Below are 46,227 nucleotides of genomic sequence, written 5' to 3'. Positions count from 1 at the left end.
ACGCACTAAGCCGAATGCTTACCAATGATTCTATATACATCCGCAAAGGTAGCATAAATCATTCGCAGTACCAAGTAGGATGAGGATAATAAAGCCGGAATATTTTCATCAGCCCAAAGTTTGCATTCTGCCCGAAAACCTTTACCTTTGTAAAGTAATTCTAAATATCCGGCTTATGAATCTACAGAAAATCAGATATATCAATTGCTGCATTGTTGAGTTCGGGAAGAAATTCAGTTTGGCTTCCCGTTGGGCTTTTCAAAAAGAGGAACTAAAACTAAATAAGTACTAAGTACTAAGTACTAAGTACCCATGTTTAATTATCTTATAGTATAAACTAATTATGAACATTTACTTATAGATTAGAGTTCTTGTAGGTAAGTTCTATTAAATATTCGCCCCCAACCGCCACACCCAATGACTACAACCCGAAACAAAAAGCGTCACAGCCTCTTCTACACCAAAGGAGAAGAAAAAATAAATACCCTTTCACATGCCGCAGGTATCCTGATGGGCATTGTTGTCGGAGTGATATTCCTCGTGAAAAGCTATCAGAGCGGAAGCTTCTGGGCAACGTTCGGCATCTGGCTCTACCTCTTCGGAATGCTCAGTTCTTACGTCGCCTCCACACTTTACCATGCGCTGAAATACCATAATCCCTGGAAGAAACGGTTACGCAACTGGGATCATGCAGCTATCTACTGGCATATTGCGGGCAGTTATTCGCCCATCACGCTCATTGCACTGCGAAGTGAAGGCGCCTGGGGATGGGGATTGTTCGGCTTCGTCTGGCTGTGCGCCGTCATCGGCACTGTGGTGAGTTTCCGCAAGATGGAGGAACACAGTCATGTGGAGGCTATCTGCTTCATTGTCATAGGGTTGTCCGTGCTGGTAGCCTTCAAGCCGCTGTATGCCGTTGCCGAAGGAAGTTGCTACTGGATGATTGGCGAAGGCGTATGCTACATCACCGGAGCAGTGTTCTACTCGTTCCGGAAACGTTACATGCATTCCGTATTTCATTTCTTTGTGCTGGCAGGGTCGGTGTGCCACATCATGGCGGTGTGGCTGGTTCTTTAATCCCTTGCATAGCGGGCTGTGTGACGACTAAAAACGAGAAAACATCCTCGAAAACAAAATAATGCTGATAGAAATCTATAAAAAACAAAATCAAAACAGTTTCTTTGTCAACCCAATCTTTACATTCAGCCTGAAGTAATACACACCGTTCTCCTTTTCCAGGAAACCGTACTTATCCTTATCTACCGGACCTTTCTCAAAGCGGGTGTTCTGATAAAGGAAATCGGCAAACGCCTGCCGCTCCCATTTATGATAACAAAGCACTTCCCCTTCCGCATTCACCAGCAAGATACCCTCTACGGCAGAGTCTGTGCCGTTATAAATCTTTGCCGGACGCATGCCCAGGGCAAGCGCCAGCAGAAACTGCTTCATTTTGAACTCATAGAAACCATGTTTACTTATCAGTTCATCCTTTATCTTCAGGGGATTCATTTCTTTGATGCGTTCAGTCAGTTCACTGACGCGGGCGATACCGTCGAGGTGCATCATGCGCACCATCTCCGCCAGCATACGCGGAAAGTGTAAATCAATCATCAGCAGGTTGCAGCGGAACACCTTATCTGCTACATCGGCATATTTCAATACTCCGCCCAGACGTTCAATCATCAACATTCGCTCGGTGACTTCCATAGGAGATTCCGGCAAAGCATTCACCTTATTCACCGTAGGCGTGGCAAACTTCACTCCTGTCTGTTCCAGTTTCAGGTTTGCCGTACGTCCGCCATCCAGCAGCGGATTCATCGCACTGAGGCGGCAACGGACATTAAACCCCGTCAGCGGCGCTTCCACATGATGGAAAGCAACGGAGAAGTCTGTACGGTCTTCCGTCTTCGCCTCCAAATCGTAGATGTTGATGGCATCCAGAAAAGCCTCCAAGCCTTCGGGAAGTTCGATAGTATCTCCACCGCCGTTTGTCTTCAGCAACTCCAGCATAACCTCTGCCGCTCCGCCAAAGTCTTCGCGGGGAATTCGCATTTCTCCCCGTTCGGCCACGACAAACAAACCGTCTTTGCCAACTTCGCCACTAACAATGCGGATTTCTTTCTCTTCTACATAATAACGGCGCGTACCGTCATGTTCTTCTCTCTGTATCAGTGCAACAGGCCACCACTTCGCTTCATCCCCGCGACCCTGCGGAGTACCCAACGAAACCTTCGCGTCCGACAGCAGACGAAAGAAACTATACAATTCACCCAACTCACGTTTTGTTGCTTCAAATGCCATAATAACTGTTTTTTTCTAACCTGCATTATTCATACTGTAGTTAAAGGAGTTATCACTTCGTTAGGAGTTAAGGAGTTAAAGCCAATTTGTTGGCTAATAACTATGTTAACTACTCTAATTCCTGAAGCATGAATAATGCAGGCTAAAGCATATAAAATTCTCTTTTGCTCAGGATAATTTAACTTGCATAAATCAACAAGCGTGCAAAGATAAAGAAATCCACATATAAAGAAAGTGAAAAAACAAACTATTTCCACCGCATAAACGTTCTATCCGAAACTATAAACATTTAACTCTCAACATGGAAAATACAGAAAACAGAAAAGACATGGTAGCTATCACTGCTACGCCGAATGGCCCTTTTATTGTAGAAGGTGAATTTAAACTGATAGACAGAGAAGGGAAAGTGAAAATTAAAAAAGACGAAATCGCTTTGTGCCGGTGCGGACGCTCATACAAACAGCCGTTCTGCGACAGTACACACACGAAAATATACTATAATGATATGTCTTTGAAATACGAGTAGCAATCCATTCCGGAAAGCCGGGACATTACGTTTCCTCAAAACGTAATGTCTCTACTTTCTCCAGACGCGCCCGCAGCTTGGGCATCATCGACTTACGGATACGAAGCACCATACGGCAATCCATATCATACGACTGTTCCGGGATTTCCGGCTCCTCCTCTTTTACAATACGCATCACATCATTCATAAAAGGATATTCAAACAGGAAGGCTACAGTTTCATCCACCGTCTTCTCTATAACGTTGGCAACGGCAATCGCCTCGGCGGCGGCAGCCTTGTAGGCAACAATCAGTCCGCTTGTCCCCAACTTGATACCCCCGAAGTAACGGACTACAATTATCAGAATATCCGTCAGCTCATTAGAATTAATCTGCCCCAGAATAGGTTTCCCGGCCGTACCGGAAGGCTCTCCGTTATCGTTGGCACGGAAATCCTTGCGCTCCGCCCCCAACATATATGCATAGCAGACGTGGCGGGCATCATAATACTTCTTCTGATAAACCTCCAGGTACGATTTCACTTCGTCTACAGTACGCACAGGCAAAGCGATAGCTATGAATTTGCTTCGTTTCTCGGTAATAATCCCCTCGGCAGGAGCGCTTATGGTTTTGTAGGTATCTTCACTCATGGGGCAAAGATAGGGATTATTTATTTTTTTTGTTTTATTTGGCAACAAATGATTCTTTTTACAATATATTTAGTATATTTGGCAAAAGTAGAATATTCAACAGGTATAAGACTAAATTACGGGTATGTATCAGGATCTCATGCCTGCAATCTCTAAATAATTCAGATCCTTTATGCAAATATTCATTGCCATGAAAAACAAGCTGTTTACTTTTCTCAACCCCTTATTGGGTTACATTGACAACGGACATTTTTTCCGTGAACCGTTTCGCTGGCTTTATGTCATCTTCGCAGTTTTAAATCTGCTGTTCCCTATCTTTGTATTGGTGCAAGCAATTAATGCAGATTTCTTCAAGTATGCCGAAGGAAAGATAATTTTTGCTTTCATCCTGATATTTATCATCCTCTGTGCAGGAGCATGGGCCAGCTACCTGTTTTGGATGAACAGAAAAGATAAGCTGAAAGAATCAATCGAAGAAGATAATGAATTCGTTGCCATTCCGGTAGTGTCGCACTTGACACAAACGGTGGGCGAATGGTTCGGACTATATATTGGCGTCATCGGTACACTTTGTGCACTGATAATCTTTATTTTTGGCGCCAAAGGTGTGGGTAGCATTTTGCCGATACCTATCGGAACATTCTTCCTTTTGCCTATTTACGGTTTCCTGGTTGTTGTACTTGCACGTCTGGTTGCTGAGTTGTACCGCGCTCTGGCCGCTATTGCCAACAATACCAAGAAGTGAAGCGATAAGAAGTACTGATGGATACGCGTTCATCCAGATACTCTATAATATATGAAGAAAGTAGTCATTGCTATTGACTCCTTCAAAGGATGTTTACCCTCGACAGATGCTGAGAAAGCGGCTGCCGAGGGTATTCGTTTGATATTTCCGGAATGCGAAACGCTTTGCCTGCCCATCTCCGACGGCGGCGAAGGAATGCTGGAGGTTCTGATTGCTGCCACAAACGGGCAATACGTTCGCTTGTCTGCCCACGACCCGCTCATGCAACGGTGTGATACTTGTTACGGCATCTCGGGAGACGGCAAAACCGCATTCATAGAAATGGCGCGCATCAGCGGCTTGACTCTGGTCTCGCCGGGAAAAAGGAATCCGATGCTAACCACCTCCTATGGAACAGGAGAACTGATTCGCAATGCACTGGAACGCGGTTGCCGCAACGTCATCGTCGGCATTGGCGGCAGTGCAACCAACGATGCCGGACTGGGAATGTTGCAGGCATTAGGATACAAATTCATGGACAAGAACGAAAAGGAACCGGGAACCGGCAGCGGGCAAATATTAATGAAAGTAGCTTCCGTAAGTACGGAACTCGTACATCCCGCCTTGAAAGATGCCCGCCTCACCGTTGCCTGCGATGTACAAAATCCATTCTATGGAACCAATGGCGCCGCTCACATCTTTGCGCCTCAGAAAGGAGCAGACCATGAAATGGTAGAAGCCCTGGATGAAGGAATGCGAAGTATTGCCAAGGTTATCCTTCGTGCCACCGGAAAAGATATTTCCAACTATCCCGGAGCAGGCGCAGCAGGTGGAATGGGCGGAAGTTTATATGCATTTCTGGATGCAACGCTGCAACCGGGCATACAACTCATGCTGGACATGCTGGAATTCGGCAAGAATATAAAAGGTGCAGACTTGATTATCACCGGAGAAGGAAAGGCAGACAAGCAGACTTTAATGGGTAAAGTACCTTCCGGCATACTGAAAGAAGCTAAGAAACAGAATATTCCGGTCATTCTGTTGGCAGGAAGCGTAGAAGACGCCGATGAATTGCTCCGTGCCGGATTTCAGGAAGTATATTCCATCAATCCTCCATCCATTTCATTGCGGCAAGCCATGCTACCGGAAGTAGCATATACCAATATCCGACAAACAATCATAAGGAATATAAAAGAAACAGAAACTAAAAGCTAATAAAAAGCACCTGATAACTATCAAAATACACCTGTAACCTGTCAAATGATAGTTTTTACCCCAAACTATAACTGAAATACAACCGTCGGAGTGTAATAACATTCGTAACATTGCATCATCAAAATAATCGGAACGAATAATCAATAAAGCAATATATTATGAACAGTATTACATTCCAGAAAGACTTGCTCGGAGTACAGGACGATTTGTTACGTTTTGCATATAAGTTAACCTCCGACCGTGAAGAAGCTAATGACCTGCTTCAGGAAACTTCTTTGAAAGCGTTAGACAACGAAGATAAATACATTCCCGAAACTAACTTCAAGGGATGGATGTACACCATCATGCGTAATATATTTATTAATAATTACCGTAAGATGGTACGCGACCAGACTTTCGTTGACCAAACGGATAATCTCTATCATCTCAACTTGCCGCAAGAGTCCGGATTTGAAAATACGGAAAGCGCTTACGACCTGAAAGAGATGCGCCGCATAGTCAACTCACTTCCGCGCGAATACAAAGTGCCTTTCTCCATGCATGTTTCCGGTTTCAAATACAGGGAAATCGCCGAGAGGTTAGGGTTACCGCTTGGAACCATCAAGAGTCGTATCTTCTTCACACGCCAGAAGTTGCAACAGGAATTGAAGGATTTCAGATAACCGATTTAGCGCATAGCGCTAAATTAATTATGAATTTTGAATGGCTATGCAGCATGATTGCGCAGCCATTCAAAATTCATAATTCAAAATTCATTTATTGCTTCTTACCGAACCTTAGTTCCGTGATGAAAGCCACTATAAGCCCGATACCTCCAAACACAAGCACACAAGCTCCATAAATCAAAGCTACTATATCGCGATAAAAACGCCAGTTGTTCACTTCCTTGTCCAAATATCCAGGGATTGACGAAGTACAAATTATAAATCCAACCAACAATCCCAATCCCATACCTATCAGAAGACATCCTATCTTCAATGTCGAAAAAGAGAAAGTGCCCATAAGTTTCGGCATACAAGCCGCATCAGACATATACTTATCTCCCATCCTTTCAATAAGCATCAACCGCTCCTTCTTACATACAAACAATTCAAACAGTTTGTAAACCCCTAAAGTAATGATAGCCATAACTATGGGTATCATAATAAAATCCATCATATTCGTTTCGTTTTAAATTAGTATTTTTGTTCCTTTGTACACTTTAGACGCAGACTCCTTTGCGAGGTTACACATTCTGCGAAAAATATTTCTTTCCATCTGTAACCTTACAAACAGAGTTGCGTCTAAAAGACAAAATGGAGAATAAGGAAATACATATTATCCGTCGAATCCTGAAAGGGGAAACTGCTCTGTACGAAAACCTCCTGAACCAGTATGATCAACAGGTATTTTCCTTGATTGCCCGCATCATCTGCAATCAGGAAGATGCTGAAGAGCTGACGCAGGATGCTTTTCTGAAAGCGTACCAAAACCTTTCTTCTTTCAAAGGCGAAAGCTCATTCTCTACATGGATGTATTCCATTGCTTATAATACGGCTATTTCGGCAGCTCGTAAAAGGAAGTTTGAAACCTTTGCCTTGAATGATATGCAACTCGCCAATATCTCAGAACAACAAGTGGATGAAACACTGAACGACGAAAGCGAGGAGATGATTATCAAACTAAACAGAGCCATAGAAAAGCTCAACTCAGATGAACGAGCCTTGATTACTCTATTCTACTATGAAGAAAAGGCATTAAATGAAACCGCCCTGATACTGGGGCTGACTGAAAGCAATGCAAAAGTAAAATTGCATCGCATACGCAAAAAGATATATGTACTCATTAAACAAGAGGAAGTATGAACGAAGAACAAAAAGATAATGGACTCAAAAGAGCCGTAAAAAGGGAAAACGAATTTCGTTTACCTTCTAACTTCACCTACCGCACCATGAGGAAGGTTGAAGAAGCCATACGTTTACGCGAAAAGGTATCGGAACGAAGAGCATTATTTGCCACGATAACAGCTTCGGTATTCCTGATAGGTTGCTGCATTGCCGGATTAACTATTTATTTCGGTGACACTATCAGGGAGGCATTCACGCCTGCGACTCCCTCGAAGACTGACAATATTCAAATTCCCGCATTCTGCATACTTATATTTACAGTAACTCCGCTATTCGTCCTGTTCGACCGCTGGATGAGAAGACGGTATTTCAAGCATCATTCTTAAAAGAAACGAGAAGGTGTATATAAGCCGAGAAGATAATAAAATTGAACTTGCTTAGCAGTGCATAAACTACCTGGTAGTAGTTGGTTAACTACTACGTAGTAACCACTCAACTACTACTAAGTAGTTAATCAACTGATAAACAGAAGGTAAAAAACTACAAGTTTCAGGTGATTCTATTTCAATCCAACTTATGGATAACCAGCCCCGAACGTAATTTCGGTTCGAACCATGTAGTCTTAGGCGGCATGATATTGCCTGTATCTGCAATGTCCATCAACTGCTTCATGCTGACCGGATAAAGTGCCAAAGCAACTTTCATCTCACCACTATCCACACGTTTCTTCAACTCACCCAAACCACGGATACCGCCAACGAAATCAATGCGCTTATCAGAACGCAGGTCTTTGATACCGAGTATTTCATCCAGGATAAGGTTTGAAGAAATGGTAACATCCAGTACGCCAATCGGGTCATTGTCATTATAGGTACCCGGCTTGGCAATCAGGCTATACCATTTGCCGTCCAGATACAAGGAGAAGTTATGCAAAGCGGCAGGTTTGTAAATATCCGCACCTTTTTCTTCAACCGTGAAGTTCTTACCGACGGCAGCCAGGAACTGTTCCGGTGTCAAACCATTCAGGTCTTTAACAACGCGGTTATAATCAATAATCGTCAATTGGTTGGCGGGGAAGCAAACGGCCATGAAGTAATTATATTCTTCATTTCCCGTATGAGCCGGATTCTGTTTGGCTTTCTCGGCACCCACAAGCGCCGCAGCAGCACTGCGATGGTGTCCGTCGGCTATGTAAAGGGCAGGCATTCCGGCAAACTCTTTCGTAATGGCGTCTATATCTTCCTGCTTATCAATGATCCAGAAAGTATGTCCGAAGCCATCGCCCGGAGCGATAAAATCATAAACGGGTTTCTGTGCCGTATAGCGGGCAACTACAGCATCCAGCGCAGCATTATCAGGATAAGCAAAGAATACCGGTTCGATATTGGCATTGTTCACGCGGACATGCTTCATACGGTCTTCTTCCTTATCGCGGCGGGTCAGTTCATGCTTTTTGATGACGCCATTCATATAATCGGGAACATAAGCGCCAACTACCAGACCGTACTGCGTCTTCCCGTTCATGGTCTGCGCATATACGTAATAGTTTTCTTTATCATCCTGCACCAGCCAGCCTTTATCCTGAAACATCCGGAAGTTCTCGGCAGCTTTCTGATAGACACATTCATCGTGTTCATCGGTACCTACGGGAAAGTCTATTTCGGGCTTGATGATGTGATACAGGGATTTCTCGTTTCCCTTCGCCTCGGCACGCGCTTCTTCCGAGTTCAGTACATCATACGGACGGGAAGCTACTTGCTCCACCAAATCTTGTGGAGGGCGAATCCCTTTAAAGGGTTTAACAGTTGCCATATTTACGATTTGATTAAGATTATTTCTTGTTGACACGGAACTTCTCACAGCCGTCTTTCAGGAAACCTACAATCTGCTGAGCTGCAGCAATGCCGGCATTGATATTAGCCTCGGCAGTCTGTGCGCCCATCTTCTTAGGTGTAGAGAAATAACGTCCTACGAACTTGGCGGCAAATGTTTCATTGGCAGCAGGCATGATGTCGGTCATGTACTTCAGGTCAGCACGTTCTTCCATCAACTGAATCAATTCAGTTTCGTTGATAACCTCCTTACGGGCTGTATTCACCAATACGCCACCCTTCGGCATCTTATTCACCAAAGCATAGTTGATGGAGTTCTTTGTTTCGGCAGTAGCCGGAATGTGCAATGAAACTACATCGCAAGTAGCGTACAGCTCATCTACAGAGTCAACAGCCTTTACGCCGTCTTTCTCAATCACTTCTTTCGGGCAGAAAGCATCGAAAGCAAAGATTTCCATGCCGAAACCTTTAGCGATACGGGCAACATTACGGCCTACGTTACCATAAGCATGGATACCCAACTTCTTGTCTTTCAGTTCCGTACCGGAAGTACCGTTATACATATTGCGGGCAGCCATTACCATCATACCGAAAGCAAGTTCGGCTACAGCATTTGAGTTCTGTCCCGGAGTATTCATCACACACACATTGTGTGCGGTGGCAGCTTCCAGATCCACATTATCGTAACCTGCACCTGCACGTACCACAATTTTCAGTTCTTTAGCAGCATCCAATACTTCGGTATCTATGATGTCGCTACGGATAATGATGGCGTCGGCATCTTTCACAGCATCCAGCAACTGGGTTTTCTCTGTGTATTTCTCCAACAAGGCAAGTTCATAACCTGCTGCTTCAATTTCTTTGCGAATACCGTCTACAGCAACTTTAGCAAACGGTTTGTCTGTTGCAACCAATACTTTCATAAATTCTATGATATTAAAAAGACTCACCACAGATTACACTGACTATCACAGATCTTAATATAAAACAATCTGTGCAAATCTTCGTAATCTGTGGTGAATGAATATTTATTAATGAAGTTTCTCAAATTCCTGCATACAGTCAATCAAAGCCTGTACGCTTTCTTTCGGCAGTGCATTGTAGCAAGATGCGCGGAAACCACCAACCGAACGGTGTCCCTTAAGACCTACCATACCTCTTTCCGTAGCGAACTTCATGAAGTCAGCTTCCAGGTCTTTGTATTCGGGGGCCATCACGAAACAGATATTCATGCGTGAACGGTCTTCCTTGGCAGCAGTACCTACGAACAATTTGTTTCGGTCGATCTCACCATACAGCATATCTGCTTTTTCAATAGCGCGGCGTTCCATTTCTTTCACGCCACCCTGTGCCTTGATCCAGCGCAAAGTCTGCAATGCAGCATAAATAGGNNACCGGAGGAGTATTGAACATAGAACCGTTATCAATGTGCGTCTGATAGTTCAGCATCGTAGGGATATAACGGGATACTTTGCCCAACGCATCATTCTTCACTATAATGAATGTAACACCTGCAGGAGCCAAGTTCTTCTGTGCACCACCATAGATACAGATGTATTTGGACACGTCAACAGGACGGGAGAAAATATCAGAAGACATATCGGCAATCACCGGAACATTCGCATCCAAATCTTCCTTGAGTTCAGTTCCGTAAATTGTGTTGTTTGTCGTGATATGGAAATAATCAGCATCCGCAGGCACTGTATAATCCTTAGGGATATAAGAATAAGTAGACTCGGCGGAAGAAGCTACTTCAATTACTTCACCGAAAGCTTTAGCTTCTTTCATGGCTTTCTTTGCCCATACACCTGTGTTCAAGTAAGCAGCTTTCTTTTCGAGGAAGTTGAAGGGTATCATGCAGAACTCCAGACTGGCGCCACCACCCAAGAAGACTACCGAATAACCTTCGGGTATATTGAGCAATTCTTTGAATAACGCCACGGCTTCGTCCATTACGGGTTGGAAGTCCTTAGCACGGTGGCTGATTTCCATCAGAGAAAGGCCTGAGCCATTATAATCAAGAATAGCTTTAGCTGTATCCTCAATCACCTCACGTGGAAGAATAGAAGGTCCTGCATTGAAATTATGCTTTTTCATTTCAAGTTTGTTTTGGTTATACAATTCGTTTATTATTGTCTTTCGACATGCGAAATTACAGAAATCTTTCTCTATATCAAATCTTTCACTGTTAAATTCGACTATGATACCATATTTTGCTTACTTTTTTATGGTTTATACATGATATATTCACCATTTTGTTATTCACACCTATCAATGGCACTATTCTGCGGGGAATCTAAAAGCAAAGAAGAGTCTATTTTGCTTCCTCAAATATCGTCTTCATACCCTTAATCTTCTCACCACGTATCAACGTAAGCAACTGTTTCATCTTGCTGCGGCGAACGGCTACAAAGGCATAGTGCTCCTTCACATCCACTTGCCCTACATCTTCACGTGTCATTCCACCTTTCTTATATAGGAAACCGACGATATCTATTTTGTTCAGCTTGTCCTTTTTTCCTTTACCTATATATAAGGTAGCCCAACGGGGTTTGGCAGGTTTCGGAAGCACCTCAGGAAACTCAAAAGTTTCTATGTCTCCGGGGATATATTCGGGAATGCGCTCTTCGGCGTGCAGAATGAGATAGGAATTTCCATCTGCTTCCCAACGTGCTGTACGTCCGTTGCGGTGCGTGTAGGCTTCTTCGTTCACCGGAAGATGGTAGTGCACCACGTTTTCAATGCCAGGAATATCCAAACCGCGGGCAGCAAGGTCAGTAGAAATCAGTACAGCACAACTGCCGTTGCGGAATTTATAGAGTGCGCGTTCGCGGTCGGGCTGTTCCATACCGCCGTGAAACATGTCGCAGGGGAACTTCTTTGCTTGCAGATATCCGGTTACGCGTTCTACGCTTTCGCGATAGTTGCAGAACACGAGGGTGGAATGATGCCCGAGCATGCAAAGCAGGTTGTACAAGGTTTCCAGCTTATCTTTCTCAGGAGAAACGACCTGATGAAGTCTCAGGCGTGGAGCAAGAGCTTCCGGGTCAAGGAAATCGAGCTTAATAAGTTGAGGGTTGAGAGTTGAAAGTTGAGGATTAAGAACAGAAACCTGAGGGTTGAGAGCAGAAACCTGAGAGTTATCAGCATCTCTTAATCCGGTAAATTGGGGAATCTCTTCGGCATCGGTAGCAGAAAGCAGCACGCGCTTCTTCAAGGAAGGCAACTGACCAATCACTTCCGCCATTTCATCATGAAACCCGAACTCGAGGCATTTGTCAAACTCATCTATCACCAATGTGGTTACGGTGTTCGCATTGATGTTCTCTTTTCGCAAATGGTCGTTCATTCGTCCCGGCGTACCGATGATGACTGATGGATTGATACCTTTCATCGTCCGGTGCTCCTCCATAGCAGGGCGACCGCCGTAGCAACTCATTGCCTTGAATGGAGTTCCCATAGATTTGAAGACAGTTTCGATCTGCAATGCCAACTCGCGAGAAGGTACCAGAACAACTGCCTGCACACCTTGCACATCCGCCTTCAACGCCTGTACCAAGGGAAGCAGAAAAGCCAACGTCTTACCCGAACCCGTAGGCGAAAGCAATACCAAATCCTTGTTCTCACGATAAGCTTCCCGGGTTGCCTCTTGCATCGGGGTAAGTTGTGCTATTTGCAGGTTGTTGAGTATATCTTGAAGTTCCATTACACTTCCTCCATTCGTTTCAATTCCCAACCACAGAACTGCATTACAATACAGTGAAGCTGTGTACCTTGTACGAGTTGCCGTACCCGGGATGCCTCAGCATAACGGTGTATTTGCTCTACAGCTTCCTGCCACTGATTTCCGGCCTTCTCATCATTTTCTTTGATAGGCAGATACTTCAATTCCAAAATGTAACTATGCGCTACATTGTTATAACGCTGTAAATCGGGCATCAGAAACATGTCACAGAAACCATGATTCAGTTCCACTTCAGGGGCAATGAGATAATATGCATTCACACTCAGATAAGCAGTGAAGAACCCTTGAATGTTACGCTCACCTTCAATCATACTGCGCACAGAAGAGTTGTCTTTGTAGGCATGAGCAATGAATTCGAGAGCTTCGCGCCATTTTCCCTCATAAGACATGTCGTAGAATAAATCTCTCAGATTATTCAAATTGATATATTCTTTATTTTCCAACTGATAGTCTTCCAAAAGATACTCAAAGTATTGCTTGCGCACGTTATTATTGGGAATACTCAATACCAAGCGTTCTCCCCGAGTGGCGGTAATAGTCAGCATACCATAGTAAAACAACAGGCTGGGAAACATTTCCGGTTCTGTAATCCTGTCAGCAGAAAAGCTTGTAACCAAATTAGTGACAACATACCCCTCTTCGGCAATTTTCCGAAGTACGCTTTTACGGTCACCGTCCAGATGGTCCAACCGGATAAGTTTCTTCATCTTGTTGTAATCTGTACGAGTATTGGGGGCAATCATTTCCTTGGGTGGTTTCCCTAAGTTAATATAGTTCCGCAAATAGTAAAATACCATATCACAATTAAACATCTTCGGGTCACGCTCCAGACTTTCTTCGGCAAAACAATAATTATCATACCATGGCTTCATATCCATAATCATTGTATCAATATCCCCTTTCAGTTGTCCGGCATCCTTATAATATTGAAGCATCTCGCGAACATCATTTTCACTAAACCCCAACATCATATTGAACCGGTAATTGGTACTGATATTCCAACCAATATTGAAACCGCTGGTCAGGTCGTCCAAAGTAACAGGACTGATTCCCATCATAAAAATACGTTCAAACATACCTTTGAACTTCTTGAAGATTTCACGGTAAAAACCACTGGTATGGGTGATGGCATGATACACATCATTTCCCCGCTCATTGAGTACCACATTAGTGAAGTTATCGTACTCATCAATTATCAGATAAAGCGGATAGCCCTCCCGACCGGCTTCTATCTCAATCATATTCAACTTATCGGCAGCAGAAGCGGAAGCATAGAAGTCTTCAACAATACGTTTGGGATAAGCATCTTCATAGGTCGCCATAAATCCATCCAGCTGGCGGCAACAGTATAGATTGAAGTTTGCTTCCAGGTTTTCCATTCCGGCACCTGCCTTGGAAAAGTCGAGAAAAAGTACCTGATACTTGCCTTGCAACGGAGTAGGATTCTTTCCAATCCAGAGATTACCGAAACGCTTTTGGAATTTTTCCTTCTGCGAACTATCATAATAAGCCCGGAGCATATTCAGAAAAAGGCTCTTGCCAAAGCGACGCGGACGGATAAGAAACAAATTACTCGGCTGCTCCTCCAACAAGGGAAGATACATGGTTTTATCAACATAATACTGATTTTGCTCCACTACAGCTATGAAGTCGGATACACCGTAAGGTATTCTTTTCACTTCTTCCATATCATTCTATATTCCATTCATAAACCAAGACTACTTGCAAATGTAGACTATTCCTCCCAAAAGAGCAAAAGAAGCCTGAAGAAAGTTACCAACAGACTACAGAAATAAAAAAATTCCGGCAATACTACTGTCATTGCCGGAATCTCTTTATCTCCAATACTAACTATTCAGCCGTTACCCGCCAAAGTTATCGAACATCAGATTCTGAGCCGGAACACCGAGATCATCAAGCATATTCTCAACAGCTTTCGACATTGGGCCAGGTCCACACATGTAGTATTCTATATCTTCGGGAGCCTCGTGGTCTTTCAGATACGTGTTGTAAATTACCTGATGAACGAAACCTGCCGTGTACTTCACGCCGGCTGCATCTGCTACAGGATCCGGGCGATCCAGTGCAAGGTGGAAGGTGAAATTTGGGAAGTCCTTCTCTATTTGCAGGAAGTCTTCCAGATAGAACACCTCGTTCAATGCACGTGCACCGTAGAAATAAGACATCTTGCGGTCTGTAGTATGCAACGTCTTCGTCAAGTGCATGATTTGTGCACGCAACGGAGCCATACCTGCACCACCGCCAACCCACATCATTTCCCTCTTCGAGTCGAATATCGGGTGGAAGTCTCCATAAGGGCCACTCATCATTACCTTATCACCCGGTTTCAGCGTAAAGATATAAGAAGAAGCGATACCCGGCATCACATCCATAAAGCCCGGACCTTGTTCTTTTGGCTTGAACGGAGGAGTAGCGATACGTACCGTCAGCATAATGCGGTCGCCCTCTGCCGGATAATTGGCCATAGAGTAAGCACGAATCGTTTCTTCATTATTGCTGCACTTCAAGGTGAACAAGCCGAAATTCTCCCATGCCGGCAAGTACTCGTCGCCAATCAGACTCTTATCAATGTCCTTGTTATAGTCCATATTGAACTTAGGAATCTTGATCTGTGCATAAGAACCCGGAATAAAGTCCATGTGTTCGCCCGCAGGCAGCGCAACGATAAACTCTTTGATGAACGTAGCCACGTTCTTGTTGGAGATGACCTCGCACTCCCACTCTCTTACACCGAGCACCGACTCGTCTATCTTGATAGCCATGTCGCCCTTCACCTTCACCTGGCAACCCAAGCGCCAATGATCCTGCACTTGTTTGCGGCTGAAGTGAGGAACCTCTGACGGCAGAATTTCGCCGCCACCATCCATCACCTGGCACTTGCATTGTCCGCAAGAGCCTTTACCACCACAAGCGGAAGAAAGGAATACGCCATTCACGGACAACGTATTCAGCAACGTAGAACCGGAAGCTACGTCCAGTACATTGTCACCATTAATAGTCAGTTTTACATTACCCGAGGGCACCAGGAAGTTCTTGGCAACCAACAGGATAACGACAAGCAGCAGAATAACCACCAGGAATACTCCAATACTTGCTAATATTAAATTCATATCCATTGTTTTATTCCTTTCTTTTTAGATGTTCAAACCAGAGAAACACATGAATGCCATTGCCATCAGACCTACTGTAATGAACGTGATGCCCAAGCCTTTCAGCGGAGCGGGAACGTCAGAGTAAGCCATCTTCTCGCGGATAGCTGCCAGACCTACGATAGCCAACAACCAACCAATACCGGAACCCAACGCGTAAGAGATGGAATCCCATACGTCACCGATGTATTTCGGGTCGCTTTCGCCTACATTGATGCGTTGCTGCATGAACAGCGAAGCACCCATGATGGCACAGTTCACGGCAATCAGCGGCAGGAAGATACCCAGTGAAGCATATAGCGATGGGCTGAAACGCTCTACCACCATCTCCACCAACTGCACGATACCGGCAATTACGGCAATGAAAAGAATAAAACTAAGGAAACTGAGATCCACGCCTTCAATGATAGCGTTGGCAGCCAGCACCTTTGTCTGCAATAAATAGTTGACCGGAAGCGTAACCAGCAATACGAAAGTCACGGCAATTCCCAGTCCAACGGCAGTCTTCACATTCTTGGATACAGCCAGGTAAGAGCACATACCCAGGAAGAATGCGAATATCATGTTGTCCACAAAGATGGAGCGGACGAATAAACTAATAAAATGTTCCATAATTATTTGAATTTTGAATTATAAATTATGAATTATGAATTTTCGGATGCTTCTTGATAGTGAGGGCAATAGAAGCCAGCAGCTTTTTTATTTCCCTACAATCTTCGTACATTGAATTGTATTGCATTTCAGATAGATAATCTGTCTTAAACAACAATATTAACCAATACAACGTCTCTTCAGCCTCTTTCTGCGAAATTGCCATTTTATGAATAAAATCAGAAGTTGATTCCGCTGATATGGATTCGCTGATATTTGCTCCTATAGAAGTCCCACTACGCAAGAGCTGCTTACTCATAACATACTCGGACTTTTCTTCGGACAGATATTTATACAACTTTACCACTCTTATGGAAAAAGCTAATGCTTTATCATAAACTACATTTTCACTCTTCATTCAAAATTCAGAATTTATAATTCATAATTGAACTTACTTTTCCTGCAACTCTTTATGACGTGCACGTTGATACCAAATGATGCAAGCGCAGATAATCAAAGCCATCGGCGGCATCAGCATCAAGCCGTTGTTCACATAACCCAGGTCCGTCAGCCATTCGTGATTCAGGATGTTGAAACCGAGCAACGTACCGGAACCCAGCAACTCGCGGAAGAAAGCTACGATAATCAAAATCTTGGCATATCCCAAACCGTTGCCTACACCATCGAGGAAAGACTCCCACGGTCCGCTCTGCATGGCAAATGCTTCCAGGCGTCCCATCAGGATACAGTTTGTAATAATCAAACCTACGTAGACGGAAAGCTGCACGCTTACATCGTAAGCAAACGCTTTCAGGATTTCGCTCACCACTGTAACCAAAGCGGCTACCACCACCAACTGAACGATGATACGAATACGGTTGGGAATAGTTTTGCGCAGTAATGAGATTACCACATTGGCGAAAGCCGTAATCACTGTTACCGATAGACCCATTACGATGGCAGGTTCCAGTTTGGCAGTTACAGCCAGTGCGGAGCAAATACCCAGTACCTGTACGGTAACGGGGTTGTTCATGCCCAGCGGAGTTGAGAATACTTCTCTGTTTTTCTTTGAAAATAACTGTCCCATATCCTTATTCCTCAGCATTATTGGTTAAAAAACTCTTGTAACTACTCAGACAGGCTTTCAGCATGGCATCTACTCCTACAGAAGTAATTGTACCGCCGGAGATACCGTCCACCTGAAAATCAGGCTTCTCTACCTTACCGTTCTTCACCACACCCAAGGCAACTTCACCATTCTCCAATGTCTTCTTGCCAAGGAATTCGCCCTGGAATTGCTGACCTGCTATTTCGGCACCCAGACCCGGAGTCTCACTGGCATGAGAGAAGTAGACACCATAAACAGTATCCTTGTCACTGTTCAGTGCAACATACCCCCAGATAGCGCCCCAAAGGCCGGCACCGTAAACCGGGAATACATATTTCGTTTCTCCGTTCACTTCGGCAACGAATATGTGCAAACGCCCGTATTCTTTAGCTTCTTTCTCGTAGCCGGTGGCAAATGCGCCCGTGTTTTCGGTCAACGTACCGTCTGCGTTCATCAGCATGTCTCCCTTTACATATTTATTATATTCAGCCTCGGCATCCGCCACATTCTTGATGTTCAATGCAGCAAGGATTTGCTTCTTCGTATCCAGTTCCACGTTCTTATCCTGAATGCTTCTCAGCGAGGAACTAACGAATGCCAGCATGAATGCAACGATAACAACCATTACCGAAGCATAAATCATAGTATAACTATTACTATTGGTATTCATTTTCTTCGGGTATTTTTATTTGTTAGACTTGATTGCACGTTTCTCGCGGCGGCTGATATTACCCTGCACTACACAGTAGTCAATCAGCGGAGCGAAGATATTCATCAGCAGGATGGCAAGCATCATACCTTCGGGATAACCGGGATTCAGTACACGAATCACGATTGCCATGACACCAATCAGGAAGCCGAAGATATACTTACCCGTCTCGGTGCGTGCCGAAGTCACGGGATCGGTAGCCATAAACACAGCTCCAAAACAGAAACCGCCCAGCACAAGGTGTTCGTACCAAGGCATCTGAGCCATTGAGGTGTCAGGGCCAACAGTGTTGAACACCCAAGCCATAAATGCACCACCTACGAATACGGAGAACATCGTCTTCCAGCTTGCGATACCCGTTGCCAGCAACAGGATAGCGCCGAGGGCAATGGCGATTACGCTCGTTTCACCGATGGAACCCGGTATCAAACCCGTCACCATATCCCAAGAGAAAGGTGGAACGGCACCGGAAGTTGCAGCCTGTCCCAGTGGAGTAGCTACAGTCAGTCCGTCAACAGCCTGCCCCATGCCGAAGATGGAATCGCCCGATACCCAAACGGCATCGCCGGACATCTTCGTAGGATATGCAAAGAAAAGGAATGCACGCGTAATCAGGGCAACGTTGAACACGTTCATACCCGTACCGCCGAACACTTCCTTAGCAAAAATCACGGAGAAAGCTGTTGCTACCGCCAGAATCCACAACGGACAGTCCACCGGCACAATCATAGGAATCAGGATACCGGAAACGAGGAAACCTTCCTGGATTTCTTCTTTCTTCCATTGAGCCACAACGAACTCAATACCCAAACCTACTACATAAGATACAACTATTTTAGGCAATACAGCCAGAAAACCGTAGGCAAACAGTTCGATAAAGCTACCGGTAGCGCCGGTAGCAAGGAAATGCTGGTAACCTACGTTATACATACCGAACAGCAACGCCGGCACCAACGCAATGACCACCATCGACATAATGCGCTTGCTGTCGATAGCGTCGTGAATATGCGTTCCCGATTTCGAAGTCGTGTTGGGAACGAACAGGAATGTTTCGAATCCGTCGAACACTGACTGGAATGCGTGGAATTTGCCGCCCTCCTCAAAGTTCGGCTTTATCTTGTCGAGATAATTTCTTAACGCTTTCATTAATATAATTATAAATTACAAATTACTAAATAGTGTGATTATGCCATTTCAGCACGAAGCATGTCAAGCCCCGCGCGAACAATGCGCTGAACCTCAACTTTTGAGGAACATACAAATTCGCACAAGGCAAAATCCTCGGGAGCCACTTCGTAAATGCCCAAAGCTTCCATTTTGTCGATATCGCCCGCGATGATTGCTTTCAGCAGATATTCGGGGAAAATATCCATCGGGAATACTTTGTCGTATTCATTGGACATAATCATGTGTCGTTCGCCGCCTTTGACGCGGGCATCGATCACGTACTCTTTCTTACCCATCAGCCAACTGAGATAGGAGCGGTTTACACTAAACTGGTTGAAACGCGGCATAATCCAACCTAACATTTCGTGGATTTCATTGCCTTCGGGGATAACCGTCAACTGGCTGTCGAAAGCTCCAAGAAAACCATTCGGACTCACCTTCTTGCCTGTAAGCACATTGCCGCTGATGTAGCGCAATTCCTTACCGGTAGTTACGTTTCCGCTGAATACGTTTGTCAGCAATGCGCCGACTTTCAGTTTGCAGTAAGCGGGTTTCAACACTTCGGAACCTGTGAGGGCTACGGTGCGTGTCATGTCTACGCGACCGGTATTAAACAGGCGTCCGATGAAGATTACAGCTTCCGCGCCGATAGTCCACGCAGTTTCTCCTTTCGCAATGGGAGAAATACAGTTAATCTGTACGCCTACATTACCCGCCGGATTAGGTCCGTCAAATGCGGTAACCGTCACATTCTTAGCCTGTGTCAATGCCGCCGCCTTTTGTTTCACGCTTATACTCAGATAAGTGTTTGCCATCCTGGCAAGAGCATCCAATCCTGTCTGGAAGTTCACTTCTTCTCCTTTCAGGGCAAACTCGAAATCAGGAGCCAGCGGGTTGCTGTCGAAAGCGGAAACGAAGATTGCTTTCGGAGCCACTGTCGGGTCGGCAATCACGTCGTAAGGACGTTGACGGATGAACGCGAACATTCCGGCTTCCAGCAGTGCAGTTTTCACTGCCTCGCCGTCCATCGTTTTCACGTCTTTCTTGCCGAACTCTTCATAATCTTGCTCCTTTGCCGCTTCTACGACAATGTTCAGCACCTTGCGACGGGCACCACGCTCCACGCTTGTCACTACGCCACTGACGGGCGACACAAATTTCAATTCAGGATGATTCTTGTCGATGAACAAGGGTCCTCCGGCCATCACATATTCCTGTTCTTTGACCACCACTTTCGGAGTGATGCCTGTAAAATCATCGGGAACCAATGCATAGAATCCCGACTCTTCTACAGACTTTAACTCCTGAACAGCTTTGCCCTTCAGGTTGATGTCAAGGCCCTTACGTAACTTTATTACATTTGCCATGCGCTTATATAAAATAATGGTTTTATTAGATTCTCTTTAAATTTTCCTCAAAAAGTTTTTTATTCAGCTNNTTATTTCCGGTCTGTTTTCCTCTTTTCACTTGTCACATAGCTCGCTATGCTCCTCACAAAAACAGGAAAACATTCTCAAAAATAACTCTCAAAACAACGCTGAGCAAAATTTAAACAGGCTCTTAATTTGCCGCAAAATTAGCAAAAAAGAACGTGAATTAAAGACAAAAAAGAAAGGAATTACGGAAATTTATCCGTAATTCCTCCCGTTGGCGAATAATACAATGATAAATTATAACAATACATGATTTATGCAGGTAAAAAAGTATATGTTAACAAGCCTCCCGACGGTGCAAAATGAGCTAATTCCGCCGGCGGATTCGGCTATCATCCGCCCCATACCTGCTCCTTACCTGCTCCTTACCTGCTCCTTTCCAAGTCCTTCGCTATAGAAGCGGAGGTGATGCGGAGCAGACATGGCTCTGATATGGTTTTGGGATGCACCGGATAGTTAACAGGCATAAAACAAATACATTTTACAACTCATTTCCACCCTTATATGGTTTCAACCGAAAAGCCTTACGGATAATATTCAAGTAGCCAAAAAACATTTGCACGACATCACGCTATACGAAAAATTAGTTTCTCCTTTTTTTGTATTGAGAAAATAATATTCATATATTTGGACGATATTTTATTTTTTCTTAATTAAAACAAATAATTTAGTTTAATGACAACTCTTGAAATAGTATTTTGGGCAAGCGTGTTTATTGTATTTTATACTTATATCGGATATGGAATCGTATTATATATCCTCGTTAAAATAAAGGAGCGCTTCGAAAAACCTGTTAACTATCCTATACCAACCGATAAGACATTACCTGAAGTGACTCTGTTTATTACCGCTTACAATGAAGAAGATTCTGTAGACGGTAAGATGGAGAATTGCCTTGCACTGGATTATCCGATAGAGAAATTACATATACTTTGGGTTACAGACGGAAGCAACGACAATACCAACAGGTTCCTGTCGGATTGGCCGCAAGCCACTGTACTCTACCAACCCGAGCGTCAGGGAAAAACCGCGGCAATCAACCGGGGCATGAAATTCGTGAAAACGCCCTACATAGTGTTTACCGATGCCAACGCCCATCTGAGCAAAGAATCTGTACGCAAAATTATATATGCTTTCGCTGATGCCAAAGTGGGTTGCGTAGCAGGCGAAAAACGTCTCTATAGATTCGGAAGAAACAATGCGACAGCCGATGGAGAGAGTCTTTACTGGAAATACGAATCAACATTGAAAGCCCTTGACGCGCGGCTACGTTCAACCGTTGGCGCCGCCGGAGAATTATTCGCCGTACGCCTGAGACTGTTCGAAGAAATGAGAACAGATACTTTGCTCGACGATTTTATACAGTCCATGCGCATAGCCATGCTGGGATACACCATCGCATACTGTGCAGAAGCGTATGCTGTCGAGTTCGGTTCGGCAAACTTAAAAGAAGAAGCAAAGCGTAAAGTGCGCATTGCCGCCGGCGGTTTGCAGTCTATCTGGAGATTGCGTTCTCTGCTGAATCCCTTTCGTTACGGATGGCTTAATTTTCAATACGTATCACACCGTGTGTTGAGATGGACCATCACTCCTGTGCTATTCTTTTTATTATTTCCGCTTAGTATAGCGCTTTCTCTTACTGCCGCAAATGCGGTACCCTATCTCATTATCTACACCCTGCTATTCCTATTGTATGTAATGGGACTTTTGGGTTGGTTCTGCTACATGGAACGCATCAAGAGCAAGATACTATTCATTCCTTTTTATTTCTTCTTTATGAATATCTGTGTGATAAAAGGATTCTTCTATTTTTGTAAACGAAGAAAGAAGAATGACGGTACCTGGGAAAAATCCCGGAGAGCGGGTTGATATGCTTTTACACAACAACATCCAGATGATAGAGGTCACCCTTGGGGGCTACAACAGTTGAGTCACCGGCAATTTTGCGATAACTATTAATAAACAGGTTACTCATAATGGCGTAAAACCACCCTTTGAGACTCGCATCAGGCGTGTATTTTTCTTCATTATCCAATGCCTTGAATGTGGTTTCCTGCAGCAAATCATTTGCTTCCTGCTTATTGCCAATCAACTTAGATGTAAAGCGAAGCAGTTCTTCTTGCATACCAACTAAATCTTTCTTAAAACTGTAAGCATTCATATTGCGTATTTTTAAAATGATTAATTATTTTTTTTAATTTCCTGATGCAAGTATAAGGAACTTCCCAATCCTCAATAGGGCGAGCTTCGTTTTTATTTAGGGCAAAAACTGTCAATTGTCAGTTTTCACCCCCTAATATGAGAGTATTCGGGTGTTTTTGGATTAAAAAGATAGCTTTTTCCGGAATCTTCGTAATGATTCTGTGTTTTTTTTATAGTTTTGCCCATATATTAAAAAACACTTTATTTAAAACAACTCTATTTTATGAAACGAATTATTCATTTTTTTATCTTTTCAGTTGTCGTAGCCATTTCCATACCGTCATTTGGTCAAGGACTGAAAGCTTTCAAACTGAAGAATGGTCTTTCCGTATATATATGGGAAGATAATACGAAATCAGATGTATATGGCGCCGTAGGTGTTCGCGCAGGTTCTATCAACGAACCGGAGCAATACACCGGTTTGGCTCACTACTTGGAACACCTTATGTTCAAAGGTACAGATAAAATAGGTGCGCTTGACTGGGCTGCGGAAGAACCTATCTACAACAAAATCATCGCAAAATACGATGAAATGGCCGAAGAAGCCGATCCCGTAAAAAAAGAGGCTATTGGAAAAGAAATCAATGAACTCACCATTGAGGCCGCCCAATTCGGTGCAACTACCGAATACTCCAACTTAATGGAAAGTATGGGAGGTAAAGGATTGAATGCCGGTACAATTTACGACTATACCGTCTACTATAACTCTTTCCCTACATATCAAATAAACAAATGGTTGGAAATCAGTTCACAGCGTTTTATCAATCCTGTATTCCGTACTTTCCAGCCCGAATTGGAAACGGTGTACGAAGAATATAATCGTTCGCAAGATAATCAAAGTAGAACTGAAGAACGATTCCTGCTTGGCAAGGCATTCGAAGGACATCCTTACTCCCGTCCTGTACTGGGATTACCCGAACATCTGAAAAATCCGCGGATAAGCAAGCTGATAGAATTCTACGAACAATGGTATGTTCCCGAAAACATGGTATTAATCCTCGTAGGTAATGTAAATGCGCAACAAATCAGCGGACGCATCAATGCAACCTTCGGACGTTTGCAGAAGAAGGATGTGCCTGAACGTAAGCAATATCCTGAACTAGAAATAAAAGGTCGTACGCAATATACCGCCAAGATAGGGTATTACCCCAGTGTATATATGATATACAAAGGAGTACCGGCAGGACATCCCGATGAAAAGCCATTGGACATAGCCATGTCATTGTTATATAACAGTAGCAACACCGGTACACTGAACAAATTAGTCATTGACGGTGAATTGTCCAGTAGTTATGCCGGCGGCTTCACTTTCCGTGAACAAGGACGTAACATAGTTCAGGTCATTCCATTGTATGATGAAAACCAGCGCCGTTATGAATCGAATAGAACCACTGAAAGGAAAACGCTGAAAGCCATCGAAAAAATTGCGAACGGTGAATATGAGGATTGGATCATTGACGCTATCAAGACTAATATGTGCCGTGATTTCGACCTGATGATGGAAGACAACCTAACCAAAGGTAACATGCTGTTGAATGCATTCATAAATGAAGAAGATCTTGGTAAGATACTCAACTACAAAGATGAAATTATGGCCATCAACAATGAAGACATCAAACGCGTGGCAAAACAATATCTTACTAACGATTATCTGGCACTATATATCGAAAAAGGCAAAGCTGGTAAAGGTGAAAAATTAAAGAAACCTGAATACAAAACGATTGAGCCTCCCGTTGGTAAACAATCTCTTTATGCTACCCAGTTTAAGAATATGCCTATCGGACAGGTAGATGAAAAGTTCATGGATTTTAGCGACGTAAAAACAAAGCAACTCAACGACCGTTCCAAGATGTATTACACACCCAATACGGAAAACAATGTATTCAATATACTCGTGAGATACGGTGTCGGAACACGGGAGTTCCCCAAATTAGGCATTGCCGCCAATCTAATGAACAATGCCGGTATCATGGGAGCTTACGAACCGCAACAGTTGAAGGAAGAACTCAGTAAATTGAATGCAACCTGCACTGTTTTCGCAGATGCGGATTATCTATATGTCTCCATGAGAGGATATGAAGAAACTTTGCCGCAGGCTTGCCAACTCCTTGCCCGCCAGATTCTAATGCCCAAACTGGATGACAAGCAGTTAAGCCGTATCAAGGGTTCCCTCTTGGGAACACGCCAACAACGTAAAGAGAATGTAACTACATTAGCCGATGCAGTTAGCCAATATATACGCTATCAGAATAAATCGAATTATATTAATGAATTGACAGACAAGCAAATCATTGAATTGCAAATTTCCGAATTGACAGGAGACATCAATCGTGCATCTAATTATGAAGCGGAAATTTTCTATTGCGGAACATTGCCTTTTGACAATGCGTATGACATACTTAGCAAAAATCTGCCGCTGGTTGCCAACGAGCGTCCTACTACTTCACCGCAAGACAGGCCATTGGCGCAGGTAAGCGAAAACACCGTGTACTTCCTGCCTAATTCAGACGCCGAACAGGCTCAGATATACTTTTACATGCCTATGCAAAAATATGATAAAAAGGATGACGTTGTACGTGATGCTTTCAACCAATACTTTTCAGGCAGTTTCAATGGTTTGGTTATGGACGAAATCCGTGAAAAACGTTCCATGGCATACACTGCCTACGCAGTCGCTGTTAAACCTACGGTACTCGGTAATCCTACTTTTTTATATGGGTCTATCGGTACGCAAAATGATAAGGCTAACGATGCTGTAGATGTCTTCATGGAACTGATTAACAACATGCCGGAGAATGCAGACCGCATAGAGAATATTAAGAGCTATATGCGTCAGGAAGCATTAAGTTCTCATCCTGATTTCCGCGACAAAGCACAATACCTCCGTGCATACCAACGTATGGGTTATCAAGGTGACCCGGCAGAAGAAAATCTGGCGAAGATTGATGCTTTGACCTTTGAGGACATCGTAAAGTTCTACGAAGAAAACATCAAAGGAAAGCCATACTGCATCGGTATTATGGGGAATTCGAAGAACATCGACCTTAAGAAATTAGAAAAATATGGCAAAGTAGTGAGACTGACAGACAACAAACTGTTTAACACGAAAGATACGCTGTTCTAAGAAGCCTTTATAAATAAGATTCATTCAAAAGCAAAGAGACGGTAGTTCCTGATAATGGATTTATCGTCTCTTCTGTTAAAACACATTTTTAACTACTAAGCCCGCTATTTTTCATCCGCGGATTACGCGGATTACGCAGATTTATTTAAAATCTAATCTGTGTTATCTGCGCAATCTGCGGATGAAAAACATTTTTTGAAGTACCTAATAAGTATGTCCTCCACCTTTCATTTCTTCTCCATTAATCTTGTGTATATCAATACTGCGCCAGGCATAGAAGATGTAGGCAAGGACAAACGGAACAAAGAAAGAAACGTAGAACATCACCCGTAAAGTGAACTTGCTGGAACAACTGTTGGCTAACGTCAGTGAACTCTGCAAATCATTCGTAGAAGGATAATAGGCGGTATTATTGTAACCTGCTATAAGCAACAAAGCGAGTACCGCCAATACCGTTCCTGTTCCCGTAAACCAGATACCCTTGTCGAACTTCGGCTTTAGCAGGCTCTTACCTATACCAAAGAGAACCAATACTACGCCCGCAAGGAACAGTATCAAAACCAACGGCATCTCTATGAAGTTCGTAAGATATTTATAAGGTTCCATAAATATCTCTCCTGTCTCCGGATTAACAGCATACCCGTTAGCCAATAGTGTACGGATAACAAAAGCTAAGAAAAACAGCAAGAACAATACAGAGTTACCCATCAATGACCGACGGCTACGTGCCGCCAATTCGTCATCCTCAATATTATTAATAAAGTAGAGAGCACCCAAAATACGCGCAAGGAAGAAAACTGCCAATCCCAACACTACATTCCATAAATTAGCCAATGCATCCAATCCGTGCCATCCGTTTGCCCAATGACTGATAACCGGCATCACCGTATCCGACATACTACCTTTATTCACATAAAATTCCGACCCGGTAAAGAAAGTAGCCACCGCACCACCCAGAAGAACCGGTCCTACGACACCATTAATCACGAGAAACACACGGTATGCCTTCTTGCCCAGCAAATTCCCCGCCTTACTCTGAAATTCATAACTGACGGCTTGCAACACAAAGCTGAACAAAATAATCATCCATAACCAATAAGCACCCCCAAAACTGGTACTATAGAATAAAGGGAATGACGCAAAAAACGCACCGCCAAAGGTCACCAATGTAGTAAACGTAAACTCCCACTTCCGCCCTGTAGAATTAACCATCATTTTACGATGTTCCTCCGTCTTGCCCAGGCAGAAAAGAAGAGAATTACCACCCTGCACAAACAGCAGGAACACAAGGAGAGCTCCCAGTAATGATACTACGAACCACCAATATTGTTGTAGAAATATATATGTCATAATGGAATTGAAAATTGAAAGTTGATAGTTGAAAATTAAATATAGGTGCATTATGGTAGTTCACTGGTCACGGCTGTCTCTTTTTCCGGTCCTTTGCGAATTTCCCTTAGCATAATGCCAATTTCGGCTATTAACATAACAGTGAACAGTATCAGGAAGATGAAGAAGGTAGTCTGCACGGAACCGACACCCAGTTTGGAGATAGCCGCATTGACAGGCAACATATCCTGTATTACCCACGGCTGACGTCCGCATTCCGCCACCACCCAACCGGCTTGTCCGGCAAGGTATCCTAACGGAATAGTCAGTAATGCCACCCAATGCAGCCACTTCATCTTCGACAAATCTTTCTTGTAAGCCAGGATAAGAACTACTATAAAGAAAAGGATGAAGTATGCACCCAACATCACCATTATCCGGAATGCGTAGAATGTCAGCGGTACATTAGGAACCAAGTCATTCACATCTTTGACGTACCCATAACCGAAATAAGGCATATTTTCATTCAATACGGAAGCTGCAATTTCCGCATCCGCATCATTACCGGCAGCCTTTGCGGCACGATATGCGCCAAATGCCTCAACAGCAGCCTTTCCACGTTCTATCTTTTCTTTGGCAGAAAGGGCTGTGGTACCGTCTTCCAACTGATAACCACCTTCTATAATATCCGTAATGCCGGGAACAAACGCACCCATTTCACGCTCCGCCAGCAAAGAAAGCATTTCCGGTATTTCTATCCGGAACAGGAAAGGTTCTTTCCCGTCATTATATGTCTTCTTTTCCGGGTTCAACATGCCGACCGCAACCAGCCCGGCGCCTTGCTGTCCTTCATAATATCCTTCCATTGCAGCCAGTTTCATTGGTTGCGTTTGTGCAACCTGATAGCCCGAGCCATCGCCCGTCAACGCAGAGAGTGCTGCCGAAACTAAACCTACCCAAGCAGCAATTTTGATACTTGCCAGCGCAAACCGCTTATCTCTGTTCTTCAACAGAAACCAGCAACTTACTCCTACCACAAACACCGCACCCAGCACCCAACCGGACAGTACCGTGTGGAAGAACTTATTTATCGCCACGGGCGATAACGCCACCGCAGCAAAATCCACCATCTCATTACGGGCAGCATCAATATTGAATTCCATACCTACCGGATGCTGCATCCAGGCATTTGCAACAAGTATCCACCAGGCAGAGAATGTAGCGCCAAATCCGGTCAGCCAGGTAGCAATCAAGTGAAACCTTTTACTCACCTTATCCCACCCGAAAAACATGACCGCAATAAAGGTGGCTTCCATAAAGAATGCCAGAATACCCTCGATAGCAAGCGGCGCTCCGAAGATATCGCCTACAAACCAGGAATAGTTACTCCAGTTGGTTCCGAATTCAAACTCCAGAATCAATCCTGTAGCAACCCCCACGGCAAAGTTAATACCGAAGATTTTCATCCAAAACTTGGCAGTACGTTTCCAGAAGTCACTTCCCGTACGAAAGTACATGGTTTCCATGATACCCATAATAACTGCCAACCCTAAAGTGAGCGGTACAAAAATCCAGTGATAGATAGCGGTGAGTGCAAATTGCGCCCTCGACCAGTCAATCAACGAAATGTCTATGTGTTCAGTCATAAGGAATTAAATTATTAGTTTATAAGTTTTGAGTCATTCTTACTATGCATGAGCTATTTTCACTATGAGAAATACATATCAATTCCCGGCGGGAGGTTCATCACCGACAGCACGATGAATGAGTTCCCGGCTCACATAATCCGCCTTATCCTCGCCCACAGCCGATGTGTTGAGGAATCTCGGAAAGAAGAAAACACGTAATATCAGGAACATAATGAATAGTTTCACCAGAATGATTATCCATAGAGTACGACCCAGTGTCATACTTCGGAAACCATCGACATAGAACTGCCAAATATTCAGAAATGTATTTTTCATAACAATATAATTAGAACCTCTATAAAGATAATACATCTATGTAATTAATAACAAACAAAAGAGGAAAATGTTAGTGAACGGCACAAAAAAAGAAATCCGGCACTGAAAACATTTCAATCACCCATTTGTTTTACATACACTAATCTGTATTATTCCTACCGCAGGTAGGCTTACACCGCATATTTGCAGAGTCAATAAAACATATATAATAACAACATAAATATGATAAATGTAAAAAAACTGATAGTAACAACACTATGTATGGCAAGCTCATGTACCGGCAACGTAATGTTGCGGGCACAGGAATCCGTCGAGCCGGTTCTTCCTTCCCAATGGGACTTACAGACTTGTTTCGACTATGCCCTGCAACACAACATTACCCTGAAACGTGACCGCATCAATGCCGAAAGCGCCGAAGTAGATGTGAAAACCGCCAAAGCCGCCCTATTCCCCAGCCTCTCGGCAAGCATAGGCCAACGTGTAGTGAATCGTCCCAATAGTACAAACGGAACGATCATCAGTGGTGACAACATTACCAGCAGTACAAGCAAGACATCGTATAACGGCAGTTATGGCATTGACGCCAACTGGACACTCTACAACGGCAACAAACGCCTGAATACTATCAAACAGCGACGACTGGATAATCGCATTGCCGAACTCACCATTACGCAAAGCGAAAACAGTATCGAAGAAAGCATCGCACAGATATACGTGCAGATACTCTATGCCGCGGAAGCCGTGAAGGTGAATGAGAATACGCTCACAGTCAGCCGGGCACAACGTGACAGGGGAAAGCAATTACTGGAAGCGGGAAGCATAGCCAAAAGTGACCTCGCACAATTGGAAGCGCAGGTAAGTGCAGACAAATATCAGTTGGTACTGGCGCAATCCACTTTACAGGATTATAAACTGCAACTGAAGCAACTGCTCGAACTGGATGGCGAAGGAGAGATAAATATCTATCTGCCTTCTCTAAGCGACGAAAGTGTACTGATACCATTACCTACGAAAACCGATGTATATCGTTCCGCTCTTACTACCCGACCGGAAATTGAGTCAGGCAAATTGAGTGTACAGGCTTCCGAACTTGATATCAACATTGCCAAAGCAGGTTACATCCCTACTCTGAACCTCAGCGCAGGAATCGGTACGACGAATACCAACAGCAACAACTTCTCTTTCTCCGAACAGATAAAAAACAACTGGAACAACTCTCTGGGACTGACTGTGAATATACCTATTTTCTCCAACCGGCAGACCAGGAGCGCAGTAGAGAAAGCCCGCTTGCAGAAGCTAATCAGCGAATTGGAACTTCAAGACCAGCAGAAGGCTCTGTACAAAACCATCGAGAATCTATGGTTGGATGCCAATAGCGCACAGCAGCAATATGCCGCCGCAACGGAGAAACTGCGCAGTACACAGGCAAGCTACGACCTCATTCAGGAACAGTTCAATCAGGGAATGAAGACTACCGTAGAACTGCTAACCGAAAAGAACAATCTGCTCAGCGCACAACAGGAAACGTTGCAGGCCAAATACACAGCGATACTGAATGTACAGTTACTATACTTCTACCAAGGAGAGAGAATACGATTATAGAAAAATAAACATAACAATTATGAATAAGAAGAGAATCATCATGATAACTGTCGGAACCATCATAGTGGCCGGCATAGTTATTTGGGCATTAGGCAAACAATCGCAAAAGCAGAAAGTGACATTTGACATGACAACCGTAGGCCACACCGATATCTCCAATTCCGTAACAGCCACAGGTACCATTGAGCCGGTAACCGAGGTAGAGGTTGGTACGCAAGTCAGCGGTATCATCAACAAGATATATGTAGACTATAACTCTGTGGTTACCAAGGGGCAGCTTATCGCCGAAATGGACAAAGTGACTCTGCAAAGCGAACTTGCCTCTCAGCAAGCCACTTACGACGGCGCCAAAGCCGAATATGAATATCAGAAGAAGAACTATGAGCGCAACAAAGGTTTGCACGAAAAGCAACTTATCAGCGACACCGATTATGAGCAGAGTCTTTATAACTATCAAAAAGCAGAAAGTTCCTTCGATAGCAGTAAAGCATCTCTTGCCAAAGCAGAGCGCAATCTTTCTTATGCCACTATCACTTCGCCCATTGACGGTGTTGTTATCAGCCGTGATGTAGAAGAGGGACAAACGGTAGCATCAGGCTTCGAAACCCCGACTCTCTTCACCATTGCCGCCGACTTGACTCAGATGCAGGTAGTAGCCGATGTAGATGAGGCTGACATAGGTGAAGTAAAAGAAGAGCAACGCGTAAGCTTCACGGTAGATGCTTATCCGGGCGATGTATTTGAAGGTAAAGTGACTCAAATACGCCTGGGTTCCATCAGTAGCGCGAGCAGCACCACTACCGCCGGCACGGTAGTAACTTACGAGGTTGTAATATCCGCCCATAATCCGGAACTGAAACTGAAACCAAGGTTGACGGCAAACATCACTATTTACACACTGGACAAGCAAGGCGTGCTGAGTGTACCTGCAAAGGCTTTACGTTTCTCGCCCGTGCTTCCGTTGGTAGGCAAAGATGCTGTAATCAATGACAGCAAGGGCGAGCATAAGGTATGGACGAAAGAAGGAAATACATTCACAGCCCATCCGGTGAGTGTTGGTATTACAAACGGTATAATGACTGAAATCACCGGCGGCATCAACGAAGGCACACAGATTGTAGCTGATGCCGTAATTAATGCCGGCAACCAGCAACCTGCCTTGAGCGAAGAACAAGGGGGAAATGAAAGAAGTCCCTTTATGCCGGGAAGGCCGAGGAATAACAACAATAATAACAAAAAGAACAGTCAGTAAGAAGGTGTTATCAATTACTGACGTTTCACAAGTTATTTATATTGTTGATTATATTGTTAAGTAAGTGTTCATAATTAGTTTATACTATCATTTTTTAGACGCAGACAACGCGGATGACACGGATCTCTTTTTATTTTCCGGGTAGGCTAACGTAGCGCAGCATTTAAAAATCCGTGTCATCCGCGTTATCCGCATCTANNATTGCGCAGCAACCGGATTGAGATTCCGGTTCGCTATATTATCATTCATAGTATGAACCAATTATGAACAACTACTTAATCAGTAGTATCTCTATTTTCCTCCTCCCAGGAGGAGGGAAACGTACCTTAGTGAAAGAAATCAAATAATCTGTCAGCAAAGCTAATAGAAATACTTTTGATAATCAACAATATAAATAACTTATGAAACTTAAATAACAAAACAATATGAGTAAAACAGTTATAGAATTGCAGGATATCCGGCGCGACTTTCAAGTAGGCGATGAGATGGTACATGCTCTGCGTGGCATCTCTTTCTCTATAGGTGAAGGGGAATTTGTCACCATCATGGGTACATCCGGCTCCGGTAAATCAACTCTGTTGAACACGCTGGGATGCCTCGATACTCCTACCGGCGGCGAATACCTGCTGGACGGCATATCTGTACGTACTATGAGCAAGTCTCAACGTGCCGTCTTACGCAATCGTAAAATCGGTTTTGTTTTCCAGAGTTACAACCTGCTGGCAAAAACCACCGCGATAGAGAATGTTGAACTGCCTTTGATGTATAATGCCTCAGTCTCGGCAACCGAACGCCGCCGCCGTGCTATTACAGCTTTGCAGGATGTAGGATTAGGTGATCGTATGGAGCACAAATCCAACCAGATGTCCGGCGGACAGATGCAACGTGTAGCTATAGCCCGCGCTTTGGTTAATAATCCGGCAGTAATCCTTGCCGACGAGGCAACCGGCAACCTGGATACGCGCACTTCATTCGACATCCTGGTGCTTTTCCAGAAACTGCATGCCGAAGGACGTACCATCATCTTCGTCACCCACAACCCGGAAATAGCCCAATACAGCAGTCGGAACATACGCCTGCGCGATGGACGTGTGATGGAAGATACCGTAAATCCGAAAGTCCTCTCGGCAGCAGCCGCACTGGCAGCCTTGCCGAAGAGCGGGGATTAGTTAAGTAGTAAGTAGCAAGTAGTAAGTAGTTAGTAGTAGATACTCAGTAGTCAATCACCACTTATTTACCACCTACCTACTACCACCTACTAACTACTAACTACCACCTACTTACTACTAACTACTAACTACTTACTACCACCTACTTACTACCACCTACTTACTACTAACTACTAACTACTTAAAAACCATGAATGGAACAAACCTTTTCAAAATAGCCTTGCGAGCACTTGCCAACAACAAGTTGCGTGCATTTCTCACCATGTTGGGTATCATCATCGGTGTAGCCTCCGTTATCACTATGCTTGCCATCGGACAAGGATCGAAAAAAAGCATTCAGGCACAGATATCAGAGATGGGTTCGAATATGATTATGATTCGTCCGGGTGGTAATATGCGTGGAGGTGTACGTCAGAATGCCTCGTCCATGCAGACACTGACATTGGCCGATTATGAATCACTGCGTAACGAAACAAACTTCCTCGCAGCCGTCAGTCCCAGCGTATCATCCGCCGGGCAACTCATTGCAGGAGATAATAACTACCCGGCATCCGTGAACGGCGTAGGTACTGAATTTCTTGAAATCCGCCAGTTAAGCATAGAAAGCGGGGAAATGTTTACTGAAGCCGATATCCGGAGCGCCGCCAAAGCCTGCGTAATAGGTAAGACAATTGTGGATAACCTCTTTCCGAACGGACAAGACCCGATAGGACGTATCATTCGCTTCAATCAAGTACCCATGCGTGTTGTAGGCGTACTGAAGCCTAAAGGATACAACTCTATGGGCGCCGACCAGGATGAAATTGTATTGGCTCCCTATACCACCGTAATGAAACGTATGCTTGCCGTTACTTACCTGCAAAACATTTTCGCCTCTGCCTTAAGCGAAGATATGACGGACTATGCGACGGACGAAGTCACTACCATCCTGCGCCGCAATCACAAACTCCAGGCGACGGACGAGGACGATTTCACTATTCGCAGCCAGCAGGAACTCAGCAGTATGCTCAACACTACTACCGACCTGATGACTACATTACTGGCATGTATCGCCGGTATCTCCCTCATAGTCGGTGGCATCGGTATCATGAACATCATGTACGTCAGTGTAACGGAACGCACCCGTGAGATTGGTCTGCGCATGTCCGTCGGTGCACGTGGCATAGATATATTATCACAGTTCCTGATTGAAGCTATCCTTATCAGTATCACGGGAGGCATCATCGGAGTAATAATCGGTTGCGGAGCTTCATTTATTGTGAAGAACGTAGCCCACTGGCCCATCTATATTCAGGCCTGGAGCGTATTCCTTTCCTTTGCGGTCTGTACTGTTACCGGTGTATTCTTTGGTTGGTATCCGGCAAAGAAAGCGGCAGACTTGGATCCGATAGAAGCTATCAGATACGAATAATGCGAATCAACTCCTTAACTCCTGATTCACATCATTTGCCTTATTCCTTATACGCTGCGAACAAAAATTTTGATTCGGTTGCCTGTAGCTTAGCCTGTATCATTCATACTGTAGGCTAATATATGGCAAGATCATAGCTGTCACTTTGCATTTTTAACCGGCTGAGAATGCGATATTTCCGACCGAAGGTAAGGTTGGTTGGAAATATCGAAGTAAAAATCCGTATCTTACTGACAGACAGTGAGATATCGAAATACGTACAACTCTAAAAAATTGCGGAAGACTCTTTTGAAGCAATTTTTAGTGGTTTATTCCTACCGAACTTGTGTGGTTGTGTACCAGACTTGTGTGGTTTGTGCACAGAACTTATGTGATTCGTGCACAGAATATGATTTGCTATGTACTTAATTTGTAGCCAACAAGCATACATTTCAGGCATTTTAGGTAGAAAAAGTTAGTTCTCAACGTTAATCAGGTAGAAAATTACATGAATTAAGAGAAAATTCATATAAATTAGAAGATAAATCAAACTTTCCTATTGCATATTAAAAAATCTTTTTTACCTTTGCATCGAACAGATATGGAAGTTGTGAAACTTCCCCCAATAGAATAGTTTAGTTAAGTCTAGTTTAGTTTTTGTGTGAAAGTGCTTCCCCGTTAGAGAACGACAAGGAAGCACTTTTTTGTTGCTGATTATCAGGGTGTTACAAAACAAAGGGCAATCAAGTAGAAATTATTGGTGAGGTCTCTTTAAAACTGATTCAAATACTATTTAAATTTACTACGTAGTAGTGTATCAACTACTACGTAGTAATTGACTAACTACTACTGGGTAGTTGACCAACTACTACTAAGTAGTTGCCTAACTACTACTAAGTAATTCCACAAGGTTATGATTTACTCTTCTTCAGACATTCTTAATAACGATACACCGCTCCCAATATCATACGGCAATAGTAAGCACGGTATTTGTAGCTTACCATATAAAATAAACAAATAAGTATCGGAATTAATATTATTATCAATAACCTGCAACAACATGTGAGGCTTTCTACACGCAACAAGGTACACAGGCTAATAGTACTGGTAAACATCATATTACGATAAAAAATAAATAACTGAAAATAGTTATTAATCCTGCCTAATTGATATTCTGATCCATACGCAAAAGCACGACTTTTGGCGTAATTGAATAAAAGCTTAATGTCTTTTTTATTATTCCACACCTCTGTCTTATTATCACCTTGTATGGTTTTGTCTTTATTGCCTCTATAACTGTCATTGCATACGGCATCATCATTCAGAATATGTCTAATTCTCACGTTATGAGCTAATTTCAAACACCAACATTCACCTTTTTTCAGAAAATCATAAGACGGAAAAAAAGGAATGCGCATCCATTTATGAAAACACGATGCATTATCTATCAAGAAAGTATCTACGCAATCAGCGAGCGGATCGATAAATAGTCCTATCAGATAACTTGCAACAATAAACAAAGTAGGCGTAATACCATTTCCTATAGCACAAGAAATCTTTGCGATGTCAAAACCATAACGAGCAACAAGAACTGCCAACAAGATAATTCCCCCATGCAAAATGTGAATGAGTAAATCCTTTAGATTGAAATCTTTCATAATAGTCTATTTTAAAAGTTATCTTGAATTAATTAAGGTATTTACGATCAGATCATATAGGTTACCAACACATGCTCATGTGTTTATTATGAATATGTAAAAATAAGAAATGATAAAATAAGTTGTATACTAACATGATATGTTAGACAACATAAGAACAACTATCAAAATCAAGTTACCAAATCATTAAAGAAAAGAAATAGAATTATCTAAAACAAAATTTAGTTTTAACTGTTTATTGAATAATTCCATCTTTCAGTTTTATTAGTTATGGCACAAATTTGCAACTCACTAACAACCCTTATTAATTCCGGAATACTTGACCGTGCTTCGACATTACTATATATCATATTACTTTCGGGCGTGCTGTTTTCAACTTCATCATGTGTTCAAGACGAGGATTTCAACATTGAAGAGAATAAAAAAGAAGTCCTGCTGCGTATGGCTATTCCGGGAAATAACACCACTACGCGTTCCATCAATGGTATCCAGGAAAACACGATTAATGAGGTAGATGTACTGGCATTCAAGATTGATGGTACTAACGAAACCTTCGACTATTCCGTCATAGCTTCTCCGGCGTTAAGCAGCACTCCGGGAAGTAGCACGCAGATGTTTACGGTTACACTTCAAGCCAAAACTTATCCGCAACGCCTTGTCCTGGTAACTAACGCCCACGAACAAGTATCCGCCTTGCTTAATAGCTCAACCTGGCAAGGAACAGATAAACAGACGTTGCTTTCCCAACTGGTATTAACCCTACCCAACAGCGACGACCGTTGGAATGCCACATCGGCATCAAACTATACCGCCCTGCCCATGTGGGGTGAAAGTGCAGCGGAAACAATCACTTCGTCGACCACCCAATTATCCAATTCAATCAATATGCTGCGAATGGTAGCCCGGATAGATGTACACCTCGATACAAGTATTACCGGACTGACGGATAAATTTAAGCTTAAAAGCGTACACCTTTATAATACGAATACGGGCGGACAGATTGTACCTTCGAATAGCGCATTGATGCAGGAAAACCGGAATGGAGTTCCATATCTGTACGTTACTCAACCCAGCATTCCTGCCGCTTTGCAACCATACAGCGCCCGGTACTTCGGGCCGATATCCTACCAGGACTTTTCCGCTCCGGGCATTACGGACGTAGCCATTACCGGAGCCATCTATACCTTTGAAGCTGCCGCAGTTCCGGACAAATCACAAGCGCCTTGTTTAGTGATTGGAGGAGTTTACGGCGACGACCCGCTACCCACCTATTACCGGGTTGATTTCATTGCTGCGGACGGTACTACACAACTGGATATTCTCAGAAACTATCAGTACACGCTGAGCATCACAAATATTGCAGGAAGCGGACAGCCGACCGTTCAGGATGCGTTCAATGCGAAAGCAGCCAACATCACCGCCCAGATATTACGATGGAATCAAAGCGGAATGGGAAACATCACGTTCGACGGAACCAATACTCTCAGTGTCAGCAGGGATACGATCAACCTCTACCGGGATGCTGCTACCGACGCTGCTACCTACAACCAACTGACCATCTATACCGATTACCCCTCAGGCTGGACAGTAGAAAAAATAGTCGACGCCTCTACCGGAACCACGGTTGACTGGCCGGCATTAAAAACCGCTTCGGGCGCATCAGGCGTACGTGTCAACACGGCTGTCACTTGTACCGAAAATACAACCGGTGCCAATCGTTCCGCCATTATATGGATCACAGCCGGACGCCTGCGTTACCCGATCACCGTCAAGCAGAATATTGAAACATTCCAGGGACAAGCAGATTTTACCATCAATTGTTCCGGTACTGCTCTTTCAGGGCAATATGTGACTCACGTAGCTTTGAACAGCAGTAATACAATGAGTGTTGTGATAAATGCAACCGCTGCTTCAATCGGAAGCACCTATGTTATTCAAACAAACGCGCAAAACGGCTATGGTTTTATCTCAATCGGAACAATCACAAGTACTACCCAGACGGTAACTCTGATGGGATTCGGAACACCGGTTGCACCCCAAACCGATACCTTTACCATCTCAACCAACAGCCTTAATATGGCGGCAACATGTTCGCAGAATGTGCGAGTAATTGCGCGTACTATCAGAATTATGGGCTTGGGAGGCTATTGGTACAATGTAGGGAATAATCGTCCGACACCGGGAACGGTAGACATGGTAATGAACAAGATTCTCCATAACCCCAATTATTTTGGGCAAAGCACAAGCTCTGTTTATTCGATTGCAGGAATTACTATTTATAATGAATCCAACGGATATGATTGGAGACCATCAGCAACAGACCTCAAAAATGCAATAAACAGTTTCAATCCGGATATTATTATAGGTGGATATGAAGTAGATATTACTTCTGCACACGTAACTGTTTTTCAGAATTATATCAACAAAGGAGGGGTTTTGATTTATATATGTGACGAATCCGATACGGAAATGGCAAGCAAACAAATGGTGGATAACCTATTTTATAATGGTGCTTCAACTGTCACCGTATCTACAAACGAATCGCAATCGGGCGTACCAACCTTGCCTTGGCTAAATACAAATCACCCGATTACTCGCGGCCCTTTCCTGAACCTTGCGGGATATTACATGCAACAGGATGGAGACGGTAATGCTTCCGTATCTGTTAACGGAACTCCGAATATTGCAAACGCCACGGTATTGGTGAACAACCTTAACGGGAACGGAGCCAGAGTATTTGTCCATAACACCCTGGGACTTGTGTGGATAGGTGACGGAGGAGCTATGGCAGGAGCATCCAATGAAGGCGCAGATACTGATAACTGGCCTGTTAAGGTAGTCAATACAGTTCCTTATGGAACCATGCAAATAGGCGCCACCGGCGCTTCGGGCAATAATGCGCTTACAGCAAACGCCCATTTCTTCGCCAATGCCTTTGCATGGGGAATGAATTACGTTCAGATAACCAGACCTACCGGTTTGGAAGCGTACAATTTACCTTAGGGAGTGAATGTAGGCAAGTTCATCCATAAAGACATCCACATCCCATGCATGATGTGCTACGTAGGCAGCCGGGCCTGTATCGCCTGAAGACAGAATGTCCTGTACTACACCTGCTTTGTTCTTTCCCGTAACAAAGAAAATCAGTTTCTTGGCATTGAACAGCAGACAGCCGGTCATAGCAATACGCTTCTGTCCGTTATAAGGATTTACACTCACTTCATAAGGATTAAAAGAGGATAGCAGATATTCTTGTCCGGGGAAGATAGAAGAAGTATGCCCATCTTCACCCACACCAAGCAATATGATATCCATAACCGGGAAACCACGATGGAGCGGGATATTAAGCTGTAGCAGCATGGAATATCGTTTCGCTTCTGCGGCAGGCGGATTGTCGCCTTTGATAGGATATATGTACTCGTCAGGTATCGGTACTTTGTCCAGTAGCAGGTTGTACATGTTACCGTAGTTACTCTCCGAGTCTTCCGAAGGTACACAACGCTCATCCACCCAATAAATACGCATTCGCATCCAGGGAGTAACATCTGCGAACTCATCCGCCCATAAATCGAACATCTGCGAAGGCGTGCTGCCTCCACTGAATGCAATATGGAAAATCTTCTGCGGTTCTTTCTCCATTAAATGGATAATATGTTTGATAAGTGCGCGCGCTGTTTCAGCCGCCGTACTATATTTATATGTTTTCATAACTCACAATATTGATCCGTATTCGTCAGATTCTTACACGGGTTAGTCCAGTCGGCACCATGTTCATGCATCATCGCCTCGCTTTCCAACGGCCCCCAAGTACCCGCAGGATAGCCACACAATGGAGCTTCAGGGTGTTCTTTCCAGTAATCCAGTACCGGATCAAAAAACCGCCAGGAAGCCTCAACGGCATCACTACGCGTAAACAGCGTCGGGTCACCCTGTATGCAGTCTTCTATCAACCGCGCATAAGCATCTCCTGCAGACAAGCCACCAAGCGTATTGTAGCTGAAGTCCATCATCACCTGTTTCACATCGAATCCCGGACCGGGTACTTTCATCCCGAAGTTCAGGACAATACCTTCATTAGGTTGCAGGCGGAGGATAAGCCTGTTAGCCCGCGGACGGTATTCACCCGAATAATGGAACATCTGATGAGGAATTTGACGGAAATGCACAACAATTTCCGTCACTTTGGTAGGCATCTGCTTCCCTGTACGGATATAGAAAGGTACGCCACTCCAACGCCAGTTATCTATACCGATTTTCATGGCGATGTAAGTCTCCGTACGCGAACCGGCAGGAATATTCTGTTCTTCACGGTAACCCTTCTTGGAACCTGAAGCCGTATATTGCCCGCGAACTACATGTTCATTCAAGTCTTCTTCCGTCAGAGGTTTCAGCGACTCGTAGACTTTTACCACTTCGTTACGAAAACTATCGGCGGTGAATACGGCAGGCGGCTCCATAGCGGTGAGCGCCACCAATTGGATAAGATGGTTCTGCACCATGTCACGCAAAGCGCCCGTACCATTATAGAAACCTCCACGCTGTTCGATACCCAGGTTTTCAACAGCGGTAACTTCTACATAATCAATATAATTACGGTTCCATAAAGGTTCAAAAATACCGTTGGCGAAACGGAAGGCAAGAATATTCTGCGCCGTTTCTTTACCCAGAAAGTGGTCGATACGATAAATCTGATGTTCTTCGAATACCGAAGCATACACTTTGTTCAACTCTTCTGCAGATTGCAGATTATATCCAAAAGGTTTCTCTACAATGATACGTGTACCCTCACGGTTTAATCCCGCAGTTTTCAGATGCAAGGGAATAACACCATACAATGAAGGCGGTGTAGCCAGATAGAAGAGCAGGTTTTCCGGATTATCTTCACCGGTGATTTCCTGCAAGCGTTTATCCAACACTGCGTATCCATCTGCTATGGCAGGATCCATGCTCAGGTAATGCAAGTGAGTACAAAACCCCTTCATACCTTCTCCTTCTTTTCCGTCGTCTCCGTCGGGAGCGACGAAATGCTCCAATTCATTCAGAATATAATCATGATACGTCTCGTCCGAATATTCTGTGCGTCCTATACCCAGGACGGCAAACCCTTCCGGTAAACGTTTATCTCTATATAAAGAATAGAGTGCCGGCATTAATTTGCGTTTTGTCAAATCACCGGAAGCGCCGAATATGATCATTACAAATCTATTCACATACACCCTTGATTTTGTTTGGTTCATCTTTGTGCATTATTTGATTGGTTTATTATTAACACATTAAGCAAATGTTCATAATTAGTTTATACTTTGATAGTATCTGTCATGCTGAGCGTAGCCGAAGCATCTCTTCTTCTGAAATACAAACTTCAACTGCGCTCAGCATGACAGATACTACAAGATAATTAAACATGAGTACTTATTATTTGATTGGTTCATGTTTATACATTGTATGTGCCCGACTTAGTGTCACCTCCATGCCCTGTCCAATTCTCGTGAAAGAATTGTCCGCGAAGCTCATCAACACGTTCGAAAGTATGTGCACCGAAATAATCGCGTTGCGCCTGAATCATATTTGCAGGTAATGCCTGAGAAACCAGCGAATAGAAATAATTCAGAGCAGAAGAGAAAGCGGGCACAGGTAGTTCTTCATTCATCGCATGGACAACAAGATGTTTCCAACCGGAAAGCATCTGCTGTATTTCCTGCTTGAAATAAGGTGCCAGCAGCAAGTGATTCGTTTTTCCGGATGCCTCGAACGCAGCAGCAATATCATTCAGGAAAATACTGCGGATAATACAACCACCCCGCCACATACGGGCGATAGATGCCAAGTCAAGATTCCACCCGAAAGTTTCGGATGCTTTTTGCAATACCGCAAAACCTTGTGCATAAGATACCAGCTTCGATGCGTACAATGCGGAATAAATATCCTCCACCAGTTCAGTTTTATTATATACCGCCTCAGAACGTTGGGAAACAAATTGTTTGGAAGCCGTTTCACGCAGACTCTTCTGCGAAGAAAGACTGCGCTCAAACACAGCCGTCGCTATCAGTCCCAAAGGCATACCCAGTTCCATAGCATTGATGACTGACCATTTACCGGTACCTTTCTGTCCTGCCGTATCCAGAATTTTATCTATCAGGTAATCACCTGTTTTATCTTTATGACGCAATATGTTGGCGGTAATCTCTATCAGATAACTGCGTAACTTCCCTTCATTCCAATGAGTGAAAACGGAAGCCATTTCTTCATTATCAAGTTGCAACAGGTTCTTCATCACCCAATAGGCTTCGGAAATCAATTGCATATCACCGTATTCAATGCCATTATGTATCATCTTAACAAAATGTCCGGAACCAGCCGGACCAATCCAATCACAACAGGGAGTACCATCGGCAGCACGGGCGGCAATGCTTTGCAGAACAGGCTTTACTTCATTCCAGGCAGTCGCCGAACCACCCGGCATAATGGAAGCGCCGTTCAGCGCTCCTTCTTCTCCCCCCGAAACACCCGCACCGATAAAGCGGAAGCCTTTTGATTCTGCCAACGCTACACGCCGGTTCGTATCTTCATAATTGGAGTTACCACCGTCAATCAAAATATCACCCGGAGAAAGATGCGGAAATAGTTGCTCCATAAGTTCATCCACCGCACTGCCGGCGCGTACCATCATCATGATTTTGCGAGGCATGGAAACAGAGTCCGTAAATTCAGCTATATCCGTATAGCCTTCTATACTCTTATCTTTGGCTCGACCACTGATAAAACGTTCTACCACACCTTCTTCCACTCCGGGAACCGTACGATTGTACACGGATACATTCCATCCCTTATCAGCCATGTTGAGGGCTAAGTTCTCCCCCATCACAGCAAGTCCAATTAAACCTATATCTGTTTTTAGCTGTTTTTTCATCATAACTTTTATTTCTATGATAATTCATTGAAAATTAAACAATATGCCAATCCTATTTGTTCGTATAAGTTCGGAATAAAAGTCGTACTTTTGCATTCAGTAAGTTTATTATAAGTTTATTTACCTGAAAACTAAAATACGTAAAATGAAAAAGATTCACATAGGATTATTGCCGCGTATCATTATCGCAATAGCATTAGGTATCCTTCTCGGTAATTTCCTGCCCGACTCGCCGGTACGCTTGTTTGTTACATTCAATGGTATTTTCAGTGAGTTTCTTAGCTTCTCCATACCGCTTATAATCGTAGGACTGGTAACAGTAGCCATTGCTGATATAGGGAAAGGAGCCGGTAAATTACTACTAATAACCACATTAATAGCCTACGGGGCTACTTTGTTTTCCGGGTTCTTGTCTTACTTCACCGGCGCAACCCTCTTCCCCTCACTTATTGAGCCGGGTGTTCCGTTAGAAGAAGTCAGTGAAGCGCAAGGCATTCTGCCTTTCTTTTCAGTTGCCATTCCACCGCTAATGAATGTCATGACAGCTTTGGTATTGGCATTTACTTTAGGTCTGGGGCTGGCATACCTGAAAAATGACACACTCAAAAGCGCTGCACGTGACTTTCAGGAAATTATTGTCCGCATGATCAGTACCGTAATCATACCGTTACTTCCGATTTATATCTTTGGCATATTCCTCAATATGACCCATTCCGGAGAGGTTTTCTCCATATTAATGGTATTCATCAAGATTATCGGCATAATTTTCCTGCTACACATCTTCCTGCTAATATTTCAATATAGTATAGCCGCGTTATTCGTGCGCAGGAATCCTTTCAAGTTGTTAGGCAGAATGCTGCCGGCATATTTTACGGCATTAGGTACGCAGTCTTCAGCAGCGACCATTCCTGTTACATTGGAACAAACTAAAAAGAATGAAGTAACTCCCGATATTGCGGGATTCGTTATTCCGCTTTGCGCCACCATCCACTTATCCGGCAGTACGCTGAAGATTGTGGCATGTGCGCTGGCATTAATGATTATGCAGGGAATGCCATATAGCTTTCCGCTCTTTGCCGGTTTTATTTTTATATTGGGAATTACAATGGTAGCCGCTCCCGGTGTTCCCGGTGGCGCTATCATGGCTTCCTTAGGCGTTCTGCAATCGGTGCTTGGCTTCGACGAATCCGCACAGGCGCTGATGATTGCGCTCTACATTGCGATGGATAGTTTCGGTACAGCCTGCAATGTAACGGGCGATGGAGCCATTGCACTGGTTATTAATAAAATTTATAAGTGACAAGACGGTATATTAGTTAAATCAATAAAAAGCCTACTATATGAAAACAGCTTTAATCTCCGGAATCACAGGTCAGGATGGCTCCTTCTTAGCCGAATTCTTATTACAAAAAGGATATGAAGTACATGGAATTATCCGCCGTTCTTCTTCCTTTAACACAGGACGCATTGAGCACCTGTACTTCGACGAATGGGTACGGGACATGAAGCAAAAACGTACTATCAACCTGCATTACGGCGATATGACGGACAGCAGTTCGCTTATTCGTATCATTCAACAGGTACAGCCCGACGAAATATACAACCTCGCCGCACAGAGTCACGTAAAGGTTTCTTTTGATGTACCCGAATATACTGCGGAAGCAGATGCCATCGGTACGCTACGCATGTTGGAGGCTGTCCGCATTCTTGGCATGGAACAAAAGACGAGAATTTACCAGGCATCCACTTCGGAACTTTACGGTAAGGTACAGGAAATACCTCAAAAAGAAACGACCCCTTTCTATCCCCGCAGTCCTTATGGCGTAGCCAAACAATATGGTTTCTGGATTACAAAGAATTATCGTGAAAGCTACGGCATGTTTGCCGTAAACGGTATTCTTTTTAATCATGAAAGTGAACGCCGCGGTGAGACATTTGTCTCCCGTAAGATTACGCTGGCAGCCGCACGTATTGCACAGGGTTTTCAAGATAAACTATACCTGGGTAATCTGGACGCTCGCCGTGACTGGGGATATGCAAAAGACTATGTAGAATGTATGTGGCTTATGCTTCAGCATGAAGTACCCGAAGATTTCGTGATTGCTACGGGAGAGATGCATACGGTTCGTGAATTTGCTATTCTTGCGTTTAAAGAAGTAGGTATCACCCTGCGCTGGGAAGGCGAAGGTCTTAATGAAAAAGGTATCGACGTAAAGACAGGTAGGGTGCTTGTAGAAATTGATCCTAAATACTTCCGTCCGGCTGAAGTGGAACAGTTATTGGGCGACCCGACCAAAGCAAAAACATTACTGGGATGGAATCCAAACCAAACCAGCTTTGAGGATTTGGTGAAGATTATGGCTGTTAATGACATGAAGTTTGTGAGAAAACTGCATCTGCGGTCTCAAGAGAAAGATTAAACGGACGAACACGAATTCTTTTTCCCTTCGGCAAATACATTCACAGATACCGTGAGACGACTTTTTTCATCTCATGGGACGGATTTTTTCGTCTCGTGAGACGAATTCATTCATCCCATGAGATGAAATTCTTCGTCCTGTGAGACAAATTCTCCCTCCCAGGGTTTTGGTTCTTCGTCTCTTTAGGTGCAAGCAATTTGCTTCAAACTCCTTATTCATCGTGGTTTTAGAA

General features: G+C 43.9%; 36 protein-coding genes and 4 pseudogenes. 16 read left to right on the top strand and 24 right to left on the bottom strand.

All coding sequences use genetic code 11. The features are described 5' to 3' along the window. Nucleotides 1-417 precede the first annotated feature (417 nt). Nucleotides 418-1,077 carry a PAQR family membrane homeostasis protein TrhA gene (gene trhA / locus B2Z67_RS11295; protein ID WP_291529931.1) on the top strand — a complete coding sequence of 220 codons (660 nt, stop codon included), beginning with the start codon at nucleotides 418-420 and terminating at the stop codon, nucleotides 1,075-1,077. A 90-nt stretch (nucleotides 1,078-1,167) separates the two neighbouring features. Here trhA and B2Z67_RS11290 read toward each other — a convergent pair whose 3' ends face one another. Beyond that, a complete protein-coding gene (locus B2Z67_RS11290) occupies nucleotides 1,168-2,301 on the bottom strand; it encodes an HpaII family restriction endonuclease (protein ID WP_291529930.1) in 1,134 nt (377 codons plus the stop codon). A 301-nt stretch (nucleotides 2,302-2,602) separates the two neighbouring features. Here B2Z67_RS11290 and B2Z67_RS11285 point away from each other — a divergent pair, with 301 nt between their 5' ends. After that, nucleotides 2,603-2,827 (top strand): CDGSH iron-sulfur domain-containing protein, encoded by a 225-nt coding sequence (locus B2Z67_RS11285; RefSeq protein WP_291529929.1) that lies wholly within the window; start codon nucleotides 2,603-2,605, stop codon nucleotides 2,825-2,827. A gap of 25 nt (nucleotides 2,828-2,852) precedes the next feature. Here B2Z67_RS11285 and B2Z67_RS11280 read toward each other — a convergent pair whose 3' ends face one another. Then, nucleotides 2,853-3,455 carry an IMPACT family protein gene (locus B2Z67_RS11280; RefSeq protein WP_291529928.1) on the bottom strand — a complete coding sequence of 201 codons (603 nt, stop codon included), beginning with the start codon at nucleotides 3,453-3,455 and terminating at the stop codon, nucleotides 2,853-2,855. A 172-nt stretch (nucleotides 3,456-3,627) separates the two neighbouring features. Between B2Z67_RS11280 and B2Z67_RS11275 the strand changes: the two genes are divergently transcribed. From B2Z67_RS11275 to B2Z67_RS11265, 3 genes are all read left to right on the top strand, one after another. Next, a complete protein-coding gene (locus tag B2Z67_RS11275) occupies nucleotides 3,628-4,200 on the top strand; it encodes a hypothetical protein (RefSeq protein WP_291529927.1) in 573 nt (190 codons plus the stop codon). Nucleotides 4,201-4,251: 51 nt separating this feature from the next. Then, nucleotides 4,252-5,394: a glycerate kinase gene (locus B2Z67_RS11270; protein WP_291529926.1), complete on the top strand. Its 1,143-nt coding sequence runs from the start codon at nucleotides 4,252-4,254 to the stop codon at nucleotides 5,392-5,394. Nucleotides 5,395-5,552: 158 nt separating this feature from the next. Further along, entirely contained in the window at nucleotides 5,553-6,056 is a 504-nt protein-coding gene (locus tag B2Z67_RS11265) for an RNA polymerase sigma factor (RefSeq protein WP_291529925.1), read from the top strand. A 94-nt stretch (nucleotides 6,057-6,150) separates the two neighbouring features. Here B2Z67_RS11265 and B2Z67_RS11260 read toward each other — a convergent pair whose 3' ends face one another. Next, on the bottom strand, nucleotides 6,151-6,552 hold the full coding sequence (locus B2Z67_RS11260; protein WP_291529924.1) for a DUF6249 domain-containing protein: 402 nt from the start codon (nucleotides 6,550-6,552) through the stop codon (nucleotides 6,151-6,153). A 137-nt stretch (nucleotides 6,553-6,689) separates the two neighbouring features. Between B2Z67_RS11260 and B2Z67_RS11255 the strand changes: the two genes are divergently transcribed. Further along, nucleotides 6,690-7,238, top strand: a complete 549-nt coding sequence (locus B2Z67_RS11255) for an RNA polymerase sigma factor (RefSeq protein ID WP_291529923.1) — start codon at nucleotides 6,690-6,692, stop codon at nucleotides 7,236-7,238. Further along, nucleotides 7,235-7,606, top strand: a complete 372-nt coding sequence (locus tag B2Z67_RS11250) for a hypothetical protein (RefSeq protein WP_291529922.1) — start codon at nucleotides 7,235-7,237, stop codon at nucleotides 7,604-7,606. Before B2Z67_RS11255 ends, B2Z67_RS11250 begins: the two co-directional genes overlap by 4 nt. A 178-nt stretch (nucleotides 7,607-7,784) precedes the next feature. On the opposite strand, the gene B2Z67_RS11245 is transcribed toward B2Z67_RS11250, so the two are convergent. From B2Z67_RS11245 to B2Z67_RS11190, 13 genes and pseudogenes are all read right to left on the bottom strand, one after another. After that, the gene (locus tag B2Z67_RS11245) at nucleotides 7,785-9,032 is read right to left on the bottom strand and encodes a DUF1015 domain-containing protein (protein ID WP_291529921.1); all 1,248 of its coding nucleotides are present in this window, start codon (nucleotides 9,030-9,032) and stop codon (nucleotides 7,785-7,787) included. A 19-nt stretch (nucleotides 9,033-9,051) separates the two neighbouring features. Next, complete coding sequence (locus tag B2Z67_RS11240) at nucleotides 9,052-9,975, bottom strand: NAD(P)-dependent oxidoreductase (protein ID WP_291529920.1); 924 nt, start codon at nucleotides 9,973-9,975, stop codon at nucleotides 9,052-9,054. 108 nt (nucleotides 9,976-10,083) lie between these two features. Further along, nucleotides 10,084-11,149: pseudogene (gene serC / locus B2Z67_RS11235) on the bottom strand (3-phosphoserine/phosphohydroxythreonine transaminase). A gap of 217 nt (nucleotides 11,150-11,366) precedes the next feature. Then, nucleotides 11,367-12,122 (bottom strand): annotated as a pseudogene (locus B2Z67_RS15965) (helicase-related protein); the annotation flags it as partial. Between the two features lie 83 nt (nucleotides 12,123-12,205). Next, nucleotides 12,206-12,758, bottom strand: a pseudogene (locus B2Z67_RS15960) (DEAD/DEAH box helicase family protein); the annotation flags it as partial. Next, entirely contained in the window at nucleotides 12,758-14,485 is a 1,728-nt protein-coding gene (locus tag B2Z67_RS11225) for an ATP-binding protein (RefSeq protein ID WP_291529918.1), read from the bottom strand. The pseudogene B2Z67_RS15960 and the gene B2Z67_RS11225, both read right to left, overlap by 1 nt. A 174-nt stretch (nucleotides 14,486-14,659) precedes the next feature. Next, nucleotides 14,660-15,934, bottom strand: a complete 1,275-nt coding sequence (gene nqrF / locus B2Z67_RS11220; RefSeq protein WP_291529917.1) for an NADH:ubiquinone reductase (Na(+)-transporting) subunit F — start codon at nucleotides 15,932-15,934, stop codon at nucleotides 14,660-14,662. 18 nt (nucleotides 15,935-15,952) lie between these two features. Further along, the gene (nqrE, locus tag B2Z67_RS11215; RefSeq protein WP_291529916.1) at nucleotides 15,953-16,579 is read right to left on the bottom strand and encodes an NADH:ubiquinone reductase (Na(+)-transporting) subunit E; all 627 of its coding nucleotides are present in this window, start codon (nucleotides 16,577-16,579) and stop codon (nucleotides 15,953-15,955) included. A 25-nt stretch (nucleotides 16,580-16,604) separates the two neighbouring features. Beyond that, entirely contained in the window at nucleotides 16,605-16,976 is a 372-nt protein-coding gene (locus tag B2Z67_RS11210) for a four helix bundle protein (protein ID WP_291529915.1), read from the bottom strand. Nucleotides 16,977-17,009: 33 nt separating this feature from the next. Beyond that, entirely contained in the window at nucleotides 17,010-17,645 is a 636-nt protein-coding gene (locus B2Z67_RS11205; protein WP_291529914.1) for an NADH:ubiquinone reductase (Na(+)-transporting) subunit D, read from the bottom strand. Nucleotides 17,646-17,649: 4 nt separating this feature from the next. Next, nucleotides 17,650-18,336 (bottom strand): Na(+)-translocating NADH-quinone reductase subunit C, encoded by a 687-nt coding sequence (locus B2Z67_RS11200; protein ID WP_291529913.1) that lies wholly within the window; start codon nucleotides 18,334-18,336, stop codon nucleotides 17,650-17,652. Between the two features lie 15 nt (nucleotides 18,337-18,351). Beyond that, a complete protein-coding gene (locus tag B2Z67_RS11195) occupies nucleotides 18,352-19,521 on the bottom strand; it encodes an NADH:ubiquinone reductase (Na(+)-transporting) subunit B (RefSeq protein WP_291529912.1) in 1,170 nt (389 codons plus the stop codon). A gap of 38 nt (nucleotides 19,522-19,559) precedes the next feature. Next, nucleotides 19,560-20,909 (bottom strand): Na(+)-translocating NADH-quinone reductase subunit A, encoded by a 1,350-nt coding sequence (locus tag B2Z67_RS11190; protein WP_291529911.1) that lies wholly within the window; start codon nucleotides 20,907-20,909, stop codon nucleotides 19,560-19,562. Between the two features lie 741 nt (nucleotides 20,910-21,650). Here B2Z67_RS11190 and B2Z67_RS11185 point away from each other — a divergent pair. After that, nucleotides 21,651-22,844, top strand: a complete 1,194-nt coding sequence (locus B2Z67_RS11185) for a glycosyltransferase family 2 protein (protein WP_291529910.1) — start codon at nucleotides 21,651-21,653, stop codon at nucleotides 22,842-22,844. 16 nt (nucleotides 22,845-22,860) lie between these two features. On the opposite strand, the pseudogene B2Z67_RS11180 reads toward B2Z67_RS11185, so the two are convergent. Further along, nucleotides 22,861-23,136, bottom strand: a pseudogene (locus tag B2Z67_RS11180) (RNA polymerase sigma factor); the annotation flags it as partial. A 264-nt stretch (nucleotides 23,137-23,400) separates the two neighbouring features. Here B2Z67_RS11180 and B2Z67_RS11175 point away from each other — a divergent pair. Continuing rightward, nucleotides 23,401-26,301 carry a M16 family metallopeptidase gene (locus tag B2Z67_RS11175; RefSeq protein WP_291529908.1) on the top strand — a complete coding sequence of 967 codons (2,901 nt, stop codon included), beginning with the start codon at nucleotides 23,401-23,403 and terminating at the stop codon, nucleotides 26,299-26,301. Between the two features lie 204 nt (nucleotides 26,302-26,505). Here B2Z67_RS11175 and B2Z67_RS11170 read toward each other — a convergent pair whose 3' ends face one another. From B2Z67_RS11170 to B2Z67_RS11160, 3 genes are all read right to left on the bottom strand, one after another. Further along, a complete protein-coding gene (locus B2Z67_RS11170; RefSeq protein WP_291529907.1) occupies nucleotides 26,506-27,651 on the bottom strand; it encodes a cytochrome d ubiquinol oxidase subunit II in 1,146 nt (381 codons plus the stop codon). Between the two features lie 50 nt (nucleotides 27,652-27,701). Then, nucleotides 27,702-29,276, bottom strand: a complete 1,575-nt coding sequence (locus tag B2Z67_RS11165; protein ID WP_291529906.1) for a cytochrome ubiquinol oxidase subunit I — start codon at nucleotides 29,274-29,276, stop codon at nucleotides 27,702-27,704. A gap of 78 nt (nucleotides 29,277-29,354) precedes the next feature. Next, a complete protein-coding gene (locus tag B2Z67_RS11160) occupies nucleotides 29,355-29,594 on the bottom strand; it encodes a DUF4492 domain-containing protein (RefSeq protein ID WP_291529905.1) in 240 nt (79 codons plus the stop codon). A gap of 261 nt (nucleotides 29,595-29,855) precedes the next feature. Between B2Z67_RS11160 and B2Z67_RS11155 the strand changes: the two genes are divergently transcribed. The 4 genes from B2Z67_RS11155 (at nucleotide 29,856) to B2Z67_RS11140 (ending at nucleotide 35,028) form a co-directional block, all read left to right on the top strand. Then, nucleotides 29,856-31,196, top strand: coding sequence for a TolC family protein (locus B2Z67_RS11155; protein ID WP_414630807.1), 1,341 nt, complete (start codon nucleotides 29,856-29,858; stop codon nucleotides 31,194-31,196). Between the two features lie 19 nt (nucleotides 31,197-31,215). Next, nucleotides 31,216-32,448, top strand: a complete 1,233-nt coding sequence (locus B2Z67_RS11150) for an efflux RND transporter periplasmic adaptor subunit (protein WP_291529903.1) — start codon at nucleotides 31,216-31,218, stop codon at nucleotides 32,446-32,448. Between the two features lie 425 nt (nucleotides 32,449-32,873). Beyond that, nucleotides 32,874-33,617, top strand: a complete 744-nt coding sequence (locus B2Z67_RS11145; RefSeq protein ID WP_291529902.1) for an ABC transporter ATP-binding protein — start codon at nucleotides 32,874-32,876, stop codon at nucleotides 33,615-33,617. Nucleotides 33,618-33,807: 190 nt separating this feature from the next. Then, nucleotides 33,808-35,028: an ABC transporter permease gene (locus B2Z67_RS11140; RefSeq protein WP_291529901.1), complete on the top strand. Its 1,221-nt coding sequence runs from the start codon at nucleotides 33,808-33,810 to the stop codon at nucleotides 35,026-35,028. A gap of 917 nt (nucleotides 35,029-35,945) precedes the next feature. Here B2Z67_RS11140 and B2Z67_RS11135 read toward each other — a convergent pair. Continuing rightward, nucleotides 35,946-36,665 (bottom strand): hypothetical protein, encoded by a 720-nt coding sequence (locus B2Z67_RS11135; protein ID WP_291529900.1) that lies wholly within the window; start codon nucleotides 36,663-36,665, stop codon nucleotides 35,946-35,948. Nucleotides 36,666-36,935: 270 nt separating this feature from the next. On the opposite strand from B2Z67_RS11135, the gene B2Z67_RS11130 reads away from it, so the two are divergent. Next, entirely contained in the window at nucleotides 36,936-39,668 is a 2,733-nt protein-coding gene (locus B2Z67_RS11130) for a hypothetical protein (protein ID WP_291529899.1), read from the top strand. On the opposite strand, the gene pgl is transcribed toward B2Z67_RS11130, so the two are convergent. The 3 genes from pgl to gnd form a co-directional block, all read right to left on the bottom strand. Beyond that, nucleotides 39,660-40,373 (bottom strand): 6-phosphogluconolactonase, encoded by a 714-nt coding sequence (pgl, locus tag B2Z67_RS11125; protein ID WP_291529898.1) that lies wholly within the window; start codon nucleotides 40,371-40,373, stop codon nucleotides 39,660-39,662. The genes B2Z67_RS11130 and pgl overlap by 9 nt on opposite strands. Continuing rightward, entirely contained in the window at nucleotides 40,370-41,860 is a 1,491-nt protein-coding gene (gene zwf / locus B2Z67_RS11120) for a glucose-6-phosphate dehydrogenase (protein ID WP_414630808.1), read from the bottom strand. The genes pgl and zwf overlap by 4 nt, the downstream gene beginning before the upstream one ends. A 239-nt stretch (nucleotides 41,861-42,099) precedes the next feature. Then, nucleotides 42,100-43,575, bottom strand: a complete 1,476-nt coding sequence (gene gnd, locus B2Z67_RS11115) for a decarboxylating NADP(+)-dependent phosphogluconate dehydrogenase (RefSeq protein ID WP_291529932.1) — start codon at nucleotides 43,573-43,575, stop codon at nucleotides 42,100-42,102. 145 nt (nucleotides 43,576-43,720) lie between these two features. Here gnd and B2Z67_RS11110 point away from each other — a divergent pair, with 145 nt between their 5' ends. Both B2Z67_RS11110 and gmd read left to right on the top strand, forming a co-directional pair. After that, the gene (locus B2Z67_RS11110) at nucleotides 43,721-44,875 is read left to right on the top strand and encodes a dicarboxylate/amino acid:cation symporter (RefSeq protein ID WP_291529896.1); all 1,155 of its coding nucleotides are present in this window, start codon (nucleotides 43,721-43,723) and stop codon (nucleotides 44,873-44,875) included. Between the two features lie 40 nt (nucleotides 44,876-44,915). Next, nucleotides 44,916-45,995 carry a GDP-mannose 4,6-dehydratase gene (gene gmd, locus B2Z67_RS11105; RefSeq protein WP_291529895.1) on the top strand — a complete coding sequence of 360 codons (1,080 nt, stop codon included), beginning with the start codon at nucleotides 44,916-44,918 and terminating at the stop codon, nucleotides 45,993-45,995. Nucleotides 45,996-46,227: the final 232 nt, after the last annotated feature.

This window comes from Bacteroides sp. UBA939 (assembly GCF_002293435.1).
Lineage (GTDB): Bacteria > Bacteroidota > Bacteroidia > Bacteroidales > Bacteroidaceae > Bacteroides.
The sequence above is the reverse complement of the archived record's forward strand: the minus strand, read 5'-3'. Positions and strand labels throughout refer to the sequence as shown.

Excerpts from the sequence above, each read along its gene's own strand:
- trhA (WP_291529931.1), top strand. The coding sequence starts at position 418 with ATGACTACAACCCGAAACAAAAAGCGTCACAGCCTCTTCTACACCAAA.
- B2Z67_RS11290 (WP_291529930.1), bottom strand. The coding sequence starts at position 2,301 with ATGGCATTTGAAGCAACAAAACGTGAGTTGGGTGAATTGTATAGTTTC.
- B2Z67_RS11285 (WP_291529929.1), top strand. The coding sequence starts at position 2,603 with ATGGAAAATACAGAAAACAGAAAAGACATGGTAGCTATCACTGCTACG.
- B2Z67_RS11280 (WP_291529928.1), bottom strand. The coding sequence starts at position 3,455 with ATGAGTGAAGATACCTACAAAACCATAAGCGCTCCTGCCGAGGGGATT.
- B2Z67_RS11275 (WP_291529927.1), top strand. The coding sequence starts at position 3,628 with ATGCAAATATTCATTGCCATGAAAAACAAGCTGTTTACTTTTCTCAAC.
- B2Z67_RS11270 (WP_291529926.1), top strand. The coding sequence starts at position 4,252 with ATGAAGAAAGTAGTCATTGCTATTGACTCCTTCAAAGGATGTTTACCC.
- B2Z67_RS11265 (WP_291529925.1), top strand. The coding sequence starts at position 5,553 with ATGAACAGTATTACATTCCAGAAAGACTTGCTCGGAGTACAGGACGAT.
- B2Z67_RS11260 (WP_291529924.1), bottom strand. The coding sequence starts at position 6,552 with ATGATGGATTTTATTATGATACCCATAGTTATGGCTATCATTACTTTA.
- B2Z67_RS11255 (WP_291529923.1), top strand. The coding sequence starts at position 6,690 with ATGGAGAATAAGGAAATACATATTATCCGTCGAATCCTGAAAGGGGAA.
- B2Z67_RS11250 (WP_291529922.1), top strand. The coding sequence starts at position 7,235 with ATGAACGAAGAACAAAAAGATAATGGACTCAAAAGAGCCGTAAAAAGG.
- B2Z67_RS11245 (WP_291529921.1), bottom strand. The coding sequence starts at position 9,032 with ATGGCAACTGTTAAACCCTTTAAAGGGATTCGCCCTCCACAAGATTTG.
- B2Z67_RS11240 (WP_291529920.1), bottom strand. The coding sequence starts at position 9,975 with ATGAAAGTATTGGTTGCAACAGACAAACCGTTTGCTAAAGTTGCTGTA.
- B2Z67_RS11225 (WP_291529918.1), bottom strand. The coding sequence starts at position 14,485 with ATGGAAGAAGTGAAAAGAATACCTTACGGTGTATCCGACTTCATAGCT.
- nqrF (WP_291529917.1), bottom strand. The coding sequence starts at position 15,934 with ATGGATATGAATTTAATATTAGCAAGTATTGGAGTATTCCTGGTGGTT.
- nqrE (WP_291529916.1), bottom strand. The coding sequence starts at position 16,579 with ATGGAACATTTTATTAGTTTATTCGTCCGCTCCATCTTTGTGGACAAC.
- B2Z67_RS11210 (WP_291529915.1), bottom strand. The coding sequence starts at position 16,976 with ATGAAGAGTGAAAATGTAGTTTATGATAAAGCATTAGCTTTTTCCATA.
- B2Z67_RS11205 (WP_291529914.1), bottom strand. The coding sequence starts at position 17,645 with ATGGGACAGTTATTTTCAAAGAAAAACAGAGAAGTATTCTCAACTCCG.
- B2Z67_RS11200 (WP_291529913.1), bottom strand. The coding sequence starts at position 18,336 with ATGAATACCAATAGTAATAGTTATACTATGATTTATGCTTCGGTAATG.
- B2Z67_RS11195 (WP_291529912.1), bottom strand. The coding sequence starts at position 19,521 with ATGAAAGCGTTAAGAAATTATCTCGACAAGATAAAGCCGAACTTTGAG.
- B2Z67_RS11190 (WP_291529911.1), bottom strand. The coding sequence starts at position 20,909 with ATGGCAAATGTAATAAAGTTACGTAAGGGCCTTGACATCAACCTGAAG.
- B2Z67_RS11185 (WP_291529910.1), top strand. The coding sequence starts at position 21,651 with ATGACAACTCTTGAAATAGTATTTTGGGCAAGCGTGTTTATTGTATTT.
- B2Z67_RS11175 (WP_291529908.1), top strand. The coding sequence starts at position 23,401 with ATGAAACGAATTATTCATTTTTTTATCTTTTCAGTTGTCGTAGCCATT.
- B2Z67_RS11170 (WP_291529907.1), bottom strand. The coding sequence starts at position 27,651 with ATGACATATATATTTCTACAACAATATTGGTGGTTCGTAGTATCATTA.
- B2Z67_RS11165 (WP_291529906.1), bottom strand. The coding sequence starts at position 29,276 with ATGACTGAACACATAGACATTTCGTTGATTGACTGGTCGAGGGCGCAA.
- B2Z67_RS11160 (WP_291529905.1), bottom strand. The coding sequence starts at position 29,594 with ATGAAAAATACATTTCTGAATATTTGGCAGTTCTATGTCGATGGTTTC.
- B2Z67_RS11155 (WP_414630807.1), top strand. The coding sequence starts at position 29,856 with ATGGCAAGCTCATGTACCGGCAACGTAATGTTGCGGGCACAGGAATCC.
- B2Z67_RS11150 (WP_291529903.1), top strand. The coding sequence starts at position 31,216 with ATGAATAAGAAGAGAATCATCATGATAACTGTCGGAACCATCATAGTG.
- B2Z67_RS11145 (WP_291529902.1), top strand. The coding sequence starts at position 32,874 with ATGAGTAAAACAGTTATAGAATTGCAGGATATCCGGCGCGACTTTCAA.
- B2Z67_RS11140 (WP_291529901.1), top strand. The coding sequence starts at position 33,808 with ATGAATGGAACAAACCTTTTCAAAATAGCCTTGCGAGCACTTGCCAAC.
- B2Z67_RS11135 (WP_291529900.1), bottom strand. The coding sequence starts at position 36,665 with ATGAAAGATTTCAATCTAAAGGATTTACTCATTCACATTTTGCATGGG.
- B2Z67_RS11130 (WP_291529899.1), top strand. The coding sequence starts at position 36,936 with ATGGCACAAATTTGCAACTCACTAACAACCCTTATTAATTCCGGAATA.
- pgl (WP_291529898.1), bottom strand. The coding sequence starts at position 40,373 with ATGAAAACATATAAATATAGTACGGCGGCTGAAACAGCGCGCGCACTT.
- zwf (WP_414630808.1), bottom strand. The coding sequence starts at position 41,860 with ATGATCATATTCGGCGCTTCCGGTGATTTGACAAAACGCAAATTAATG.
- gnd (WP_291529932.1), bottom strand. The coding sequence starts at position 43,575 with ATGAAAAAACAGCTAAAAACAGATATAGGTTTAATTGGACTTGCTGTG.
- B2Z67_RS11110 (WP_291529896.1), top strand. The coding sequence starts at position 43,721 with ATGAAAAAGATTCACATAGGATTATTGCCGCGTATCATTATCGCAATA.
- gmd (WP_291529895.1), top strand. The coding sequence starts at position 44,916 with ATGAAAACAGCTTTAATCTCCGGAATCACAGGTCAGGATGGCTCCTTC.